The 56630-nt window shown below is 66.6% G+C and carries 53 protein-coding genes and 6 pseudogenes (2 of these 59 only partly in view); 33 read left to right on the forward strand and 26 right to left on the reverse strand.

Translation table 11 applies throughout. The features are described 5' to 3' along the window. The 3 genes in view from C6A82_RS13935 to C6A82_RS13945 are tightly spaced (at most 12 nt apart) and all read right to left on the reverse strand, a layout consistent with a single transcriptional unit that may run on beyond the window. On the reverse strand, nt 1–1312 hold the 5' portion of the coding sequence (locus C6A82_RS13935; RefSeq protein ID WP_311101343.1) for an AMP-binding protein. The gene continues 212 nt to the left of window position 1, outside the view; only the first 1312 of its 1524 coding nucleotides appear in the window; it begins with the start codon at nt 1310–1312; its stop codon lies beyond the left edge, outside the window. 4 nt (nt 1313–1316) lie between these two features. Further along, nucleotides 1317–2051, reverse strand: coding sequence for a GntR family transcriptional regulator (locus C6A82_RS13940; RefSeq protein WP_105344795.1), 735 nt, complete (start codon nt 2049–2051; stop codon nt 1317–1319). Between the two features lie 12 nt (nt 2052–2063). Next, nucleotides 2064–3668: an SMP-30/gluconolactonase/LRE family protein gene (locus tag C6A82_RS13945; protein ID WP_105344792.1), complete on the reverse strand. Its 1605-nt coding sequence runs from the start codon at nt 3666–3668 to the stop codon at nt 2064–2066. A 141-nt stretch (nt 3669–3809) separates the two neighbouring features. Between C6A82_RS13945 and C6A82_RS13950 the strand changes: the two genes are divergently transcribed. Genes C6A82_RS13950 through C6A82_RS14000 form a run of 11 tightly spaced genes read left to right on the forward strand, consistent with a single transcriptional unit; the run spans nt 3810 to nt 17457 of the window. Further along, on the forward strand, nt 3810–4655 hold the full coding sequence (locus C6A82_RS13950; protein WP_105344790.1) for an SDR family NAD(P)-dependent oxidoreductase: 846 nt from the start codon (nt 3810–3812) through the stop codon (nt 4653–4655). Beyond that, complete coding sequence (locus C6A82_RS13955; protein ID WP_105344788.1) at nt 4655–6082, forward strand: SRPBCC family protein; 1428 nt, start codon at nt 4655–4657, stop codon at nt 6080–6082. Before C6A82_RS13950 ends, C6A82_RS13955 begins: the two co-directional genes overlap by 1 nt. A 5-nt stretch (nt 6083–6087) precedes the next feature. Then, on the forward strand, nt 6088–7938 hold the full coding sequence (locus C6A82_RS13960) for an NAD(P)/FAD-dependent oxidoreductase (RefSeq protein ID WP_105344787.1): 1851 nt from the start codon (nt 6088–6090) through the stop codon (nt 7936–7938). Further along, nucleotides 7938–8858 (forward strand): SDR family NAD(P)-dependent oxidoreductase, encoded by a 921-nt coding sequence (locus tag C6A82_RS13965; RefSeq protein WP_105344786.1) that lies wholly within the window; start codon nt 7938–7940, stop codon nt 8856–8858. Before C6A82_RS13960 ends, C6A82_RS13965 begins: the two co-directional genes overlap by 1 nt. Then, nucleotides 8851–10020 (forward strand): CaiB/BaiF CoA-transferase family protein, encoded by a 1170-nt coding sequence (locus tag C6A82_RS13970; RefSeq protein WP_255419227.1) that lies wholly within the window; start codon nt 8851–8853, stop codon nt 10018–10020. Before C6A82_RS13965 ends, C6A82_RS13970 begins: the two co-directional genes overlap by 8 nt. 20 nt (nt 10021–10040) lie before the next feature. Then, complete coding sequence (locus C6A82_RS13975) at nt 10041–11180, forward strand: acyl-CoA dehydrogenase family protein (RefSeq protein ID WP_199193756.1); 1140 nt, start codon at nt 10041–10043, stop codon at nt 11178–11180. 5 nt (nt 11181–11185) lie between these two features. Beyond that, a complete protein-coding gene (locus C6A82_RS13980; protein ID WP_105344793.1) occupies nt 11186–12103 on the forward strand; it encodes an acyl-CoA dehydrogenase family protein in 918 nt (305 codons plus the stop codon). Next, entirely contained in the window at nt 12100–13266 is a 1167-nt protein-coding gene (locus C6A82_RS13985; protein ID WP_105344780.1) for an acyl-CoA dehydrogenase family protein, read from the forward strand. The genes C6A82_RS13980 and C6A82_RS13985 overlap by 4 nt, the downstream gene beginning before the upstream one ends. Further along, nucleotides 13266–14258 (forward strand): acyl-CoA dehydrogenase family protein, encoded by a 993-nt coding sequence (locus tag C6A82_RS13990; RefSeq protein WP_233216906.1) that lies wholly within the window; start codon nt 13266–13268, stop codon nt 14256–14258. The genes C6A82_RS13985 and C6A82_RS13990 overlap by 1 nt, the downstream gene beginning before the upstream one ends. A gap of 13 nt (nt 14259–14271) precedes the next feature. Further along, nucleotides 14272–15984, forward strand: a complete 1713-nt coding sequence (locus tag C6A82_RS13995) for a thiamine pyrophosphate-binding protein (RefSeq protein ID WP_105344776.1) — start codon at nt 14272–14274, stop codon at nt 15982–15984. 42 nt (nt 15985–16026) lie between these two features. After that, nucleotides 16027–17457: an aldehyde dehydrogenase family protein gene (locus C6A82_RS14000; protein WP_105344774.1), complete on the forward strand. Its 1431-nt coding sequence runs from the start codon at nt 16027–16029 to the stop codon at nt 17455–17457. Here the strand turns inward: C6A82_RS14000 and C6A82_RS14005 are convergent, their stop codons facing one another. From C6A82_RS14005 to C6A82_RS14020, 4 genes are read right to left on the reverse strand one after another with little or no spacing between them, the layout of a single operon-like run. Continuing rightward, nucleotides 17458–17928, reverse strand: a complete 471-nt coding sequence (locus C6A82_RS14005) for a 2Fe-2S iron-sulfur cluster-binding protein (protein WP_311101344.1) — start codon at nt 17926–17928, stop codon at nt 17458–17460. Further along, the gene (locus C6A82_RS14010; protein WP_105347608.1) at nt 17921–18817 is read right to left on the reverse strand and encodes a xanthine dehydrogenase family protein subunit M; all 897 of its coding nucleotides are present in this window, start codon (nt 18815–18817) and stop codon (nt 17921–17923) included. The genes C6A82_RS14005 and C6A82_RS14010 overlap by 8 nt, the downstream gene beginning before the upstream one ends. Beyond that, nucleotides 18814–19515, reverse strand: a complete 702-nt coding sequence (locus tag C6A82_RS14015; protein ID WP_105347607.1) for an SRPBCC family protein — start codon at nt 19513–19515, stop codon at nt 18814–18816. Before C6A82_RS14015 ends, C6A82_RS14010 begins: the two co-directional genes overlap by 4 nt. Further along, nucleotides 19506–21884: a xanthine dehydrogenase family protein molybdopterin-binding subunit gene (locus C6A82_RS14020; protein WP_105347605.1), complete on the reverse strand. Its 2379-nt coding sequence runs from the start codon at nt 21882–21884 to the stop codon at nt 19506–19508. Before C6A82_RS14020 ends, C6A82_RS14015 begins: the two co-directional genes overlap by 10 nt. A gap of 127 nt (nt 21885–22011) precedes the next feature. Here C6A82_RS14020 and C6A82_RS14025 point away from each other — a divergent pair. After that, a pseudogene (locus tag C6A82_RS14025) lies at nt 22012–22483 on the forward strand (SRPBCC family protein). A 6-nt stretch (nt 22484–22489) separates the two neighbouring features. On the opposite strand, the gene C6A82_RS14030 reads toward C6A82_RS14025, so the two are convergent. Further along, nucleotides 22490–22918, reverse strand: coding sequence for a hypothetical protein (locus C6A82_RS14030; RefSeq protein ID WP_105347604.1), 429 nt, complete (start codon nt 22916–22918; stop codon nt 22490–22492). Nucleotides 22919–23006: 88 nt separating this feature from the next. On the opposite strand from C6A82_RS14030, the gene C6A82_RS14035 reads away from it, so the two are divergent. Next, nucleotides 23007–23183 (forward strand): hypothetical protein, encoded by a 177-nt coding sequence (locus tag C6A82_RS14035; RefSeq protein WP_199193904.1) that lies wholly within the window; start codon nt 23007–23009, stop codon nt 23181–23183. Nucleotides 23184–23226: 43 nt separating this feature from the next. Beyond that, the gene (locus C6A82_RS14040; protein ID WP_105347602.1) at nt 23227–23790 is read left to right on the forward strand and encodes a hypothetical protein; all 564 of its coding nucleotides are present in this window, start codon (nt 23227–23229) and stop codon (nt 23788–23790) included. A gap of 2 nt (nt 23791–23792) precedes the next feature. Here C6A82_RS14040 and C6A82_RS14045 read toward each other — a convergent pair whose 3' ends face one another. Next, complete coding sequence (locus C6A82_RS14045; RefSeq protein WP_105347600.1) at nt 23793–24674, reverse strand: cyclopropane mycolic acid synthase family methyltransferase; 882 nt, start codon at nt 24672–24674, stop codon at nt 23793–23795. A gap of 62 nt (nt 24675–24736) precedes the next feature. Between C6A82_RS14045 and C6A82_RS14050 the strand changes: the two genes are divergently transcribed. After that, nucleotides 24737–25111, forward strand: a complete 375-nt coding sequence (locus C6A82_RS14050) for a DUF732 domain-containing protein (RefSeq protein WP_233217088.1) — start codon at nt 24737–24739, stop codon at nt 25109–25111. A gap of 34 nt (nt 25112–25145) precedes the next feature. On the opposite strand, the gene C6A82_RS14055 is transcribed toward C6A82_RS14050, so the two are convergent. Together C6A82_RS14055 and C6A82_RS14060 are read right to left on the reverse strand one after the other, a co-directional pair. Further along, entirely contained in the window at nt 25146–25964 is an 819-nt protein-coding gene (locus C6A82_RS14055; protein ID WP_105347597.1) for an LmeA family phospholipid-binding protein, read from the reverse strand. After that, nucleotides 25961–26566: a TetR/AcrR family transcriptional regulator gene (locus tag C6A82_RS14060; protein WP_233217087.1), complete on the reverse strand. Its 606-nt coding sequence runs from the start codon at nt 26564–26566 to the stop codon at nt 25961–25963. Before C6A82_RS14060 ends, C6A82_RS14055 begins: the two co-directional genes overlap by 4 nt. A gap of 72 nt (nt 26567–26638) precedes the next feature. Between C6A82_RS14060 and C6A82_RS14065 the strand changes: the two genes are divergently transcribed. The 3 genes from C6A82_RS14065 to C6A82_RS14075 are packed head-to-tail and all read left to right on the forward strand — an operon-like array spanning nt 26639 to nt 29059. Further along, nucleotides 26639–27493: a maleylpyruvate isomerase N-terminal domain-containing protein gene (locus C6A82_RS14065; protein ID WP_105347594.1), complete on the forward strand. Its 855-nt coding sequence runs from the start codon at nt 26639–26641 to the stop codon at nt 27491–27493. Nucleotides 27494–27512: 19 nt separating this feature from the next. Then, a complete protein-coding gene (locus C6A82_RS14070; RefSeq protein WP_105347592.1) occupies nt 27513–28832 on the forward strand; it encodes an NAD(P)/FAD-dependent oxidoreductase in 1320 nt (439 codons plus the stop codon). A 35-nt stretch (nt 28833–28867) separates the two neighbouring features. Further along, nucleotides 28868–29059 (forward strand): hypothetical protein, encoded by a 192-nt coding sequence (locus tag C6A82_RS14075; RefSeq protein WP_105347590.1) that lies wholly within the window; start codon nt 28868–28870, stop codon nt 29057–29059. Nucleotides 29060–29136: 77 nt separating this feature from the next. Here C6A82_RS14075 and C6A82_RS14080 read toward each other — a convergent pair whose 3' ends face one another. Continuing rightward, nucleotides 29137–29505, reverse strand: coding sequence for a hypothetical protein (locus C6A82_RS14080; protein ID WP_105347589.1), 369 nt, complete (start codon nt 29503–29505; stop codon nt 29137–29139). A gap of 4 nt (nt 29506–29509) precedes the next feature. After that, nucleotides 29510–30361 (reverse strand): family 16 glycosylhydrolase, encoded by an 852-nt coding sequence (locus C6A82_RS14085; protein WP_105347618.1) that lies wholly within the window; start codon nt 30359–30361, stop codon nt 29510–29512. Nucleotides 30362–30420: 59 nt separating this feature from the next. Here C6A82_RS14085 and C6A82_RS14090 point away from each other — a divergent pair, with 59 nt between their 5' ends. Beyond that, entirely contained in the window at nt 30421–30906 is a 486-nt protein-coding gene (locus C6A82_RS14090; protein ID WP_233217086.1) for an NUDIX domain-containing protein, read from the forward strand. A gap of 76 nt (nt 30907–30982) precedes the next feature. On the opposite strand, the pseudogene C6A82_RS14095 reads toward C6A82_RS14090, so the two are convergent. From C6A82_RS14095 to C6A82_RS14110, 4 genes and pseudogenes are all read right to left on the reverse strand, one after another. Continuing rightward, nucleotides 30983–31327, reverse strand: a pseudogene (locus C6A82_RS14095) (nuclear transport factor 2 family protein); the annotation flags it as partial. 7 nt (nt 31328–31334) lie between these two features. Further along, nucleotides 31335–32783, reverse strand: coding sequence for a serine/threonine-protein kinase (locus tag C6A82_RS14100; protein WP_105347617.1), 1449 nt, complete (start codon nt 32781–32783; stop codon nt 31335–31337). Between the two features lie 20 nt (nt 32784–32803). Continuing rightward, nucleotides 32804–33907, reverse strand: a complete 1104-nt coding sequence (locus C6A82_RS14105; protein WP_105347585.1) for a PDR/VanB family oxidoreductase — start codon at nt 33905–33907, stop codon at nt 32804–32806. Next, a complete protein-coding gene (locus C6A82_RS14110; protein WP_105347583.1) occupies nt 33907–34806 on the reverse strand; it encodes a metal-dependent hydrolase in 900 nt (299 codons plus the stop codon). Before C6A82_RS14110 ends, C6A82_RS14105 begins: the two co-directional genes overlap by 1 nt. Nucleotides 34807–34901: 95 nt before the next feature. Here C6A82_RS14110 and C6A82_RS14115 point away from each other — a divergent pair, with 95 nt between their 5' ends. Then, complete coding sequence (locus C6A82_RS14115; protein WP_105347581.1) at nt 34902–35747, forward strand: lysophospholipid acyltransferase family protein; 846 nt, start codon at nt 34902–34904, stop codon at nt 35745–35747. Nucleotides 35748–35755: 8 nt separating this feature from the next. After that, the gene (locus C6A82_RS14120; RefSeq protein WP_105347580.1) at nt 35756–36190 is read left to right on the forward strand and encodes an SRPBCC family protein; all 435 of its coding nucleotides are present in this window, start codon (nt 35756–35758) and stop codon (nt 36188–36190) included. On the opposite strand, the gene C6A82_RS14125 is transcribed toward C6A82_RS14120, so the two are convergent. The 3 genes and pseudogenes from C6A82_RS14125 to lysA all read right to left on the reverse strand — a co-directional run bounded on the left by C6A82_RS14125 (nt 36187) and on the right by lysA (nt 40187). Next, complete coding sequence (locus tag C6A82_RS14125) at nt 36187–36606, reverse strand: hypothetical protein (RefSeq protein ID WP_105347578.1); 420 nt, start codon at nt 36604–36606, stop codon at nt 36187–36189. The two genes, C6A82_RS14120 and C6A82_RS14125, sit on opposite strands and share 4 nt — an antisense overlap. A 79-nt stretch (nt 36607–36685) precedes the next feature. After that, nucleotides 36686–38819 (reverse strand): annotated as a pseudogene (malQ, locus tag C6A82_RS14130) (4-alpha-glucanotransferase). 30 nt (nt 38820–38849) lie between these two features. Further along, nucleotides 38850–40187, reverse strand: coding sequence for a diaminopimelate decarboxylase (gene lysA, locus C6A82_RS14135; RefSeq protein ID WP_233217085.1), 1338 nt, complete (start codon nt 40185–40187; stop codon nt 38850–38852). Here lysA and C6A82_RS14140 point away from each other — a divergent pair. Beyond that, on the forward strand, nt 40186–41388 hold the full coding sequence (locus C6A82_RS14140) for an MFS transporter (protein WP_105347576.1): 1203 nt from the start codon (nt 40186–40188) through the stop codon (nt 41386–41388). The genes lysA and C6A82_RS14140 overlap by 2 nt on opposite strands. On the opposite strand, the gene C6A82_RS14145 is transcribed toward C6A82_RS14140, so the two are convergent. The 4 genes from C6A82_RS14145 to C6A82_RS14160 are packed head-to-tail and all read right to left on the reverse strand — an operon-like array spanning nt 41360 to nt 43566. Next, nucleotides 41360–41683, reverse strand: coding sequence for a multidrug efflux SMR transporter (locus tag C6A82_RS14145; protein ID WP_105347575.1), 324 nt, complete (start codon nt 41681–41683; stop codon nt 41360–41362). The genes C6A82_RS14140 and C6A82_RS14145 overlap by 29 nt on opposite strands. Further along, complete coding sequence (locus C6A82_RS14150) at nt 41683–42021, reverse strand: multidrug efflux SMR transporter (protein WP_105347573.1); 339 nt, start codon at nt 42019–42021, stop codon at nt 41683–41685. The genes C6A82_RS14145 and C6A82_RS14150 overlap by 1 nt, the downstream gene beginning before the upstream one ends. A 10-nt stretch (nt 42022–42031) precedes the next feature. Next, the gene (locus tag C6A82_RS14155) at nt 42032–42664 is read right to left on the reverse strand and encodes a TetR/AcrR family transcriptional regulator (protein ID WP_105347571.1); all 633 of its coding nucleotides are present in this window, start codon (nt 42662–42664) and stop codon (nt 42032–42034) included. Further along, nucleotides 42661–43566 (reverse strand): oxygenase MpaB family protein, encoded by a 906-nt coding sequence (locus C6A82_RS14160; RefSeq protein ID WP_105347570.1) that lies wholly within the window; start codon nt 43564–43566, stop codon nt 42661–42663. Before C6A82_RS14160 ends, C6A82_RS14155 begins: the two co-directional genes overlap by 4 nt. Before the next feature lie 104 nt (nt 43567–43670). Here C6A82_RS14160 and C6A82_RS14165 point away from each other — a divergent pair, with 104 nt between their 5' ends. The 11 genes and pseudogenes from C6A82_RS14165 (at nt 43671) to C6A82_RS14215 (ending at nt 54156) form a co-directional block, all read left to right on the forward strand. Then, nucleotides 43671–45218, forward strand: a complete 1548-nt coding sequence (locus C6A82_RS14165; protein ID WP_105347568.1) for a carboxylesterase/lipase family protein — start codon at nt 43671–43673, stop codon at nt 45216–45218. An 83-nt stretch (nt 45219–45301) separates the two neighbouring features. Beyond that, the gene (locus C6A82_RS14170; RefSeq protein ID WP_105347613.1) at nt 45302–46189 is read left to right on the forward strand and encodes a sterol desaturase family protein; all 888 of its coding nucleotides are present in this window, start codon (nt 45302–45304) and stop codon (nt 46187–46189) included. Between the two features lie 23 nt (nt 46190–46212). Continuing rightward, nucleotides 46213–46695, forward strand: coding sequence for a cation:proton antiporter regulatory subunit (locus C6A82_RS14175; protein ID WP_199193903.1), 483 nt, complete (start codon nt 46213–46215; stop codon nt 46693–46695). Between the two features lie 3 nt (nt 46696–46698). Further along, nucleotides 46699–47847, forward strand: a complete 1149-nt coding sequence (locus tag C6A82_RS14180) for a cation:proton antiporter (protein WP_105347567.1) — start codon at nt 46699–46701, stop codon at nt 47845–47847. Between the two features lie 300 nt (nt 47848–48147). Further along, nucleotides 48148–49553: pseudogene (locus C6A82_RS14185) on the forward strand (NAD(P)/FAD-dependent oxidoreductase). 156 nt (nt 49554–49709) lie between these two features. Next, nucleotides 49710–50349 (forward strand): annotated as a pseudogene (locus tag C6A82_RS14190) (LysM peptidoglycan-binding domain-containing protein). Nucleotides 50350–50455: 106 nt separating this feature from the next. Further along, nucleotides 50456–51136, forward strand: coding sequence for a hypothetical protein (locus tag C6A82_RS14195; RefSeq protein WP_105341346.1), 681 nt, complete (start codon nt 50456–50458; stop codon nt 51134–51136). A gap of 52 nt (nt 51137–51188) precedes the next feature. Beyond that, a complete protein-coding gene (locus tag C6A82_RS14200) occupies nt 51189–51509 on the forward strand; it encodes a helix-turn-helix transcriptional regulator (protein ID WP_105341345.1) in 321 nt (106 codons plus the stop codon). 14 nt (nt 51510–51523) lie between these two features. Then, entirely contained in the window at nt 51524–52153 is a 630-nt protein-coding gene (locus C6A82_RS14205) for an SRPBCC family protein (RefSeq protein WP_105341348.1), read from the forward strand. Nucleotides 52154–52199: 46 nt separating this feature from the next. Further along, nucleotides 52200–52669 (forward strand): annotated as a pseudogene (locus C6A82_RS14210) (VOC family protein). Beyond that, nucleotides 52666–54156: an FAD-binding protein gene (locus tag C6A82_RS14215; RefSeq protein WP_105342515.1), complete on the forward strand. Its 1491-nt coding sequence runs from the start codon at nt 52666–52668 to the stop codon at nt 54154–54156. The pseudogene C6A82_RS14210 and the gene C6A82_RS14215 overlap by 4 nt, the downstream one beginning before the upstream one ends. Here C6A82_RS14215 and C6A82_RS14220 read toward each other — a convergent pair. Together C6A82_RS14220 and C6A82_RS14225 are read right to left on the reverse strand one after the other, a co-directional pair. Continuing rightward, nucleotides 54153–56027 carry an ABC transporter ATP-binding protein/permease gene (locus tag C6A82_RS14220; protein WP_105342517.1) on the reverse strand — a complete coding sequence of 625 codons (1875 nt, stop codon included), beginning with the start codon at nt 56025–56027 and terminating at the stop codon, nt 54153–54155. The two genes, C6A82_RS14215 and C6A82_RS14220, sit on opposite strands and share 4 nt — an antisense overlap. Before the next feature lie 23 nt (nt 56028–56050). Beyond that, nucleotides 56051–56630, reverse strand: partial view of an ABC transporter ATP-binding protein/permease gene (locus C6A82_RS14225; protein ID WP_105342519.1) — the final stretch only. 1370 nt of this gene lie beyond the right edge of the window; 580 of the gene's 1950 nt are visible here — the last part of the coding sequence; its start codon lies beyond the right edge, outside the window; the stop codon is at nt 56051–56053.

The following is a 56630-nucleotide window of genomic DNA, read 5'->3' on the forward strand; positions in this document are numbered from 1 at the left end:
CGGGGATCCCGACGATTGCGATTTCGGCGATCCCGGGGTGCCCGCCGAGGATGTCCTCGATCTCCTTGGGCGCGATGTTCTCGCCGCTGCGGATGATGATGTCCTTGGCCCGGCCGGTCACCACGAGGTAATCGTCGTCCACCCACTGCGCGAGATCGCCTGTGCGGAAATAGCCCTCCTCGTCGAACGCGTCCCGTTCGTCCTCCGGGTTTCGGTAACCGACGAGCATCTGCGGGCCGCGGGCGCAGATCTCTCCCGATCCGGCGGGCGCGGCGTCGCGCGCGACGAGCTTGACCGTCGCGATACCCGGCCGCCCGTCGGTGTCGGCGGCGTGCTCCGGATCGGTCGGCGAACCGACGGTCGTGACGGGCACCTCCGTGGACCCGTACACCCGCGTCACCATCGCACGGTCGAAATACGCTGTCGCCCGGCGGATCAGCGACGGTGGAACCGAGGCCCCGCCGCAGATGAACACCTTGAGATCGGGTAGTCGGGTGTCGGCCCGCTCGGCCGCGGCGAGCAAGCCTTCCAGGAACGGAGTGGCACCCGCCATGTGCGTGCAGCGCTCTGAAACCATCAGCGACACCGCCTCGTCGGGATCCCACCGGTCCATCAGCACTGCGGTCGTGCCGAGCAGAAGCGGGCACTCGAAGGCGTAGATGGAGCCGCCGATGTGCGCGATCGGCGATGGCACAAGGAATTTGTCGCCGGGATCGATCAGCCAGTTTTCCCTGAGCTGGCAGATCAGGGCATGGATCGAATCATGGCTGTGCAGAACACCTTTCGGGCGGCCGGTGGTGCCCGATGTATAGAGGATCATCCGTACGGCCGACGAATCGACGGTGGGTGGCTCCGAGTTCGCCCGTTCTTCGAGCAGTGTGGGGAAGGCGGTGTGGTGGCCGGGTTCACCACGGACCGCGACGACCTCGGGCGGGTTTCCCAGCTGCGCCGTTACACGATCGAGCATCGCGAGATAGTCGTGCTGCCGGAAAACGCTCGGCACAAATATCATTCGGCTGTCGACGTCGGCGAGGATGAACGCCAGCTCATGGTCTCGCAGCGACGGCAGGATCGGGTTGACGGCGACACCCGCCATCGTCGCCGCCAGATAGACGACGGCGGCCTCGTGCCAGTTCGGCAGCATGAACGACACGACGCTGCCTGCAGGCATCCGCGACATCAGGGCCTGTGCGACCGCGCTTGCCTGGGCGAAGAGCGACTTGCAGGTCATCCAGGTGTTGCCGTCGACCAACAGCACCCGTCCGGGCGTGATCCGTGAGGCTTCGGCCAGAGAATCGGCCAGCGTCGGCACGGCGCTAACCTCTGACCCGCCGCATGGTCATCGAGTGCCGGAACCGCGACGCGGGGTGGGTGTTGACCGTGACCTGCGCTATCTCGCCATCGGAGGTCTTGTAGGTGCGCTGCACCTCCAGCGCGGGCGAGCCGGGCTCCGTCACGAGCTCGTCAGCGAGGTCCGGTGCGATCAGCACCGCGGCGATCTCCTGCTTCACCTCGACGATGCTCACGCCGAAGAGGTCCTCGAGCAACGGGAAGATTGGTCCGGTGTGGCGCTGCAGCAGCCTGCCGACCGCGGCGAAGGCGCGGTTGATGTAGTACTCCGTTCGGCACAGCGTGAACTCGGCGCCTTCGGATCGCCGGTAGCCGCGCACGGCCAGCCACTGCTCGCCGCTGCCGAGCCCGGTTCGGGCGGCCACCTCCTCGTCCAAGGCGACCATGTTGATCGAGTCGATCGCGAAGCGGGCCTCGGTGGCGAAGGCCACCAGATCGTTGATCGACATCACGTCGTAGGCGTCCGACGTCGACCGCGGTACGACGAGCGTCCCCGTACGGGGACGCGACGAGACGAGGTTGTCCTCGCGGAGCCGCCGCAGCGCCTCCCGCACGGTGTAGCGGCTTACCGAAAACCGTTCAGAAAGTTCGTATTCGGTGGGCAACTGCGAACCAACCGGATATACACCGTCCACGATGTCCTTGCGCAGTGCGCGAGCCACCTGAATGTAGCGGTGGTCCACGGGGGAGGTCTCGGTCATCGGCGACATCCCTCAGGTGCTGCGGCGCAGCGCGACGACGCTGCCGTCGCCGTCGGCCGACACGTAGAGCGACCCGTCGGGGCCCGCCGCGATCCCGGCGAACGGTCCCTGGGGGCCGGAGAAGGGGGGCATGCCCTTGAGCGGCTTCGGTTCGACGCCGGCAGGAGGGCCGACCGGCAATCCGGCGGCGATCGTGGTGCGCGTCTTGCTGGTCAAGTCGAAAGAGACGAGCTCTTTTGAGCCCGCGTCGACGATGTAGAGCTGCCCGTCGCGCACCAGGATGCCTTGTGGCTTCTGCAAGCCGTCGACCACCACGTCGGAACCGGAACCGGAACCGGTGACCCTGACCACCCGGCCCGCCGCCGACTCAGCGACCAGCACGCTTCGTCCGTCGAAGGTGACGCCGACAGGATCGGCGAGGCCGGAGGCCAGTGTCTCGAAACTGCCCGATCGCAACACGTGAACGCTTCCAGTGCCCAGTTCGGCGAACACGATCTCACCGTGCTGGCCGATCGCCACGCCGTAGAGCTGGTCGAAGTCTGCTGCCAAGTAGTCGGTTTCGTTCGCCGCGGGGCGGTACCGGGCGACCTGGCCGCCCGATGTGGTCACGACGAACTCGCCGCCACCCGCGGGCGCCAGTCCTCGCAGGAAGCCGGGATAGCCAGGGGAGAACAACATTCCGACCGTCTGCAGCGAGCCGTCGGGTGTCACCACGTAGAAGTAGGTGCCGTCGGCGACATAGAGTCTGCCGTCGTCACCAACGGTCAGGTCCAGTGGCCAGTTCAGCCCGCCGGCCAGCACGGTCCTGGTTTCGCCGCCGCGCTTTATCTCGGTTATCTCGCCGGTGAAGTTCGAGACGAACAACCGGCCGTCGACGGTCGCGAGATTGTCCAGACCGGGGCTCAGCTGCGCCAGCACGGTCTGTTCGCCGCTGCGCGGATCGATGCGAAGGACCTGCCCGCTGGCGACCTGGGTGGAGACGATGTAGCCGTCCGAGTCGAACTTCACCGCGTCGGGCACGCCGAGATCCGCGGCCACCCGCTGCGGCTCGCCGCCGTCGAGGTCGATGCGCCAGATCTCGTTCGCGGTCATCAGCGGGTAGTAGAGCAGCCCGTCGGGCCCGACCTCCATGGCGTTGGGCGACGGCAGGTTCTCCAGGAGGATCCGCTGGGCGCCGGTGGCCCGGTCGAGTTCCATCAGCCGTCCGCCATCTCGGCACTCGTTGATGAACAGCCGACCCTGATGCACAGTGATGCCGTTCGCGCAGGGCAGGTCGGCGCGGAGCACGCGGCTGCGGCCATCCTTGCCCAGCGCGCTCACCCGACCGTCCATCACCTCGGTGGCGTACAGGTCACCGTCGGGACCGAACGCCACGTCGTCGGGTGCGACGATGTCGCCCCCCTTGGCGCTGACGGTCTCGAGACGGCCGGTGCCGACATCCAGTGCACTGATCTGGCTGCCTGTCACCTGGGCGATGTAGACGCGACCGTCCGGGCCGGTGCGCAGGCCGTTGGCGCCGAAGAGCCGACTGGGCGCGGTGAGCCGCTCGAACCGCCAGCCTTCGGCGACTTTCGGCGCGGGCGCCCGGTAGCGGGCGTCGGTATGCGACGTGCTCATGGCCTGGAGACGTTATCAAGCTCGAATAGTCCAGACAATAGCGTTCCTTTGGGGACGTCAGCCCTTGACGGTCGGATTATGGCTGCGGAATAGTGTTCTGCAATATGCAGAGCACCGTATGTTGTCCGGACAATTAGCACGATGAGCGACCTCCTGAAACTCGCCGGCCGCGTCGTGATCGTCTCCGGGGCCGGGGGCGGCGGCATCGGCACGACCGTTACCCGCATGGCCGCGGAAGCGGGCGCGACCGTCGTCGCGGTGAGCCGGTCGGCGGAGAACCTCGACCAGCACATCGCGCCCTTGGGCGAGCGGGGGCTCTCGGTAGTGCCCGTGGCCGCCGATGCGTCCACCGACGAGGGGATAGCCGCCGTCCTCGACCGCGTGCGCAATACCGACGGCGATCTCTACGGGCTCGTGAACGTCGCGGGCGGCGCCGAACCGTCGACGTGGATGCCGTCCACGCGCGTGAACCGCGACGACTGGCGGGCGCTGTTCACCGCGAACCTCGAGACCGCGTTCTTCATGAGTCAGGCGGTAGCGGCCGAGATCCGAACGCAGAAAAAGCCCGGATCGATCGTGTCCATCTCGTCGATCAGCGGGATGAACACCGCCCCGTTCCACATCGCCTACGGAACCGCCAAGGCCGCGGTCGTGGCGATGACCCGCACGATGGCGGCCGAGCTGGCGCAGGACGGCATCCGAGTCAACGCGGTGGCCCCCGGCGTGACCGAAACCGCCGCCTCGCGCACCTATACCGACGACAATCCCGACCGAGACCGCCAGGCCATCGCGATGGGCAGGCGCGGCAGGCCGGAGGAGCAGGCGGGGGCGATTTTGTTCCTCCTCTCCGACCTGTCGAGCTACATCACCGGCCAGACGCTGCTCGTCGACGGCGGACTGAACCTGCGGTGGACCCACCTCGGCGCCGACAACACGTCGTTGTTCCTGAAGGACGAGTCCTTCAGGGCAGCGATCAAGGAGATGTGATGACGCACACCGAATCCGACCTCGACGCCGCGATCGAGGTCGAAGCCGACGACGACGACTCGACGGGCCAGATCGCCGAAGACCTGTCGGATCCCATGACCATCAGCACCGAGGCCTACACATCCCCCGAATATGCCCGCGCCGAGCGCGAGAAGCTGTGGCGCAAGGTGTGGCAGCAGGTGGGCCGGATCGAGGAGATCCCCGAGGTGGGCAGCTACCTCACCTACGACATCCTCGACGACTCCATCATCGTCGTGCGCACAAAAACAGGGAACTCGTCCTCATCCTTCTCTGCGCACCACAACGTGTGCATGCACCGGGGCAGGCGGTTGATCGACACCCCGGAAGGCGCAAAGAACGCGTGCGCACAGACACGTAGATCGTTCGTCTGCGGGTTCCATGGCTGGACCTACGGCCTTGACGGTGCGTGCACCCATATCCGCGAGCAGGACGACTGGAAGGGCGCGCTGACCCCCGAGAACACCCATTTGGCCCCGGTGCAGGTCGACACCTGGGGCGGTTGGCTTTTCGTCAACATGGACCCCGAATGCGAACCTCTCGCCGACTATCTGTTCCCCGCAGCGAAGATCCTCGATCCGTTCGGGCTGGAGAACATGCGCTACAAGTGGCGCAAATGGCTGAAGTTCGACTGCAACTGGAAAGTGGCGATGGAGGCCTTCAACGAGACCTACCACGTGTTCACCACCCACCCGGAGTTCAACAAGTTCGGCGAGTTCAAGGGCTGGGCCAAGGCGCAGGGTAGGCACAGCAACATCGGCTACGACGCGCCGAAAGGTATGGACGAGACCAAGTCCAAGATCCGGCTCGGCACGGGCGACGACCCGCGCGTCTCCACCGCGGAGATGCAGATGTACACCTGGGAGCAGACCAACGCCACCACCACCGAGACGCTGGTGAATGCCGCAAAGCGACTCGTCGACGAACTGCCGGAAGGCACACCCGCCGACAAGGTGCTTGCGCACTGGCTCGCCTCGGCGCGCCGCGACGACGAGGCCCGCGGGGTGATCTGGCCGACCATCCCGGCCGACATCCTCGGCCAGAGCGGGACCGCATGGCAGCTCTTCCCGAACTTTCAGATCGGTCAGGGCCTGACGAGTGCGCTGTGCTACTGCGCGCGCCCCGACCCCGGCTACGACCCGAACAAGTGCATCTTCGAGGTTGCCGTCTTCGAGCTCTACCCGAAAGGCCAAGAGCCGCAGACAGAATGGCAGTACACGCCGAAGGACAGCCCCAATTGGCTTTCGGTGTTGCCGCAGGACTTCTCGAACATGGCCGCGGTGCAGCAGGGGATGAAGTCGCTCGGCTTCCCCGGCACCAAGCCCAACCCGTATCGCGAACGCAGCACCGTCAACCTGCACACCCAGCTGGCCAAGTACATGGGCACCGGCGAACCTCAGGAGTTGTGAGACAAATGACCTTGTTCGACACATGCGGACCGACTCAGACGCCCGATGACATCGACATCGACGCGCTGCGGGAAAAGTACGCCCACGAGCGTGAAAAGCGGCTGCGGACAGACGGTGCCGCGCAATACCTGGAACTCAAGGACGACTTCGCGGAGTTCGCCGAAGTCGATCCGTACATCCCCGTGACACCCCGCACCCCGATCAACGAGGACGTCGAGGTGGCCGTCCTCGGCGGGGGCATCGCCGGCCTGCTTGCGGGGGCCTACCTCAAGAAGGCCGGTGTCGACGACGTTCACGTCATCGAGATGGGCGGCGACTTCGGCGGTGTGTGGTACTGGAACCGGTTCCCAGGAATCCAGTGCGACAACGACGCGTACTGCTACATCCCGCTGCTGGAGGAGCTGGACTTCGTTCCGTCGAAGAAATTCGCCGACGGCGCCGAGATTTTCGAGCACTGCAAACGGATCGGCAAGCATTTCGGGCTGTACGACGGCGCGATCTTCTCCACGCAGGTGCAGGCCGTGGTCTGGGACGACGAGATCAACCGCTGGCGATTGACCACCAACCGCGGCGACGACATCCGTGCGCGCTTCGTGGTGATGACCCAGGGCTCCTACAACCGGCCCAAACTGCCCGGCGTCCCCGGCATCAAGGACTTCAAAGGCCACGTCTTCCACTCGGCGCGGTGGGATTACGACTACACCGGTGGGGACGCAGGCGGAAGTCTGCACAAGCTGGCTGACAAGCGCGTCGCGCTCGTCGGGACCGGCGCCACAGGCGTGCAGCTGGTACCGCACCTCGGCCGGGACGCGAAGCATCTGTACGTGTTCCAGCGCACCCCGTCGTCGGTGGACATGCGCGGGAACGAGCCGACGGACCCGCAATGGGCGGCCTCTCTCTCGCCTGGCTGGCAGGAGGAACGAAAACGCAACTTCCATCGCTGGTCACCGTTCGGCGAAGGGGTGATCTTCGATGCGGAGGATCAGGTCTGCGACTTCTGGACCGAGCTGGGCCGCAACCTGACCGCGCGGGTCGCCGCGTCCGAGGATCCGGCTTCGCTTGGCGTCGAAGAGATCATGGCGATGCGCGAGGAAGAACAGTTCAAGGTCATGGAGCGGCTCCGGCGGCGCGTCGAAGCCATCGTCGAAGACACGCAGACCGCGGAGGCGCTCAAGCCCTATTACCACTTCTTGTGCAAGCGGCCCTGCAGTAGTGACGAATATCTGCCGACGTTCAACCGCTCCAACGTCACGCTTGTCGACGTGGCGGAGTGCAAGGGAGTGGAGCGTCTGACCGAGAAGGGCATCGTCGCCAACGGCGTCGAGTACGAAGTCGATTGCGTGATCTTCGCCAGCGGCTTCGAGATCTCGACCGAGATCAGCAGGCGATACGCGATGGAGGCCATCGAAGGCCGCGACGGGCTCTCACTCTTCGACCACTGGCGCGACGGCTACAAGACGCTGCACGGCATGACCAGCCACGGGTTCCCCAACCAGTTCCACACGGGATTCATCCAGGGTGGCGTCTCCGCCAACACGACCGCGATGTTCGAGCAGCAGGCCGAGCACATCGCCTACATCATCGCCGAGGCGGTGAAGCGGAGGGCGACGACCGTCGAGCCGAGCATCCAGGCTCAGGAAGCGTGGCGCGCCACCATCAAGGAGGTCGCGATGGACACCTCAGCGTTCGATCTCTCCTGCACTCCGGGCTATTACAACAACGAGGGCCGCGGTTTCGGCGAAGGCGTCCGGTCGTTTCTCGGCGATTACTACATGCCGGGTTTCTACGCGTTCGACGAACTGCTGACCGAATGGCGAGCCAAGGGTGACCTCGACGGTCTCGTGCTCGGAAAATAATGCCTGACTTGCGATTCGACGACCGGGTCGCCGTCGTCACCGGCGGCGGCAGGGGACTGGGCCGCTCGTACGCCATGCTGCTCGCCGCGCAGGGCGCGAAGGTCGTGGTCAACGATCCCGGCGGCAGCCTCGCCGGCGACGGAACCGATGTCGGACCGGCAGAAGAGGTGGTGCGCGAGATCGCCGCGGCCGGCGGCGAGGCCGTCGCCAACACCGATTCGGTGGCGACGCCGGTTGGCGGCGAGGCGATCGTCGACGCGGCGCTGGACCGCTACGGCCGGATCGACATCCTGATCCACAACGCAGGCAACGTTCGCCGAGCGTCGTTGAAGGCAATGTCCTACGACGACTTCGAGGCCGTGCTCGACGTCCATCTGCGGGGCGCCTTCCACGTTGTGCGGCAGGCGTTCCCGTTGATGTGCGATGCGGGCTACGGACGCATCGTGTTGACGTCGTCGATCGGCGGCCTGTACGGGAACCACGAAGTGGCCAACTACGCGATAGCCAAGGCGGGGGTGATCGGCCTGTCCAACGTCGTCGCAATGGAAGGTGCCGCCGAGGGCGTCAAGAGCAATGTCATCGTGCCAGCGGCAGTAACCAGGATGGCCGAGGGCATCGACACGTCGGCCTATCCACCGATGGGCCCAGAGCTTGTGTCGCCCGTCGTGGGCTGGCTCTCGCACGAAACCTGCTCCATCACAGGGGAAATACTGATAGCCCTGGCAGGCCGGGTGGCACGGGCAGTCGTCGCGGAAACGCCGGGGGTGTATCGCCCGTCGTGGTCCATGGCCGATGTCGGCGAGCACATGGCGGCGATCCGCGATGCGTCGGATCCTGTCGTCTTCCCTGTGGTACCCGACGGGCACGGCGACCACATCCGGTACAGCTTCGGCATGGCGTCTCAGGCCGTCCGTGGCTAGCCACGGTCCGCTGGCCGGCGTTCGCGTCGTCGATCTCACCGCGATGGTGATGGGCCCTTACTGCACCCAGATCATGGCCGACATGGGCGCCGATGTGATCAAGGTCGAGCCGCCCGCGGGCGACAACACCCGCTACATCTCGGTGGGCCCTGCGCCCGGCATGAGCGGCGTCTACATCAACGTCAACCGCGGCAAACGCGCGATCGTGCTGGACCTGCGAACCGAAGAAGGCGCGACAGCGCTTCGCGCGCTGATCGAAACCGCCGACGTGTTCATTCACTCGATGCGGTCCAAGGCTATCGCCAAGCTCGGCTTCGGCTACGACGACGTCGCTGCGCTCAACCCGTCGATCGTTTACACCAACTGCTACGGGTACGGCAGGCGCGGGCCCTACCGCGACCTGCCCGCCTACGACGACACCATCCAGGCCGAGTGCGGAATCCCCGCCGTGCAGGAACAACTGACGGGCGAAGCCAACTATGTCGGCACGATCATGGCCGACAAGGTCGGCGGCCTGACCGCCCTCTACGCGACCACCATGGCGCTGTTCCACCGCGAGCGGACCGGCGAGGGCCAGGAGGTCGAGGTCGCCATGTTCGAGACGATGGCGTCGTTCATGCTGGTCGAACACGCGAACGGAGCGATGTTCGACCCGCCGCTCGGCCCGGCGGTGTATCCGCGCACGGTCGCGCCCAACCGGCGGCCATACCCCACGAAGGACGGCCACATCGCCGCGCTCATCTACAACGACAAGCACTGGAACGCGTTCGTCAACGCCGTGCGACCGCCGTGGGCAACCGAGGTGTACGCGACCTTGGAGATGCGCGCGACCGACATCGACACCGTTTACGGGCTTGTCGCACAGACGATGCTGGAGCGCACGACCGACGAGTGGTTGGCGCTGTTCCGGGAGTTGGAGATCCCGGCCGCACCGATCAACACCCCAGACGCGCTGTTCGACCATCCACATCTGAACGCTGTCGGTCTGTTCGAAACCGTGGAAACGCCGCAGGGACCGGTGAGAATGCCTGGTGTGCCAACGTGGTTCTCGCGTACTCCCGGCAGGATCGCGGGTCCGACCCGTGAGCTCGGCGCGGACACCGAAGACGTTTTGCGCGAGCTCGGACTCGCCGACGTCGAGCCCGCCGTGGGTTCGGGATAGGCAGGCCGGTGGACTTCGACATGGGCCGCGAGGCCGCTGCATTGCGCGGCACGTTGCGCGAGCTGGTCAAAACGCAAGTGCCGGAGGGTTTTCTCGGTGCCTTCACCGACGATCCGGCCGACCTCGAAACCGCCCAGCGGTTCTGCCGGACGCTGGCCGATCGGAACCTGCTGTGCCAGTCGTGGCCGGAGGAGTTCGGCGGTGGCGGGGCGTCGGTGTGGGAGCAGACCGTGGTGCGCGAGGAGATGTGGGCCCATCACGAGCCCCGCGGCGCGCAGTACATGGGCGTCAACTGGGTCGGCCCGATCATCATGCGCCACGGCACAGAGGAGCAGCAGCGTAAGCATCTGCCGCCGATCGCCCGTGGCGAGGTGATCTGGTGTCAGGGCTTCTCCGAACCGGAGGCGGGCTCCGATCTGGCGTCCCTGCGCACCGCCGCCCGCCAGGACGGTGACGGCTGGCTGATCAGCGGCCAGAAGATCTGGACGTCCTACGCCACCATGGCGCAGTGGTGCTTCCTGCTCGCCCGCACGCACAAGGGCGAGAAGAAGCAGCACGGGTTGACGATCTTCCTTGTCCCGATGGACGATCCGGCAATCCAGGTCCGCCCGATTCGTGCCATGTTGGGTCCCCATCACTTGAACGAGGTGTTCTTCGACGATCTGAGGGTGACCCGGGCCGACGTGCTGGGAGAGGTTGACCAGGGTTGGTCGATCGTCCAGGAGGTGACGTCCTTCGAACGTGTCGGCATCGCGCGCTACGCCAGATGCGAACGGCTGCTGGCCGCGGCGCCATCCGTGCTCGGCGATCGCTGGGAGGAGCTACCCACCGAGTTGCGGGGTCGCTGGATCCGAATGCTCACCCACTGCCGTCGCGCGCGCCTTCTCGCGTATCGCGTTGTGTCGCTGCAGAACAGCGGCCGGATACAGCCGGGGGACGCAGCCGCCTACCGCATCGCGGTGACGAAGCTCGATCAGGACAGCGCGGAAGTGTTGATGGACATCGCCGCCGAGGTGTCACCCGACGATCCCGGAGGCTGCTGGTTCCTGGCGGAGGTCGAGGATCACTGGAAATACTCGCAGGCCTCGACCGTGTCGTCCGGCAGCATCGAGATGCAGCGCATCCTGCTGTCCCGTGCACTGTTGGCAGGCGCGAAATGACCGAGATGATTCTTGATCTGGGCGAAGACGCCAAAGAGTACGGTCGGCAAGCGCTTCGGGCGTTCGAAGCCGCCGGTGGCGATCAACTGGTCCAGCAGGCCGAAGCCAAACCCGACATCCGCGACGCCCTCGTCAGCCCCGCGCTGAACGAACTCGGTGCATGGGAACTCGATGCCCGCACCGATGCCGACGGACTGGAAGCCGCGGCGGCGCTGTGCCGCAGCGCGGGCTACTGGGCGCTGCCGTATCCGGTCGCCGAGCGGCTCGCCAAGCCCACCGATCTCGACTCCGACGGCCTCGTCGTGGTGACGTCGAAGCGACCCGCGGCGGCAATCGGCGGGGTCGAGACACAATGGACGACAGTGACGTTGGACGGCGTCAGGAGCGCAGTCGTCGGCCATGGCAGCACAGGACCGGCGTTCGTCACGCCGCTCGAACTCACCGAGACCGACCGCAACGGAGCGTGCGATCTGGCGCTGGCCCTCGTGCTGCCGTGCTGGACGCTGCTCGGCATGCTCGACAGAGCCATCGAGCTGACCATCGCGCACATCAGCCTGCGCAAGCAGTTCGGTCAGCCGCTCTCCGCGTTTCAGGGTGTGCAGTTCCAGCTGACCGACGCAGAAGTCGAACGCAGCGGGCTCGACATCCTGGCCAAATACGCGCTGTGGAGCGCGGCCTCCGGTAAGCCGGAAGCGCTTGTCGACGCACTCGCGCTGCGGATGTCGGCGATCGAAGCGGCCGAGATCGTCTTCCGGGTGTGCCACCAGCTGCACGGCGCCGTCGGGTTCTGCGACGAGACAACCCTGTCGTGGTTGTCGCGGTACAGCCAGCCGCTGCGCCGGCTTCCGCTCGGGTTGTCCGCCACGCGCGACGAGTTGACCCGTCGCGCAGGCAGGTCCGGTCTGAATGGGTTGTACCCGTGACGGCAGATCTCGAGGAGTTCCGTGCCGCCGTGCGGGCCTGGTGCGCCGAGCACATCCCGCCGGACTGGCGCGCCACTCAAACCGACGTCGACGACGAGGAATTCGTCCGGTTTCAGAAGTGGTGGTTCGCTGAGCTGCATGCCGCCGGCTACGCCGTGCCGCATTGGCCGCGCGACTGGGGCGGTGGCATGTCTGTCGCCGAACAGATCGTGTTGTACCAGGAATTGGCGGCTCACGACGCACCCCGTCTCGTGCTTGCGTTCGTCGGGATCCACCATGCCGCGTCCACTTTGATCGTCGCCGGCACCGACGAGCAGCGGCGCCGACACCTGCCCGCCATCCTCGACGGCGAAATCTGGGTACAGGGCTTCTCCGAACCGGAGGCGGGAAGCGACCTTGCGTCCCTGCGCACCACGGCGCACAGGGACGGCGACAACTACGTCGTCAACGGCCAGAAACTGTGGGCCAGCGGCGGCAAGCACGCCGACTGGTGCCTGTTGCTGGCCCGCACCGACCCCGATGCTCCCAAGCGCAAGGGCATTTCGTACTTCCTGCTGGACATGAGGACCCCCGGGGTCGAGGTGCGGCCCATCCGCAACGCCATCGGCGATTCGCATTTCTGCGAGGTCTTTCTCAACGATGTCTCGATCCCTGCCGCCAACCTCGTCGGCGCCGAGAACTCTGGCTGGCAGGTGGCACAGGCGACACTGGGTGCAGAGCGCGGGATGACGATGCTCGAGCTGGCGGAGCGTCTCGGCAACGCGGGCTTCCGCTGGCTGGTGGCCTCGTGTGACGCCGCGGATCCGCTGATCGCCGATCGGCTCGCGCAGTTCGACATCGAGGTCACCGGTCTGCGGGGATTGTGCAGGCGGTTCGTGGAGCAGGCCGAAGCCGGCACCACGGGCCCGGCCGACGCGTCCATCGTGAAGCTGTTCTACAGCGAGCTTCTGCAGCGCATGACGGATTTCGGCGCCGAGGTCGGCGGGCTGCACGCGCACACCACGTTGGTGAAGTCGGCAAGCAGCGGGTGGGAATCCGGTTCGTGGATGCTCGATTTCATCGGCTCGTGGGAATGGACGATTCCCGGTGGATCGAGCGAGATCCAGCGGACCATCATCGCCGAGCGCGGGCTCGAACTGCCGCGAGAGCCGAGCGCCGTCTGATGGCCCACGACTTCGACGAGTTCCACGGCGAGCTGCGGTCCGTTGCGGGCGACCTGCTCGCCAAGGACCGATCCGCCGATTGGGCCGTTCTCGCCGACGCCGGCTGGACCGGGCTCGAAGTGGGGGAGGACCTCGGCGGGGCCGGCGCCACCTTCGCCGAAGTCGCCGTCATCTGCGAGGAGATGGGCCGCGCGGCGAGCGCCAACAGCTACCTGGGCGGCGCAGTCCTCGGCGTCGGTGTGCTGACGTCGTTGCAGCCCAGTGAGTCTCGCGATCGGCTGTTGCGTGCCACCGCGTCGGGAACGGCGCGTACCGCGGTCGTCGTCGACGGGTTCACCCTCGACGACGGCCGGCTCACCGGTCACGCGGAATTCGTGCCCGATGCTCTCGACGCCGACACACTGCTCGTGGTGGTCGACGGTGGCGTCGTCGTCGCGGACGCGACCGTGACACCCCGGCCGGTGCTCGACGGAACCCGTCGGCTGGCGACGGTGTCGGCGAAGACCTCCGAGGCGACCGAGGTTCTCCGCTTCGCCGGCGACGCCATGGACGAGGTGCGCCGGCTTCGCGAACGCGCCGCGGTCGCCATCGCGTGCGACAGCCTCGGGTTGTCGGAGGCGATGCTGTCCGCGACGGTCGCGTACGTCAAGGTGCGACACCAGTTCGGCCGTGCCATCGGTTCGTTCCAAGCCGTAAAACACGCCTGCGCGGACATGTTGACATCCCTTTCGGTTTCCCGCCAACTTGTCTCGGCGGCCGTCGACGCCGTCACCGAGCGCCTGCCGGACGCCGACGTGGCGGTCGCGATGGCGAAATCACATACCTGCGCCGCAGCCGTGGACATCGCCGGCAAGGCCATGCAGTTGCACGGCGGCATCGGATACACGTGGGAAAGCGGCCTTCACGTGTATCTCAAACGCGCCGCACTCAACCGGTCGTTGTTCGGTTCACCTGCAGCACACCGTCAAGAGCTCGCAAAACGCTACCTTTAGAAGGAGTCTCACCATGGGCACACCCGTCTACAAGCGCATCCTCGACCTTTTCGAGGCCGAGGGCGTCAACACGTTGTTCGGTATCCCGGACCCCAACTTCGTGCACATGTTCGCCGAAGCCGACGCCCGCGGCTGGTCGGTCGTCGCCCCGCACCACGAGCTGAGCGCAGGGTTCATGGCCGAGGCGGCGTCACGCATGACGGGTAAGCCGGGGCTGTGCATCGGCACGCTCGGCCCGGGGGTCGCCAACATCTCCGGCGCGATGATGTGCGCCCTGGTCGAGAACTCTCCGGTGATCTTCCTCGGCGGCCAGCGCGCCCGCATCACCGAGCGTCGGGTGCGGCGCGGCCGGATCCAATTCGTCCAGCAGGAAGGCCTTTTCACACCGTCGGTGAAATACAGCAGCTCGATCGAGTACGCCGACCAGACCGACGAGATCATCCACGAGGCGATCCGGCGCTCGATGTCGGGCACCCCGGGACCCAGCTACATCGAGTACCCGTCGCACGTGATCCTCGAGGAGCTCGACGTCTCCGAGCCGTTGCCGCCGCACCGGTATCGCCTCGTGAACCAGGGCGCTGGCGCGCGCGAGGTGGCAGAGGCCGCGAAGCTGATCCGGGAGGCCGAGAACCCGATCCTGTTGGTCGGGCACGGTGTTCACACGTCGCGGACGGGACCCGACGTCAAGCAGCTCGCCGATCTGATGGCCTGCCCGGTGATCCAGACCTCCGGCGGCACCTCGTTCATTCCCGGACTGCAGGAGCGGACGTTCCCTTACCTGTTCTCGCCGGCCGCCAACGCCGCAGTCGAGGAGTCCGACCTGTGCGTCGCGCTGGGAACCGAGCTCGGAGAGCCGATGCACTACGGCCGGACCCAGCACTGGGCCGCTAATGACGCGAACCGCAAATGGGTGTACGTCGAGCAGGACCCGACCGCCATCGGCGTCAACCGTCCGTTCGACGTGTCACTCGTCGGCGATCTGCGCGGCGTGCTGCCGCAACTCGTCGAGGCCCTTCGCGACACCCCCCGCAAGGCCGCCACGACGCTGGAGACGCTGATCAAGCAGGACCAGAAGGAACTCGCGGAGCTCTCCGAGAGCGCCCCGACCGGGCGTTCCCCGATCCATCCCGCGCGCTACGTCGTGGAGGCCACCAAGGCATTCAACGAGCTCGAGGACGGCATTCTGGTGCGCGACGGCGGTGCGACCGTGATCTTCGGTTGGACCTACTCGCAGTCCAAACCGCGTGACGTGATCTGGAACCAGAACTTCGGTCATCTCGGCACGGGCCTGCCGTACGCCGTGGGCGCCTCGGTCGCCGAGGGCGGCAAGCGGCCCGTCATGCTGCTGACCAGCGACTCGGCGTTCCTATTCCACATCGCCGAACTCGAGACGGCCGCCCGGCAGAACCTGCCGCTGGTCTGCGTGGTGGGGGTCGACCACCAGTGGGGCCTCGAGGTGGGTGTCTACAAGCGGACGTTCGACCAGCCGTCGCCTCAGCCGGGCGTGCACTGGAGCAAGGACGTCCGAATGGACAAGATCGGCGAGGGCTTCGGGTGCCACGGTGAGTACGTCGAGAAGGAGGAGGAGATCGGACCGGCGATCGCCCGCGCGTACGCCAGTGGAAAGGTCGGCGTCGTGCACGTCTGCATCGACCCGAAGGCGAACTCCGAGGAGATGCCCAAGTACGACCGATTCCGGACGTGGTATGCAGAAGGCACTCAGTAGCTTCCCGCACGCGAAGAGGACAAATTGGAGAGGATGACTCCCATGCGCGAATATTTGAAGTTCTACATCGACGGCCAGTGGGTCGACCCGACGGAGTCGAAGACCCTCGAGGTCGACAACCCGACGACCGAGCAGGTGTCGGGGAAGATCGCGATCGGCTCGGCGGCCGACGTCGACAAAGCAGTCAAGGCGGCGCGGAAAGCGTTCGCGACATGGTCGATCAGCACCCGCGAGGAGCGCCTCGACCTTCTCGGGGCGATCGCCGCGGAATACCAGAAGCGCTCCGAGGACCTGGCCGCCGCGGTGCACGAGGAGATGGGCGCACCGCCGTCGCTGGCGGCGGGACCGCAGGTGATGATGGGGATGGGTCACCTGATGGGCGCCATCGACGCCCTGAAGAACTTCAACTTCGAGGAGCAGCGCGGTTCGACGCTGATCCTCAAGGAGCCGATCGGCGTCTGCGGCCTCATCACACCGTGGAACTGGCCCATCAACCAGATCGCCTGCAAGGTGTTCCCGGCGCTGGCCACCGGCTGCACGATGGTGCTCAAGCCGTCGGAGGTGGCGCCCTACTCGGGCCAGATCTTCACCGAGGTGATGGACGCGGCGGGCGTGCCCGCCGGTGTCTACAACATGGTGTTCGGTGACGGGCCCGGTGTCGGCGCGGCGATCTCGAGCCATCCCGACATCGATCTGGTTTCGTTCACCGGGTCGACGCGCGCTGGTGTCGACGTCGCCAAGAACGCGGCGGCCACCGTCAAACGGGTGACCCAGGAACTCGGCGGCAAGAGCCCCAACATCGTGATCGACGACGAGAAATTCGCCGAAAGCGTCACCGCGGGCGTGAGCACGATGATGGTGAACTCCGGCCAGAGCTGTAATGCCCCCTCGCGCATGCTCGTTCCGCGCGAGCGCATCGCCGAGGCCGCCGAGATCGCGCGCGGTGTGGCGGAAGCGGTGTCGGTGGGTGACCCTGAGGACAAGCGGGCGATCGGTCCCGTGGCGTCCAAGGTCCAGTTCGAGAAGGTGCAGGGCCTGATCAAGAAGGGCATCGAGGAGGGCGCGACTGTGGCAGCTGGCGGACCGGACCGGCCGGACGGGCTCGACACCGGATATTACGTCAAGCCGACCGTGTTCTCGGATGTCACCAATGACATGACGATCGCGCGCGAGGAGATCTTCGGCCCTGTGCTGTGCATCCTGCCCTACGACGACCTCGACCAGGCCGTGGACATCGCCAACGACACGGAATACGGTCTGTCGGGCTATGTTTCGGCCGCCGACCTCGACGCCGCCCGCACGTTGGCGCGCAAGATCCGAGCGGGCCAGGTCGCCATCAACCACGCGTTCGACCTCAACACGCCGTTCGGCGGCTACAAGCGCAGCGGCAACGGACGTGAGTGGAGCGAGTTCGGCTTCGAGGAGTACCTGGAGATCAAGGGCACGCTGGGCTACGCACCCGAGAGCGCCTGACTACGAGGTTTCTGCCGCACGGTGCACCGCGTTGATGATGCCCTGGTAACCGGTGCACCGGCAGAAGTTGCCGGAGAGCCCCTCGCGGATCTCCTCGTCGGTGGGCTGCGGATTGTCGCGCAGCAGCGCAGTGATGGACGTGACGAAACCCGGTGTGCAGAAACCGCATTGCAGTCCATGGCAGTCACGCAGTGCGGACTGCACGGGTGACAGCTCGCCGTCCTCTCCTGCGATGCCTTCGACGGTGGTGACTTCCTGGCCGTCCACCTGCACGGCGAAGATCAAGCAGGCCCGCACGGCCTGACCGTCGAGCAGCACCGTGCAGGCGCCGCATGCGCCGTGCTCGCAGCCGAGGTGGGTGCCGGTGAGGCCGCACTTCTCGCGCAGGAAATCGGCGAGGGTCAGGCGGGGCTCGACGGTGTGCCGGTGCGCGCGGCCGTTGACGGTCAACTCGACCGGCAGCTCATGCATGGATCGCCTCCGTTTCGGACATCTCTGCTTGCCGGACCGCGGCGGCCCACGCCCTGGCCACCATCGCGGTCCCGACGCGCGATCGATATTGCGCCGACCCCTGGAGGTCGGCGGGGATCTCAGAGAGGCCCGCGATCGCGAGCCTTCCGACGTCTTCGGCGGTGACCGCATCGGCCTGCTCACCGACGACGGCGTTCTCCGCAGCCGATCCGCGCAGCGGGGTGGAACCGAGGCCGAGCAGGCCGATGCCGCAGCGCTCCACTCTGCCGTGGTCGTCGAGCGCAACGGCGACTGTGGCGCCCGCGATCGCGAAATCGCCGTGGCGGCGCGCGAATTCCTCGACCGCGAAGCCCGACCGGCCGCCCCACACCGGGAACCGCACGGCGGTCAGGATCTCGTCGGACGCCAGCGACGTCTCCCAGAGGCCGGTGAAGAAATCGGCGGCCGGGATGTCGCGCCGCCCACGCGATGACGTCGCCTCGATTGTGGCGTCAAGTGCCAGCGCGACCGCGGCGTATTCCGCGGCGGGGTCGGCGTGTGCGATCGCGCCACCGAGCGTGCCCCGTGTGCGGATCTGGAAATGTCCGATGTAGGGCGTCGAGAGCGTCAGTAGCGGAACCGAATCGGCCACCTCGTCGTCCATGCCGACCAGCGAGTGCGGCGTTCCTGCCGCCACCACCAGCTCGTCGCCGCGCACTTCGATGTTCTTCAGTTCATCGACCCTGGAGGTGTCGATCAGGTTCTCGAAGTACGTCAGCCGCATCGCGAGCATCGGCACCAGGCTCTGCCCGCCTGCGAGGATCTTGGCGTCCTCGCCGAACTCCCCGAGCATCTGCGCCGCTTCGGCGACCGTGCCGGGGCGGTGGTACGCGAACTTGGCGGCTTTCATGACAGCAGCCGGGCCAGGGCCGCCTGCAGCTCGTCGGCGAGGTCCGCGGCGGGGTGCCTGCGCCTGCGCCTGCCGAGAAGAAATCCGACCGTCGCGCCTGCGGCGACTGCTGCCAGCGCAGGGGCGTAGCGCTTGGCCATCGGCACCGCAACCACCTTCAGGAGATCGACGGAGTCGCCGCCGGCGTCGGCCGCGGCCGCCACCGAGGCTGCGGCGGCCGCCGAGGATGGTGACGCATCGGCCCTCGACGCCGAACCGCCGAGCAGGTCGGCCTCCAGATTCCGGGCGAACTGACCGATCAGGTTCGTCGACACGTCCGCCAGCACACCGCGGCCGAACTGCGCCGCCTTGCCCGAGATCGTGAGGTCGGTGGTGATTGAAACGATGGTGGCGTCGCCCTCGTCCTTCAGCACGGCGGTGACCAGAGCCGACGCGTTGCCGCTGCCCCTTGTCTCCTTGCCGCTGGCCTTGATGACCACCCGTTGTGCGGCCTCGTCCTTCTCCTCGAACGACGCATCGCCCTTGTAGGACACCGTGATCGGCCCGACTTTCACCTTCACCGCGCCAGTGAAGTCGTCGCCGTCGACCGAGAGGAGTTGCGCGCCGGGGATACACGGGGCGACGCGCTCGACGTCGGTGAGCACCTGCCACGTCGTGGCCGCGGGCACCGCGACCCGGAATTCGTTGTTCAGCTCCACGTTGCGCGGTCCTTTCCAGATGCGTCTGCATCAGCTTTGGCCTGTTCGATCAGCTCGACGATGGTGGCCGGGCTTGCGGGCAGCCGGGTGAGCGTCACACCCAGCGGGGCCAGTGCGTCGTTGATGGCGTTGATGACCGCGGGTGTCGACCCGATCGCGCCACCTTCACCGCAGCCCTTGTATCCGCCGACGCCGGGACCGGGGATCTCGACATGGCCGTATTCGATCGCGGGCACCTCGGTGGCCGTCGGCAACAGGTAGTCGACGAAGGTCGACGCGAGCGGGTTGCCGTCGTCGTCGTAGACCATGTTCTCCAGCAGGGCGCCGCCGATGCCCTGAACGGTGCCGCCGGCGATCTGGCCCTCGACGACGTTCGGGTTGATCATCGGGCCGACGTCTTCGCTGACGATGTAGCGGGTCAGCGTGACATGTCCGGTTTCGACGTCGACCTCACAGGTGCATGCGTGGGTTGCGTTCGCCCAGTGGATCATTGTCTGCGAGGTGAACCGCGCGGTGGCCTCGAGCGTGGCCGCCATTCCCGGCGGAAGAGCGGACGGCTCGTAGTACGAGCGATAGGCGAGGTCGGCGAAGCTGACGCTTTTCTCGGGGTCATCGCGAACAGTGGCGCGCGAATTGGCCAGCTCGATGGCCGACTCCTCGACCTCCAGCCGATGGGCGGCCATCGCGATGATCTGGTTGCGCAGGATCGTGCCGGCCTCGTTGACGGCGCCCGCGGTCATCGGTCCGCTGCGGCTGCCCTGCGTGCCTGCGCCGTACGGCGTCACAGCGGTGTCGCCCTGAATCGTCGAGACGTCGGAGATGTCGGCGCCGAGCGCATCGGCGGTCAGCTGAACCACCGTCGTCTCGATGCTGTTGCCGGTCGATCCGCCGTTGACGTACACGTTGATCTTGCCGGTGGGTTCCATCCGGATCGTCGCGCCCTCGGTGGCGAGATGTCCCGTCGCCGCGCCGGTGGGTTCGATGTAGGCCGAGAACCCCAGCCCGATGTAGCGGCCCTCGGCGAGCGCGTCCTTCTGTTCCTTGCGGAAGCCTTCATGGTCGAGGATCTTCACGGCCTGTTCGAAGGTGTCCGCCGGTGCGACGTGTTCGTACGGCATGCCGTTGGCGTTGAAGTAGGGCATCTCGTCGCCACGCAGGATGTTGCGGCGGCGCAGCTCAACCGGATCCATCTCCATCTTGCGCGCGGCGATGTCGAGAAGTATTTCGCGAGTGAGGGTTTCGTACTGCCACGGGCCCCGGTACGCCGCCAGCCCCGCAGTGTTCGAGAACACCGTCTTGTAGTTGAAGCTTGCCTTCGGTACCCGGTACGGGCCGGGGAAGAACATGCCGATCGCCGCGGTGGTCAGCACCGGATAGGGCGTCGGATACGCGCCGATGTCCTGCACGAAGTCGATGTCGGCGGCCAGAATGTTGCCCTCGCCGTCGAACGCCATCCGCACGTCACCGTCGACGTGGCGAGCCTGGCCAGCCGACATCAGGTTCTCGCGACGGTCCTCGATCCACTTCAGCGCGCCCCCCACCTTACGGGCGGCCAGCATGACGCACATGTCTTCGCGCATCGGGACGACCTTCTGACCGAAGCCACCGCCGGTGTCGCGCATGATGACCCGGACATTCTGCGCGGGGATGCCCAGCAGCCGCGCGGCGAACGCGCGCAGTTCGTGCGGGGTCTGCGTCGACGCCCACATCGTCAGTTCGCGCGACGATGCCTCCCACTCGGCGACAAGGCCCCGCGTCTCGATCGGGACGGGCGAGTGGATCTGCTGGTACACGTGCGCCGAAGCGACGTGCGCCGCCGACGAGAAGGTCTCCTCGTCGGGTGGCGCGCCGCCCATCCCGCCCGCGACGTTGTCCGGATAAGCCTCGTGCACCACTGGTATTCCGGCGGCCGAGCCGCCGCGGGCCTTGGTGAAGTCCGCGACGGCAGGCAGGGGGTCGTAGTCGACATCGACCAGTTCTACGGCGTCCTCGGCGACGTACCGCGATCCGGCGATCACAAGCGCGACGGGATCGCCGACGAATTTGGCCTCGCCTTCGGCCAGCGGCGGGCGCGGGGTGTCGGCGATGTCCTTGCCTGCGACCGCGTGCCAGGCCTCTCGCACCTCAGGGTTGAGGTCGTCGGCAAGAAACACCGCCTGCACCCCCGGCAACGCCAGCGCCGCGGACGTGTCGATGCGGTTGATCCGAGCTTTGGCAAACGGGCTGCGGACGAAACAGGCATGCAACATGCCCGGCCGCGAGACATCGTCGACGAATGTCCCATGGCCGGTGAGCAGGCGTAAATCCTCAACTCGGGGAACCCGAGCTCCCGCATACCGTGTTGCGACGGCTTGATCTGATGAGGTCATGGCAAACGCTCCGATCCGTCGTGGATGGGCCGTGGCGACAGGCCGCTAAGCAGTTGCTCAGCGAGCCTACCGGATACGGGATTCTCGCTATTGAGCATATGACATTCTCGCCGCTGGACCGGTTAGATTGGGCACGGTGAGCCGGTGGATCACGAGGGTCGAGCGGACACTCGCCGAAGACATCCCCGGCAGGCCGGACGACGTCCGCGCCTTCTACGCCGACCTCGACAACGTCACGCTGGTGCATCCCCTCGTTGTCTCCGTTCGAACCGTCGACCGGAGCGAAACGGCCGACGGATACGAGCAGACCTACCGAGTCACCGATTGCATTCCGGTGGGGCCGTTGCGTCTGCGCGCCACATACGTAGCCCGTCTGCAGGTTCCGCGCACCGGCGACATATCGACCGAGGCCAGGCAATTTCCCCGGGTTCGGCTGCGAGGCACCGTGTCCTTCACACCGACCGACTCGGGAACGCGCGTCACCGAGCGGATCGGGGATCGAAGCGCCGCGGCCACTGATCGCGTTGACCGTCCGCAAGGCCGTCGAGGCGCACACCGAGATGGCCGCAATTCGGCGACGGTTCTCCGAACCGTCCTAGCGCGGATTAAGTCGGCCAGAAACCGGTGCCGGTGAAGAAGCCCGGCTGCCAGCCCTGGTCGCCAAGGCAGAGCAGGGGACGGCCGTCGGGGGCCTGGGCGGCCGCCTGGTCACTCGGGCACGGGCTGCCGATCTCCTGCACACCGAAGATCTCGGGCGAGATCACCCAGAAGCCGGTCGTCACGGGCGGCCACTGGTTGGGGATCCAGTGGCACTGCAGCGGCTCGCCACCCGGTCCGCGCCCGAAGGTGTTGATCTGGAAGCTGTCGCAGGGGGCAGCCAGCCGCGCCTCGTAGTTCATGAACGGCACGTCGGAGTCATAGCGGGCGGGCTTGTCGAAATAGAGGTTCTCCTCGTTCGGACCGGCCGCGGCGACCTGTGCACTTCCGACTGCTGCGCACGCGAGTGCGACACCGATGACTGCTTCGCGAATCATTGTCCCCACCTTCCTCGCCGAGAGCCTATCGGTAGTGGCCTGGTCAGGTAAGCGTTTGGGTCCCTGGAGTGCGGGTAGATACGCATCCATGACGCCAGGCGACGACGAGAAAAGCGAAGAAGACGTCCAGGACGACAACAAGGTCGCCGGCTCGCGAGCCGGTAAGCACGGCGACGACGGCAGCTACGTCGGCGAATCCTCCAACGACGACTCCATCGATGCGGGGGAGACGGGCGCGGAGGCGCGCAGTCAGGAAAAGCGCTGACCTGCCCTCCGATCGGTCCGCGGTCATGAGACTGTAGAGCCCTATGGATGGCTACGAGTACGTGTCCTACGAGGAATTCGGCCGCCGGTTCTACGAGATAGCGGTGTCAGAGGAGCGTGTCGGCGACGCGATCAAAGCCATCGCGGGCGACGAATTCGAGATGGGACCAATGGGTCAGGGACCCGGAAAGATCGCCAAGGTCACCGCCAAGGTGCGGATACAGGAACCTCGGGTCACCCGCAACATCGATGAGCTGATCACCTTCGCGATCCGTATCCCGCTGGAGATCGACATGGTGATCGACCTCAAGATCGACAAGCCGAAGTTCATGGTGTTCGGCGAGATCTCGTTGACCGCCGTGGCACGCGCCGCCGAACCACTGCTGCTCATCCTCGACGTGCAGAAGCCGCGACCGTCCGATATCACCATCCACATCACGTCGAAGTCACTGCGCGGCGAACTGCTGCGCATCGTGGCGGGCGTCGACGCCGAGGTACGGCGCTTCATCGCCGCACATGTGGAGGGCGAGATCGACAGCCCGGCGTCGGTCAAGGCCAAGGTCATCGACGTCGCCGAGCGCCTCGACGCCGCGTGGGACGGCGTCTAGCGCTACTTCGACAGGGTGAACTGCACGACGTCGGTCTGCCGGTTGCGGAACAGCTTCGCGCACCCGGTCAGGTAACGCATGTAGCGCTCGTAAACCTCTTCGGACTGGATCGCGATGGCCTCGTCCTTGTGCGCTTCGAGCGCGGCCGCCCACAGGTCGAGCGTGCGGGCGTAGTGCGGCCCCAGTCGCTGCTCACGGGTCAGGGTGAAACCGCCCTCAGCAGCGCGCTCCTCGACCATCGGAACCGACGGCAGCCGGCCGCCCGGGAAGATCTCGGTCATGACGAACTTGATGAAGCGGGCCAGCTCGAAGGTCAGCGGGATTCCGAGTTCCTTTGCACGCGCGGGATGTTCACCCACGATCGTGTGCAGCAGCATGACGCCGTCATCGGGTAGGACTCGGTGGGCCATGTTGAAGAAGGCGGGGTAGCGGTCGTGGCCGAAGTGCTCGAACGCTCCGATGGAGACGATCCGGTCGACCTGCTCGTCGAACTGCTCCCAGCCCTGCAGCAGCACCCGCTTCGAGCGCGGGCTGTCCAGCTCGTCGAACGTCTTCTGAACGTGGGCGGCCTGATTCTCCGACAAGGTCAGCCCGACGACATTCACGTCGTAACGCTCGATGGCCCGCCGCATCGTGGCGCCCCAACCGCAGCCGACGTCGAGCAGTGTCATGCCGGGCTGCAGTCCGAGCTTGCCGAGGGACAGATCGATCTTGGCGATCTGGGCTTCCTCGAGCGTCATGTCGTCGCGCTCGAAGTAGGCGCAGCTGTAGGTCTGCGTCGGGTCGAGGAAAAGCCGGAAGAAGTCGTCCGACAGGTCGTAATGGGCCTGGACGTCCTCGAAATGCGGCTTCAGCTCATCGCCGGCTTCACGTGATTTCGGCATCCTGTCAGCGTAGTTGACGTGCCGGTTAGCCCCTAATCGGCCGGTCCTCTACGATGCTGCAGGTGCGCAGACTTTCCAGGCCCGTTCGCCTGATCACCGTGTTCGCTGGAGTGACCGCGACGGCCTCGCTGCTTGCGTCCCCCGCGCAGGCCGATCCCGGCACCGACGCGTTCCTGGACGCGGTCACCGGTGCGGGCCTCGGCGGCACTACGGATCCCTCGAACCTGGTCGCGGTCGGCCAGTCCGTCTGCCCGATGCTGTCCGAACCCGGCCAGACGGCGGCCGACGCCGCGGCCGAGGTTGCCGACGCCACCGGCATGTCGCTGGGCGGGGCGAACATGTTCACCAGCCTTGCCATCTCGTTCCTGTGCCCGCGGGTGCTGGAGTCGATCGGGGCAGGCCAGTCTCCGATCCCGCTCGGCCTGCTCGGCATCTAGCCGCCAGGCTGTCCGTCTGCGCGCGCTTGGGCGGTCAGCCGAGGCCGAACCGGGTGAGGTTGAGAGGTTTGAGAGGTCGGCCCACCACGCTGAGCTGGTTGACGACGTCTTCCAGGCGTGCGCGCGGAACGTCGATGCGCCACTGCTCGAGCCTGCCGGAGAGGCAGAGCTTGTCGGGCTCGATGCTGATGTCGGTCAACGTGAGCCCGTGCGGCAGCTCGGGAATGGACACCCGGTATCCGGGTATCCGATCCGGTAGTCGAACCCGTTTACGGCCCAGGACCAGACCGCGCGGCCGCAGCCACAGACTCGATTCCGCCAAGATCGCGTCAACCTCGAGGTGACCGAGCCCGGGCCGACGCGCGAGCCGCAGCCGAGCGACGCCGTCCGGCCCGATCTCGCCTGCCAGCCGCGGCGCGGCCAGTCGAAACATTTCGTCGAGGGCATCCGCGGGAAGCTCAACCGTCAGGTCGACGGGTGCGGCCACCAGCACCGGCGGCGCCGCGGGCCGGAGGTGGACATTGTGGAGTACCGCGGTGGCACGATCCAATCTGTTGTCCTCCCAACGGATATCGCGCGCGGCCAACCGAACGTCGGGGAGCTGGCCTGCGGCAAGCCCGCGGACGTCGAGCTTCGAGTCGAACTCGGTGACCGTCAGCGTGATATCACCCTCGTCGAGGCGGACCGACAGTTCGCGCCCCACCACCAGCTTGCGCAGCGTCATGAACAGCGTCCGGTACGCGGCTGCCGCACCTGTGTTCATGGGCGCGACAGCCGCCGTCGACCACAACGACGCAAGCATGTCGAGCGGCCGGAACGGATCCCACCGGCGCTGCGGTCGCGGTTGCGTCATGGCGCGAAGCTGTTCAACAGCGCCCGCATCGACTTCGCCACCGCGTGTCTCGTCTGCACCGGGTCGGCGGAGTTTGCGATCAGCATCGCGCCCCGGGTCAGGGCGCCGAGCAGTAGCCGCGTCGCAGTCTCCGGATCGTCGATGCGGATCGCCCCGCAGCCCGCCGCTTCCTCCAGTGAGTGCACGATCACCGCATGGGCGTACTTCTCGTCCAATTCGGTGTATCGGGCCAACCCCAGCACAGCGGGTCCATCCAGCACCAGAATTCGCTGCACATCGGGCTGCAGCACGCCGTTGAGAAATGCGTCGAAACCCAACGCCAGCTCGTCAAGGCCATCCTTCGCGTCTCTTGCCGCCTCGAGGGATGCCGCCATCAGCTCCTTGTGCGCCTGCACGAAAACGGCCTCGAAAAGTGCTGTCTTGGTGGGGAAGTGGTGGTAGAGCGCGCCCGTCGTCACCCGCGCCTCACGGGCAAGATCCTCCACCGACGTGCCGCGAAAACCCCTCTCGCCGAACAGCCCGCGACCCGCGTCGACAAGTGCGCCCCTGGTCTGGGCGACCTGCTCGGCGCGCAGGGAGGATGGCTCTGAAGATCCGGGCATGGCTCTCATTTGTCAGTCGAAGTACTTGGACAAGAGTATTGACATAGTGTCATTATGTGAAATAGTCGAGCTATGACTTCAACCTCCGTTCACACCACCGGCCCGGTGGAGGAGACCCGTCGGGCGCACGATCAGTCGAGGGAAGCGCTGCGCACGGCGGCGGGGCGAATCGTGGAACTCCTGCGCCGCATCGATGACGCGGGTGCTCCGGTGCCCGGCCTCGCCTGGACCGCCGCAGAGACCGCGGCCCACATGGTCGGCGATCTACGCGACTATGCCCGTGCGCTGACGCGGCACACAGGCGGGTATATGACGCATGCGAATCGCCCACAGCAGTCACCGTCGAGACTGAGCGCCGCAGTCAACGCCCGCCACCTAGAGGAAGTGCCGGAACGGGACCTTGGCCGCCTCGCCGATCTGATCGACGAAGCGGCCGCGGGCTATCTGGCCGCGGTGGCGGTGGCCGATGAGCGCGCCACCATCCCCACGCCCAACGGGCTGACCATCACGCCGCCGACCATGACCACACTGCTGCTCGGGGAGCAGGTGGTGCATGGGCTGGACATCGCGCGGGCGGCGAGAATCGGGTGGCAGGTCGATCCGCACGACGCACTGTTGATCACACCCGGTGTCTTGGCGATCGCGCCTCAGTATCTGCGGCGGTCGGCTGTCGGTACACGGGCGAGCTTCGAACTCCGTATCCGCGGTGCGAAGAACTATCGACTGGCGGTGGACGGGGGAACAGCCGTGGTCACGGACGCGGTGCAGAAATCGGACTGCGTGATCACCGCAGACCCCGTCGCGTTTCTGTTGCTCGGCTATGGCCGGATTTCGCAGTGGTCGCCGATCATGCGCGGCAAGCTCCGCCCAGGCGGTAGAAAGCCATGGTTGGCAATGAAGTTCGCCACTTTGTTGGACAGCCCCTAAGTGTGGGTAGCCCACTACGGTGGGTTCAAAGACATCTGTCGTCATCGTCGGTAGCGGTTTCACCGGTTTCGAATGCGCTCGCCAACTTTCGCGCCGCTTGCGCAAGCACAACGCGTCCGTCGACATCTCGATCATCTCGCCGGTCGACTACATGCTCTACACCCCGCTGTTGCCCGATGTTGCGGGCGGTCTGGTCGACGCGCGCTTCGTCACCATTCCGCTCGCCAACACCCTGCGCGGTGTGCGCTCGGTGCGCGGCCGGGTGGACGCTGTCGACCTCGATGGACACACCATCACCTACACCGATCCCGAACAGAGATCACGCAGCCTGACCTGGGACCGGCTGGTGCTGACGCCGGGATCGGTCACCCGGTTGTTCGACATCCCGGGACTGGCCGACTACGCGCGGGGTCTCAAGTCAACGGCGGAAGCGGTCTACCTTCGTGATCACCTGCTCGACCAACTCGAGCTGGCCAACATCGACGATGACGAGGATCGCATCCGGGCTAGGCGCACGGTCGTCGTCGTCGGCGCCTCGTATTCGGGCACCGAACTCGTCGTGCAGCTGCGCGCGCTGGCCGACACCGCGGCCGAACAACTGGGCTTCGCCTCCTCCGATGTGAGGTTCGTGCTGCTCGACATGGCCGAGCAGGTCATGCCCGAAGTCGGCGAGAAACTCGGCGAGCGGGTGCAGCGCGTGCTGCGGCAGCGCGGCGTCGACGTGCGGCTGGGAGTCACCCTCAAGGAGGTGCATCCCGACCACGTTGTTCTCAGCGACGACTCACGCATCGACACCCACACCGTCGCCTGGGTGACGGGTGTGACCGGCGCTCCGCTGATCGAAAGCCTTGGCCTGCCCACCGAGCGAGGCAGGCTGAAGGTACAGGCCGACCTGCAGGTGCCGGGCCATCCCGACGTGTTCGCAGCCGGTGACGCCGCGGCGGTGCCCGACCTGACGCAACCGGGCAAGATCACTCCGCCCACCGCACAGCATGCGGCACGGCAGGGAAAGGTGTTGGCGCGCAACGTCGCCGCCAGCCTCGGTTACGGCCAATCAAAGGACTACCGGCACAGCGACATGGGGTTGGTCGTTGATCTCGGCCCGCATTATGCGGTCGCCAATCCGCTGAACGTCCATTTGTCCGGCTATGCAGCGAAATTCGTGACCCGCATGTACCACCTCTACGCCATGCCGCGCGCGGTGAATCGCTGGGCGGTCGGGCTGGCCTATCTGACCGATGTGTTCTTCGACCGATCGGTGGTGTCGGTCGGACTGTCGTCGCAGCACGACGCCCGGTTCTCCACCAGCGAGGGGATACCGCTGCCGAAGGCCGACTGACGTGTGAAAGATTGCGAAGTGGGAACACCGTTCCCATGGCTACCTACCGTGTGCTGAACCCGAAAGGTGACGTCGTCGACACGAAGGACATCGAGAGCGCAGACGACGCGCATGCCTGGTTCGTCGACTCGAAGGCCGACAACTCCGAGCTCGGATGGCGGATGGAGGTCAAGGCCGACGACGGCCACTGGGCCTTCTTCGACGATACAGAGGGTGACCGGAAGTAGTCAGTCGTCGCCTATACCGGAACTCCCCGCCGAGGTCAAGGCGCCACCGTGGCGGAAAGCTCTTGTCGCTGAGTTCGTTACGCGACCGTGAGCGTGACGTTGTTCAGTGAAACGGCCACATCGGTAGGCGAGATGTCCACGAACGTCGGCTGGTCGCGGATGGCCTCCCCGGTGCCGATGATGTGGCCCGGGAAGTTGCCCGCGCACGGAAAGGCGCTGCACCGCAACCAAAAGCCGGGCGGGCTCTGGTACGGGTACATACTCGGGGACTGGTCGACGCGATATCGCCCGGGCGGGATACTCGCAGTGGCCCAACCCGCAGGCGGTTCGGCGCCGACGCCGAATACACCGTTGGAGCCATAGGTCACAGGGGCGGCGTGGGCCGGGGCCGCCGCCGCACCGGCCAGCAGAATGCCCGCCGCGACGGCGACCCCCGCGCCCTTCATCGGCCTACCAGATTCGGATGTAGTCGATCAGCATTTCCGGGGACTCGAAGGGCCCGAAGGCCGGGTCACCGCCACCGGGACCGCCGACCGCAAGATTGAAGACCGTGAAGAGCAGGTAGTCCGGCGCGTTGAACGGCCACACCCCATCGATCGGCTCCGCGGGCACGGTGAAGAACGGGGCGCCGTCGAGGTTGTCCCGCCAAAAGCGGAAGCCCGCGTCGTCCCACCGGACCCGGTAGGTGTGCCAGTTGCCGTCGACCGACCACCGGTTCTCCTTCCAGGTCCTGCCATCGGATCGAGCGTGCACCGCGGTGCCAGGCGCCCACTTGCCGTTTCCGTACCACTCGAGGATGTCGACTTCACCGTCGGGCAGCGGGCCCCGGCCGTCGGGTGTCGGCTCGCGGTTCACCAGCCAGTAGGCCGGCCAGCAGCCGGGGACGAGGCAATTCAGCTTTATTCGGGCTTCCCAGGTGTGGCCGATGCCGATCTTCATCCGGGTCTCGACCCGGCCGCTGTAGTAGGTGTCGCCCTCCCGCGTCGCGCGGAGCGCGAGGTTGCCGTTGCCGTCGAGCGACACATTGCGGCGGTCGTCGCGAAACAGGCCGAGAATCGGCGGGATCACCGGTTCGTTCCAGCTCACCACCGTCCACCGGCCCAGGTCGGGCGCTGCACCAGCGGGTCCGTCGAAGTCGTCGGCGAAGATGTAGTCGACGGGCGCGGGGTTGGATTGGGGGGGCGGAGCACCGGGATTTTCCGGTTGACCTGGAGGCAGCGGTTGTGCGGTTGCCTGAGGTGCGGAAACGGCGGCGGTCAGCGCGGCAGCGCCGGACATGAACATGAGGTTGCGGCGATTCAATTCGAACACACCAGAACCTTAGCGTTTCCTAACCGGATCGTTAACTAGGCTTGGCCATAATGCCGAAATTTAGTGCGGGACTACTGCTCTACCGCGTTACCTGCGGCTCCGTCGAAGTGCTGATCGCACATCCCGGCGGACCGTTCTGGGCGAAAAAGGATGAGGGCGCCTGGTCCATTCCGAAGGGCGAATATATCGAGGGTGACGACCCTTGGTCGGCCGCAAAGCGTGAGTTCACCGAGGAACTGGGCAAACAACCGCCCGACGGCCCGCGCATCGACCTTCCGCCGCTGAAACAGCCGAGCGGCAAAATTGTCACCGCGTTCGCGGTCCGCGGCGACTTGGATCTGGACGGCACGGTCAGCAACACCTTCACGCTGGAGTGGCCGAAGGGGTCGGGCAAGCTCAGGGAGTACCCGGAGATCGACCGGGTTGGGTGGTTCGGGGTGCCAGAGGCGCGGTCGAAACTGCTGAAGGGTCAGCGGCCCCTTCTCGATCAGCTGCTTGATGCGGTCGGAGACGCCGAATCGGCCGCTTCTCAATAGCGTTGATGGTCAGGGCTCGACCGTGGATGCGCCAGCCGGAACGTGTGCGCGCGTACTCGTCGTCGTAACGAAGGTGCCAGATCAAATCCGTGGCGGCGTCGTCGGCGACGCTGAAGTGATGGGCGATGCATGTGATTCGCCCCAGCGCATAGTCGACATCGGCGCCAGGGGCGTAGACCTCGCCGACGATCGCGTGTTCGGTTCTGGCCAGGCCCGACATTGCCGCCATCGCCGAGCGGACGCCGTCGCGGCCGCGGTGCTTGCGTACCGGATCGAGCGACCGCGGCGGGTCAGGTAGTCGCAGTTCGGCTGTCTCGGTGAACAATTCCACGACGTCACCGAACCTTCGATCATCCACGGCGGCTGCGTACAGGTGTACGAGATCGGCCAGCGCCAATCTGTCCGCTACGGCAAGGGTCATGCGCTGCTCAGCTGCCAGCCTCGTTGCCGGCGCGGATTGCTTCGCGGCACTCGCGACGGGTCTGGCCCGTCTCCTGCATACAGACCCGAACCGGCGTCTCCTCCTGCACTGGCAGCGGCTCGTCGGTGGCCTGCGTGGTGACCGTGATGGTCGGCGCAGGAACCTCACCCTGATTGGTCGACCAGATCGACGCGCCTGTGCCCTCGAGCGTCGAGCAGTACACGGTGTTGCCGTTGGCGGTGGTCGCGAAGCTGCCGAGAGGCGAGCAGTCGGCTCCCACGACCGGGGCTGCCGACGCCGCCGTCGCTGTGACCGTGGTCGTCGCCTCGGTCGGTGCCGGCGCGGACGGCGCTTCGGCGCGCGGCGACGTCGCGGGTGGAGTCGGCGACGGGGTGTAGTCGTCGTTGAGCAGTTTCTCGATCTCACGGAACTGGATCAGCACGAGAGCAATCGCGACGAGCAGCAGTGCCGCCAGAATCGCGGGCACGATGAACGCCGGGCGAAGGTATTTGCGCGTCGGCGTCTGCTGCGCGTGATGCGCTTCGTGCCTGCCTCCCGTCAGCCTGGTGGGGACCGGCACCGACGCCTCGGTGCGGTCGTTGTCCGCCTCCGGTTCCAGCCCAAGCCGGTGGGCCAGCGCACGGGCGAAATCCAGGGAACTGGTGAACCGGTCCTTGGGATCTTTCGAGAGCGCCTTCCGAAGCACCGGATCGAGCGCCGACAACTCGGGACGCTTGTCGGCCAGTGCCGGCGGTGCGGCGGTGAGGTGCTGGCTGATGACCACCGTCGGGTTCGAGTGTTGAAACGGCGGCGATCCGGTCAGCAGATGAAAAGCGGTGGCCGCGAGTGCGTACTGGTCCGCGCGACCGTCGAGGTCCTCGCCCATCAGCTGTTCCGGCGCGGCGTAGAACACCGTGCCGACCGTCATGTTCGTCGCGGTCAGATTGTTGGATTCGTCGACTCGGCGGGCAATACCGAAGTCGCCGAGCAGAACTCGTTGTTCACCTTCCGCCGGGTCGGTCAGCATGATGTTCGCCGGTTTGACGTCGCGATGAAGCAGCCCTCGCTGATGCGCGTAGTCGAGCGCCTCCGCGACGCCGGTGATGATGTTGAGGACCTCCTCCTTGGGCATGCCCTTCGGATGGCGCTTTCGCAGCACCTCGGCGGCGTCCGTGCCGTCGACGTAGTCCATCGAGATCCAGATCTGGCCGTCGACGTCGCCGCGATCGTGCACGCCCACGATGTGCGGATGCCACAGTGTCGCGGCGAGATCGGCTTCCCGATCGAAACGCTTCCGGTATTCGTCGTCGGCGCACACGTCGTTGCGCAGCACCTTCAGCGCGTCGCGCCGGGGTAGACGCGGGTGGTCGGCCAGGTAGACGTCGCCCATGCCCCCGGACCCCAGAAGCCGCACGATGGTGTAGTCCGCGAAGGTCTGACCAGCGGCTAACGGCATGGCCGAATAGTACAGACGCACTACAAATCGAGTATGAGACGCTCCCCGTCGGCGGCCCGCGAGACGCAAGTGAGCATCATTCCGCCTGCGCGCTCCGGTTCGGTCAGCAAGGTGTCGCGATGGTCGACGGCACCCGAGGTCACCCGTGTCCGGCAGGTGCCGCAGAAGCCCTGCTGGCAGGAGTAGGGGGCCGCCACGTTCGCGCGCCGCAACGCGCTCAACAAGGTCTCCTCCGCGTCGACGACGATCTCCTGGCCCGTTGTCGCGATCGACACCGAGAATTCCCGGCCGTCGACGACGGGTGGCGCGGCAAAGCGCTCGAAGTGCAACTCCACGTCGTCGCGTCCCACCAGCGCGGCACGGATACCGGTCAGCATCGGGGCGGGCCCGCAGGCATAGACCGTCGTGCCGTCCGGACAGTCGCCGAGAAGTTCGGCGGCAGTCGGCACACCGTTCACATCGTCGGTGCGGACTTCGATCTTGTCGCCGAAGCGGTTCACTTCGTCCACGAACGGCAGGCTGTCGTGGCTGCGTCCGGCGTACACCATCGACCAGTCGACACCGAGGCGCTCGGCGAGGGCGAGCATCGGGAGGATTGGCGTGATTCCGATGCCGCCCGCCACGAAGCGGAACGCCCTCGTGGGGGAGCCGTAACCGGGCACGGTCAGCGGGAAGGCGTTTCGCGGGCCGTGGGTGGTGACGGTCTGACCGATCTGCAGCCCGTGCATTTCGACCGACCCGCCACCGCCGTCGGGAATGCACCGCACCGCGATGCGATAAGACTCCACAACCCCCGGGTCACCGCACAGCGAGTACTGCCGGAGCAGACCACTTGGCAGCGCGACGTCGATGTGAGCGCCGGGATGCCAGCGCGGCAACGGCGCGCCGTCGGACGCATCGAAGGTCAGCGCGACGACGTTCTCGTCGTGCGCCACCACCTGCCTTTCGGCCACGCGCAGCAGGCGCGTCCGATCGACCTCGTCGGGTAGCCGCACTTTTCTGATGGCTCCCGACACCGCCTGCATGCCCGCGATCGCTGCACCTGCCATGCCGACGAGGACGTCGCGGCGTTGCCTGCGGAACGGATGGGCAGGCAGCTGCCGATACTGCTCGCGCAGGCCCATCAAAGGTGCGCGGCCCGAGCCGCCGGGGAGGTCGCGAGGTACGCGACGGCCTGCGCGGTGGAACCCATCTCCTCCGGTGAGTAGGAGCGCCGGAAGTACGCCAGTGTGTTGGCGCCGAACAGCGTACGGAATTCGGGCAGAAGGCCGAGCTTGGAATCGGCCATCCGCAGGCGCTGCATCTCCCACCACCCGATGTCGGTGCCCGGATCCGACTTGAGCAGATACCACGTGCCCCGCTGGAAGAAGTAGAGAATCGCGGTCGCCGCTATCGCCATCGCCCTGATGCGGTCGGGATAGCTGTCGTGGAAGTAGACCGCGACGTCGTGGGCGACGCTTCGATGCTCGACTTCCTCGCTGCCGTGCCACCGGAACAAGTCGACGATCGTGGGGTGTGCGCCGTGCTCGTCCCAGCTGGAGTTCAACGCGAAATCGCCGAGCACCGCGGTGTAGTGCTCGATCGCCGCGATGAGCCACAACCGTTCGCAGAGGTTGCTGAGTCGACGCTGGGGGTCGGGGAAAGGCTTCGGTGCGAGCACCTTTCCGAACATGTACTCGACTGTCGCCAGTATCGGCGCCGTGTCGACACCGTTGCCGACGAGGAACTCCGAGATGACGTCTTCGTGGGCCGCGGCGTGAGTGGCCTCCTGGCCGCTGAATCCGCGGATGTCGTCGGCGAGCTTGGGGTCGCGCACCATCGGCAGCGCCTCGTCGAGCGCTTGGACGAACCAGTGCTCGGCGGCGGGTAGCACGACGTTGAACAGGTTGATCATCGAGGAAGCGACCGGGTGTCCGGGAATCCATTCCAGCGGAATGTCCGAGAGGTCGAAGTGCACCTTGCGTGCCTGGATCTGGACCGGACCCGGATCGACCTCGCGCTCGAAACGGCGTGGACGCAACATCGCGGTTCCCTCCCACCAGTGTGCTGGGCCGAGTCTACGACCAGTAGGTGGGAACGCAGGTTTCGGATAGCTGCGCTGTGTCAATATGACCATTCATGGCGGGGTTGGGCGACGTTCTGGAGTGGGCGAAACAGCAGGTCGGCTCGCGGGTACCGAAGGCCGATCTCGATCAGCGCGATCCCGACTACATCCGTGAGCAGCTTCCCGGGCTGTGGCTGCTGGCGTCGCTGTACTTCCGCGCCGACGTCCGCGGCCTCGATCGCATCCCGAGCGAGGGTCCCGTGCTGCTGGTCGGCAACCACAGCGGCGGCAATCTCCCGCCCGACACCTTCGTCTTCACCCTCGCGTTCAGCTCGTACTTCGGCGTGGAGCGGCCGTTCTACCAACTGGCGCACAACCTCGTCGTATCGATGCCCGGGCTCGGCTCGCTGCGAAAATTCGGCACCGTGGCCGCAAACCACGACAACGCCACGCTGGCGTTGAAGTCCGGCGGTGCGTTGCTGGTGTACCCGGGCGGCGACTACGAGGTCTTCCGGCCCTCGTGGAAGCGCCATGAGGTGGACTTCGGCGGCCGCAAGGGCTACGTGAAACTCGCGCGCGAAGCCGGGGTGCCGATCGTGCCGATCGCCAGCATCGGGGGCCAGGAAGCGGCGCTGTTCCTCGACCGCGGCCAGTGGCTGGCGAGACTTCTGGGGGTGGACAAGATGGCCAGGCTCAAGAGCGTGCCCATCCTGCTTGCTCCGCCGTGGGGTCTGGCCGTCAGCGACATGGTGCCGCGACTGCCGCTGCCGACGAAGATCGCGATCGAGGTGCAGCACCCGATCGACGCCGCCGACATCGCCGACAGCGACGACGACGTCATCAACGACAAGGTGCTCGCGAGCCTGCAGGGTGGGGTGGACAGGCTGGCCGCCGACCGCCGCTTCCCGGTGATCGGGTAGGGGACGAGATGAGATTGCAACGGCGAGTGGAGATCGACGCCAGCCGCGACGCGGTGTGGAAACTGGTGAGCGACCCGGCGTGTTATCCGGACTTCATGGCCAACCTCGAACGCTGGGACACCATGACCGAGGGGCCGGCCGGCGTCGGCTCCCGCTACACCGGGCATTGGAAGATCGGCTCGGTTCCTGTGGGCGGGGTGATCGAGGTCGTCGAATACGACGAAGCCCGCGACCTGGCCTGGATCGGTATCACCGGCATCACTCAGCGCGGCCGGTTCCGGCTGCGCGACTGCGCCGACGGCCGTACGAAGGTGACTTTCCGGATGACCTACGAGGCGCCGGGTGGAATTCTCGGTGTGATCGCCGACTGGGTGGCGGCGCGTCAGGTCGGAAGGACCATGACGCAAACGCTGCAGAACCTGCGCGAACTCGCCGAAGGTTAGCCGAGCGGCGGCGGGGGCGCCGGAGCGGCCGCGCCGGGCGCGATCGGAACCTGTTCGGGCCGCAGCGTGTTACCGCCGACGGATCCGGGCGCACTGCCGGAGCCAAGCGCACCCGACTCGGCCATCTGCTCGGCGGCTTCCTTCGTGCAGTCCAGGTTCAGCAGCATTCTGTTGTTGCCGGCCATCTTCTGGCTGGTCACCATGCATTGTGCCTGCGGAAGGGCGCTACCGACCCCACCGCCGAAACCGGTGCTCAAGCCCATTCCGTGCAGGATCTTCACGGCCTTGAAATACGGTTCGCCGATCACGTTCATCTGGTTCGGGTTCACCGGGTCTGCACCGGCGGTTCCCGCGCTGAGCAGGCCGATCGTGCCCGCGGCTACCGCGGTTGCGCCCAGGATGACGAGCTGTTTCACGTGACCTCTCCCTAAGTCGGTGCGGTGCGAACATATCGCAGCAGTGACAAATGTGAAACCGGTGAACAACGGCCCAGCGTTACACCTGGGTGTTGACCACCGCCCGCAGCGCCTCGCAGAGCGTGGCCGCACGGGGGTCGGCGAAGACCTCCTCGAGGAGCAGCCGACGCCCGTCCGGGCCGCCGAGGGGGACACGCCAGTTCGGGTATTCGTCGGTCGTGCCCGGCTGGTTCTGGGTGCGCATCTCGCCGACCGCGTCGGCCAGCGACAAGCCGAGGAGTCGCGACGGGGTGCGACCGAGATACCGGTATAGGGCCAGCACGGTCTCGTCGACGCCGGGCCTTTCGCCCAGCAGGCCCGCCCGCCGCAGCTGGTCGACCCATGCCGACTGGTGGGCGCGGTCATCGGCGAGTTCCTCTTCGACCGGGCGGGTCAACAAGCCCAACTCGGACCGTAGCCGCACGTGTTCGCCGGCCAGGTAGCCCGCGGTAGGGCAGGTCGTGGGTGGTGACCGAGGACAGGCACGACTCGCGCCAGCGCTGGGCCAGCAGCGGACTGCCGTCACCGTCGCGATCGAGCTCGAACCACAGGATCGACGTTCCGAGCAGCCCGCGGCGGGCCAGGTAGTCGCGAACCCAGGGTTCGACAGTCCCGAGGTCCTCGCCGACCACCACCGCCTCGGCACGATGGGCCTCAAGAGCCAGGATGCCGATCATCGCCTCGTGGTCGTAGCGCACATAGGTGCCTTCGGTCGGCGGTACGCCCCTGGGAATCCACCACAGCCGGAACAGCCCGATGATGTGGTCGACGCGAACCCCGCTCGCATGTCGCAGGATCGCGTTGACCATGGCCCGGAACGGTTCGTAGCCCTCGCTCACGAGTTGATCGGGACGCCACGGCGGCTGCGACCAGTCCTGGCCGAGCTGGTTGAACTCGTCCGGCGGTGCGCCAGCTGTGACGCCGAGTGCGAGAACGTCCTGCATCGCCCAGGCGTCAGCGCCGTTGGGGTCCACCCCGACGGCGAGATCCTGCATGATGCCGAGCTCCATGCCCGCCCGCTGGGCCGTCGACTGCGCGATGGCCAGCTGGTCGTCGAGCTGCCACTGCAACCACCGGTGGAAGTCGACGGTTTCGGTGTGCTTTGCGGCGAAGCCGGCGACAGCGGCGCTCGACGGGCGGGTGTACTTCTTCGGCCAGCGGTGCCAGTCGGGGCCGTGCCGTTCGGCCAGCGCGCACCAGGTCGCGAAGTCGTCGAGGCTGCGGCCTTCGCGCGCGCGGTATGCCTCATACGCCAGCTGCCTGCCCACGGATCGCTCGACGCGGTAGACGCTCATCAGCACGTCACGCTTGGCCTGCCACGCCGCGTCCCTGTCGATCAGGTCCGCCCGCCTGGCATCGGACTGCAGCTCGAGCCGTCTGCGCCGGATTCGGCTGCGTCGTTGCACATCGGCGAACTCGGGGATGGCCTCGGGCCGCAGATACAGCGGGTTGACGTAGCGTCGCGAGGTCGGCAGATACGGCGACGGCTGCATCGGTGCAACGGGTGCGGCCGCGTGCATCGGGTTGACAAGGATGTATCCGGCGCCGTGGTTCGCGCCGGACCACACAGCCAGATCGGTCAGATCGGTCAGATCGCCTACGCCCCAGGATCTTTCGGATTGCACGCTGTAGAGCTGGACGGCCAGGCCCCAAATCCGCTTGCCACCGAGTCTCGGCGGTGGCTCGAGTTTGGCAGGCACGACGATCAGCGGTGTGCTCGACTCCGACGAGCCGGCCTGGAGGTAGAGGCGGTGATAGCCCAACGGCAGGTCAGCGGGCAGCTCGAAGGTCGCTTCTCCGACCAGACGGTCCCCCAGATCATATGGGGGAGTGTGGTTCTCGAGCTGACGCAGACCTGCGCGCACACTGCCGTCCTCGAGCCGGATCCACAGCCCCGCCGGCTCGCCGTGGGTGACGTGCACCCAGAACGGGGCTTCGCTGTCCTCGCGGGCGACGATGGTCGGCGGCAGCGCGCGGGTCCAATGCTCGCGCTCGTGCGCAGCCAACGCGGCCGATCTCTCGTCCTCGGTGCCCGCCTGCACCCCGAGCGCCGCGAGCACGGCGACCAAGGTCGCCTCGGGGACGTCGACGTGTTTTCCCGTCCAGTCCTGGTATTCGGTGGCGACGCCGTAGCGGTGGGCGAGTTCGCCTAGCGACGGCGGAGTGTCGGCCATGCGGTCAATCTTGCCCGGTTCGGGCGCCGGTCAGTCGACATCGCGGCTCAACAGGTCATCCCATGTGTCGCGGCGAACCACCAAGCGCGCCTTGCCGTCGCGCGCGAAGATCACGGGAACGCGCCTGGCGCCGTTGTACTGGTTGGACATCGTGTAGCAGTAAGCGCCGGTAACCGGCAGGGCGAGCAGGTCCCCGACAACGGGGTCGCGAAGCGCGACGGCGTCGACGAGTTGGTCGCCGGATTCGCAGTGCCGCCCGACGACGGTGACCGTCTCACCCGCGCCGCCGACTCTGTCGACGAGCGCGGCCTCGAACCGCTGGCCGGTCAGCGACACCTCGAGGTTGTCGCCCATGCCGCCGTCGACAGCGACGTGGGTGACCGTTCCGCGCTTGACCGTCGTGACGCGGTAGACCGTGCAGGCGCTGGCGGCGACCATGCTCCGGCCCGGCTCGACGATGATGCGGCTGCCCTCCGGCAACACGGCACGGGCCTGTGTCGTCATCGCTTCGGCGTAGTCGTCGACGGTGGGCGGATGCTCGTCGTAGGTGTAGCGCACGCCGAGCCCGCCGCCGAGGTCGTAGGTGTCGAAGGTGCCGAGCTTTGCGATCGGCTCGACGGCGGCTGCCAGCTGCTCGACGTTGAGCAACTGCGATCCGACGTGGGTGTGGACGCCGTCGAGCGCAAGCCGCGCGCTGCGCCCGATCCTCGCCATCGCCTCGCGGGCGTCGTCCGGCAGCAAGCCGAACTTGGACCCGGCGTGTCCGGTCGCCTGTGAAGCGTGGGTGGCTGCCTCGACTCCCGGGATGACCCGGACCAGGCAGCGCTGTCGACGCCCGCGCGGCACGATGCGTTCCAGCCGGTCGATGTCGTCGAAGTTGTCGACGACCACGAGCCCCAGACCGTGGCGGAGCGCGATCTCGAGCTCTTCGTCGGTCTTGGCGTTGCCGTGCAGGACCAGTCGGCCGGGATCCGCCCCCGCCTTCACCGCGGTGAGGATCTCTCCGCCGCCCGCCACGTCGAGATGCAGGCCCTCGGCGACCATCACCCGCTGAACAGCCGTGCAGGGGAACGATTTCGACGCGAACGCGACATCGCTGCGCGGCCACCGGCTGCGGAAGGCGCTTAAATACTCGCGAGCCCGGTCGACCAAGGCGTCCTCGGCGACGACGATCGCCGGGGTACCGAACTCGGCGGCGACGTCGTCGAGCCGGCATCCGCCGACGACCAGGACGCCGTCGCTGTCGATGCGCGATCCCGGTGGGAACAGGCTCAACAGATCGACTGCGGTCGACTCGCTGCGCATCGCCTCAGCCTTCCAGTCCGCCGCGTCGGCGGTGGGCTTCTCGTCGGTACCGTCGGTGCCCATGGCGCAGCGACGACTCGACGACGTCGGCGTCGCGGTGCGCAATCGGCGGGCCAGGTTCGCCGTCGCGGCCCTGTTCTTGACCAACGGGGCGCTGTTCGCCAACCTGTTGCCGCGATATCCCGAGATCAAGACCGATCTCGCGCTGTCCAACGCGCACTACGGACTCGCGATCGCGGCGTTCTCCGGCGGCGCGCTGGTGGCCGGGCCTGCGGCGGCGGCACTCATCCGCCGGTTCCGGTCCTCGCGGGTCGCGGTGGCGAGCAGCATCGGTATCGCGGTCTTCATCCTCGTCGCGGCGCTGGCGCCGTCGGCGGTCGCGCTTGCCTCGGCACTGTTCGTCGCGGGCGCGGCCGACTCTGTCATCGACGTCGCGCAGAACGCCCACGCGTTGCGTCTTCAGCGCAACTACGGGCGCTCGATCATCAACTCGCTGCACGCGGTGTGGTCAGCGGGCGCGGTGCTCGGCGGCGCAATGGGCGCGGCCGCGATCGCGTTGGACATCCCCCGCACCACGCATCTGGCGGTGTCGGCCGCGCTGTTCAGCGCGGTGGTGCTGGCCGCATACCCGTTTCTGCTTCGCGGTCCCGACGAGCACGGCCACCCGTCGGCCGGTGCGACGACCGTGGGGCGACCCGGCTTCGCTGTCTCGGCCACGCTAGTCGCGCTGGTCTTCATCGCCATCGCGGGTGCGGTGGTAGAAGATGCCGCAAGTTCTTGGGCCACAGTGTATTTGCGGGACGGACTGGGTGCTCCGGGCGCGCTCGCGGCGTCCGGTTACATCGCGATGGTCGCGTCCCAGTTCGTGGGCCGGATGATCGGCGACCGGCTGGTCGACAGGTTCGGCGAGCGCGCCGTCGCGAGGGCAGGCGGGCTCGTCACCGCAGCGGGGATGGGTCTGGCGCTCGCTTTCCCGAGCATTCCCGGCACCATCGCCGGCTTCGCGGCGGCCGGGTTCGGCGTTGCCACCCTTGTTCCCGCCGCGATGCACGGCGCCGATCAGCTGCCCGGTTTACGCCAGGGCACCGGGCTCACCGCGGTGACGTGGCTGATGCGGATCGGGTTCGTGTCGTCTCCACCGGTCGTCGGCGTGATCGCGGACGCGACGAGCCTTCGCGTCGGCCTGCTCGTGGTGCCTGCGGCGGGTGTTGCCGTGATGCTGCTCGCGATCGCGCTCACCCCGCGGCGCCCCCCATCTCGATAGTCAGCACGCCGGCGACGATGAGCACGATGCCGACGACCATCAGCCAGGTGAGGGGCTCGCGGAAGAGCACTCTCGCCGCCACCGCGACCAGCGCCACCCCGCATGCGGTCCAAACGCCGTAGGCGATGCCGACGTGCATGCCGAGCCGCAGCGTCAGCCACAGCAGACAGAACGACGCGACGTAGCCGAGGGCGACGGGAACGATCCAGGTTCGCTTGCGAAAACCCTCGGATGCTCGCAGCGCAATCGTCGCGAGCACCTCGAAGAGGATCGCCCCGGTGAGCGCGGCCCACATCAGGTGGCGGCCTCACCGGAGTGTCGTGACCCCAGCTCGACGCACAACACACCGGCGATGATCAACGCGATGCCGACCACGATCGGCATCGTGAACGGGTCACCGAAGATCGCGGCGGCAAGCACGGCGGTGCCCGCCGTGCCCAGCGCACCCCAGATCCCGTATGCCACACCGATGGACAGGCCTGCCCGCAGCACCAGGGTGAGCAGGACGAAGGCACCGGTGTAGCCCGCGACGACGGCGATCAGCCATGCCGAATGGTCTTGCGAGGCACGCAAAGACAGCGTGGCCGCCACCTCGACGACGATCGCCGCACCGAGCAGCACCCATTTGCGCACGGTTCACAAGCTAGTCGAGCTGTTCGGTGGCGCGCTGGACCATCGGCGTCAGGACCTCGTGGGCGAAGCGTCGGAGTTCGGCGTCGTCGGCGAAGTCGGGGTCGCCGGGCGGCATCGATATGTAGGTGAAGAACAGCCGGGCGAATACGTCGGCCACCCACCGCACCTGCTGCCGCGGAATGCCGGATTCATCGCCGTGGATGTAGTTTGCAATGAACGCCGAGCCCATTTTCAACAGCTCCTCGGAGTCCGCGATCGGCGCAGGCTCGTTGTGCAAGGCCCTGCGAAGAATCGGATGTTCGCGCGCGAATGCGACCGCGGCGATGAACGCTTCGGCCACACCCGCCCGCGGGTCCTCGGCGCGCTCGATCGCATCGGCCACCGCGCCGAGGAAGCGCTGGGTCTCCCGGCGGGCCAGCGCCGCCACCAGGTCGTCCCGGCGCGGATAGCGGCGATACGCCGTCATCCGCGACACCCCTGCGCGGCGCACCACATCCTCGACCGTGATGCGTTGCAGGCCAACGGCTGCCGCCTCAGCCAACGCCGCGTCCAGGATGCGTTGGCTGGTCCGGTCAGACGCTTCGTCGACCCGGCTGCCCGCGCTTGCGCCGCCGACGACATCGACAAGCTGTACATCGATCACGTCGCGGCGACCTCACGAGATGCGCCCGCCGCGCGATCCTGTGCCATCAGCAGATATCGGGGTGCGCCGAACGCCCATCGGACCCGTCGTGCGTCGAGGCGCAACACCGGTCCCATCAGTGCGCGCGTCAGCATGGGCGGGCGGTCGTAGCCGATCAGTTCCCGCGCCCACCGCGGCGCGATGCTCATGCCGGCATAGATCGCGAACCTGTGCAGCTGCCGGTCGATGCTTTCCGGCAGGTCGGGAAAGAACGGCGAGGTCATCAGGAAGTCGATGAACTCCCGCGTCTGCGCGTTGACCGACAGTCGGCGCCGCATCGACTCGACGTAGTCGTCGAGCTCGGCCGCGGACTCGGGTACGCGATCCGCGCCGCCCATTCTGCCGATCACCGCCTGTTCGCAGAGATAGCGATCCTTCTCCCGTTGCGAGAGCGGCCGATTCGTCGCTTCGTAGGTGCGAAGGATCATCCACGGGATGCAGGTGTGCACCCAGGCGACCAGTTCCGGATCGAGCGCGCGGTAGGGCATGCCGTCGGGTCGGGTGCCGTTGACGAACGAGTGGATGTGCTTGACACGTTCGATCGCCGCGGTGGCCGCCGTGGTGTTGCCGAACGTGGTGGCCAGCACGTAGCCGAGGGTGGCGCGCGCCCTCTGGAACGGGTCCTCGCGGTAGTTCGACAGATCTTGCACTCCCGCGACGACGGAGGGATGCAGGATCTCCAGCACGATTGCAGGCAGGCCTGCCAGCGACACAGAGGCGATGTCGGAATTGATCTCCCACGACATGCTGCCGGGTCCGGTCAGCCCGGGATCACCGGGCGGACCGCCGTAGATGGCCGGGTCGTCGTGGCTTCCGGCGGCCTTCTCGAAATCGTCGATGGTCCAGCGGCGTAATGGGTTCATCGAGCAGTCCTTCTGATACGAATGTTACACGTCGTATATCACCTATACCATTTCACTGTCAGGTTAGCGGTTTCAACGCCTACCGACCGGTAACATCTATGGGAATGACTCACGACAACACCCTGGTGGAGACGGTCGGCGGCGCCATTCGCGGCGCCGACGACGGTCGGGTGACCGCATGGAAGGGCGTCCGGTACGCGGCCCCACCCGTCGGAGACCTCAGGTGGCGGGCGCCGCAGCCCGTCGAGCCGTGGTCGAACGTCGCCGACGCCACCCGCTTCGGCTTCGTTTGTCCTCAACCCGTCGATCCCAGGATCCCGATCGACCTCGGCGCACCTCAGGGCGAGGACTGTCTGACGCTCAACGTCTGGGCTTCTTCGGACACTTCGGCCGGCGACCGCAAGCCGGTGATGGTGTGGGTGCACGGCGGCGCCTACATCCTTGGCTCGGCGAGCCAGCCGCTCTACGACGGCAGGGTGATGGCCGAAAACGGCGAGGTCGTCGTCGTCACGCTGAACTATCGGCTCGGGGCGCTGGGGTTCCTCGACCTCTCGGAGTTCGACAGCCCGCGCCGGCGCTTCGACTCCAACCTCGGCCTACGCGACGTGCTCGCGGCACTGCACTGGGTGTGCGACAACATCGCGGCGTTCGGCGGCGATCCCGACCGCATCACCCTGTTCGGTGAATCGGCGGGCGCGGGCATCATCACCACGCTGCTGACCATCCCGGCCGCAGAAGGGCTTTTCGCAGGCGCGATCGCGCAGAGCTCACCCGCCACCTCGGTCTACGACATCAGCCGCGCCCGCAGGATCACCCGCCAGGTGCTGAACCGGCTTCACCTCTCGGAGTCCGAGGTCGACCGTCTTCCGGAACTCCCAGTCGACGCGGTCGTCGCGGCCTCCACCGACGTGTTCTACCAAACGCCGCTCAACAACCCGGGCACGCTGGCGTTCGCGCCCAACGTCGACGGCGACCTGGTGCCCGACTATCCGGTGAAGCTCGCGCGAGAGGGCCGGTCACACTCGGTTCCGCTGATCATCGGCACCAACAAACACGAGGCGGCGCTGTTCAAGTGGATGAAGTCGCCGCTGATGCCGATCACACCCGAGGCGATCGGCGCGATGTTCAACCAGATCGCCGCCGAGCAGCCAAACCTCGCGCTGCCGACGGACTACCACACCCGTGCCGCCTATGCCCGCCTTCGCGGCAAGGCCAGGGGCATGGGCGTCGCGCGCGACCTCGGCTTCCGGATGCCGTCGGTGTGGCTGGCCGAGGGGCATAGCGCGGTCGCGCCGGTGTACCTGTACCGCTTCGACTACGCCACCCCGATGCTGCGCCTGCTGCGCATCGCGGCCGCACACGCCACCGAATTGCCGTTCGTCTGGGGCAATCTCGTCTCGAGCGGCAAGGACCCGACCTTCAAACTGGGCGGGCTGAAGACCGGCAGGGCGGTGTCGGACCGGATGCGCACCCGCTGGGTCAACTTCGCGGTCGGCGGCAAGCCCGCCTGCCTACCCGGTGAACCGGACTGGCTGCCCTACCGGGAACCCGACTGGACGAGCCTGCTGATCGATCGACAGGACTCCGTCGTCGCCGACATCGACCACGACATCCGCGCCACCTGGGGCACCCAGGTGCTCAACTTCAGGTAGCCGCGACCGTCCTCGCTAGAATCTCCCCGGAGGTGTCGGAAGTGGACTTGGCTAAAGCATGGGAGCACGTGCTGCCGCCGCTGATGCACGACCCGGTGACATTCGCGGTCCCGTTCTTCCTGATCCTCCTCGTCATCGAGTGGGCGGCCGCGCGCAAGCTCGCGCACACCGAGACCGAGCGTGCGCCGTCGGGTGCCTACTCAAGGCCCGACGCGTGGGCCAGCATCCGGATGGGCCTGGTGTCCGTCGCCACCAGCGCGATCATGAACGGGATCGCGCTCATCGGCTACGCGGCCCTCTTCGTCTATGTCGCACCATGGCAGCTGCCCGCAGGCGCCTGGTACACGTGGGTGATCGCGATCGTCGGCGTCGACTTCCTCTACTACTGGTATCACCGGATGGCGCACCGCGTCCGGATCTTCTGGGCCACCCATCAGGCACACCACTCCAGCCAGTACTTCAACCTCGCCACCGCACTGCGACAGAAGTGGAACATCAGCGGCGACGTCTTCCTTCGGGCGCTGCTCCCGCTGTTCGGCGTGCCGCCGTGGATGGTGTTCGCCAGCTTCTCGATCAACCTGATCTACCAGTACTGGATCCACACCGAGCGGATCGGCAAGCTCTGGCGGCCAATCGAATTCGTCTTCAACACCCCGTCGCACCATCGGGTGCACCACGGAATGGACGAGATCTATCTGGACAGGAACTACGGCGGCATCCTGATTATCTGGGACAGGGTGTTCCGCAGTTTTCAGCCCGAGGAGTTCCGGCCGCACTACGGGCTCACCAAGCAGGTGGACACCTACAACATCTGGAAGCTGCAAACCCACGAATACGTGGCGATCGCGCGCGACGTCCGCGGCGCGCACCGGTGGCGGGACAGGCTCGGTTTCGTCTTCGGCCCGCCGGGCTGGCAGCCGCGACAGTCGGTGCAGCCCGATATTCCGGCGCCGATCGCCATCTCGAAGTAGTCCATCTCGGCCATATTGGACGTATGGATGTCACGGAGACAACGCTGCCCGGTGTCGGTCTGCGATACGAATTCGACCTGGCCCAGGGCGACCGTCTCGGTGTGGTCGCCCGTCGCGGCGGCGCTTTCGAGGTGGTGTTGTACAGCGAAAATGACCCCGACCGGGCGCGACCGGTCTTTCGGCTCATCGAAGAAGAAGCCGAGGCCCTGGCTCAGATCCTCGGTGCGCCACGCATCGCGGAGCGATTCGCCGACCTCACCCGTGAGGTGCCCGGATTGAGCGCCGGCCAAGTCGACATCGCTTCGGGGAGTCCGTACGCGGAGCGGCCACTCGGGGACACCAAGGCCCGCACCCGGACCGGCGCCTCAATCGTGGCGATCGTCCGAGACGAGCAGGTAGTCGCCTCGCCGGGACCAGAAGTGGTGCTCCGTGCCGGAGATGTGCTTGTGGTGATCGGCACCGATGATGGCATAGCGGGAGTTCGAGACATCGTCGCGCAAGGCTGAGGCATGGAGATCTCGGCGGCACTGCTGCTCGAGCTCGGCGTCATCTTCACTGTCCTGACAGTGCTGGGTACCGCCGCACGTCGATTCGCGCTGTCGCCGATCCCGCTTTATCTGGTCGCCGGTTTGGCTCTGGGCGAGGGCGGTCTGGCTCCCATTCCGGCCGCCAACGAATTTGTTCAAGCCGGTGCGACTATCGGGGTGGTATTGCTGCTACTCACGCTCGGTCTGGAGTTCTCGATCCCCGAGTTCGCCAGCAGCCTACGCAGGCACCTGCCGTCGGCCTGGGTCGATGTGGCACTGAACGCGACACCTGGTGCGATCGCCGGCTGGCTGCTCGGGCTGAACGGTGTCGGAATACTCGCCCTAGCGGGCGTCACCTACATATCATCGTCTGGCGTCATCGCGCGGTTGCTCAACGATCTCGGATGGCTGGGCAACCGAGAAAGTCCAGCCGTGCTGTCCGTCCTCGTTCTGGAGGACTTCGCGATGGCCGCTTACCTGCCGCTGCTGGCCGTCCTCGCGGCCGGTGGATCCCTTCTCAATGCACTGCTCGGTGTCGCGATCGCCATGACCGCGCTGACCGCCGCGTTCGTGACGTCGTACCGCTGGGGCCACCACCTGGGCCGACTGGTCGCACATCCAGACGACGAGCAGCTGATGCTGCGCGTCCTCGGCCTGACCCTGACCGTGGCCGCGCTGGCCGAATTCATTCATGCGTCGGCGGCGGTCGGCGCATTCTTGGTCGGCCTGACGCTCACCGGGGAAACGGCCGACCGTGCACGCCAGGTGCTTACCCCGCTGCGCGACTTGTTTGCGGCGGTATTTTTCGTCGCAATCGGGCTTTCGGTCACTCCCGGCTCGTTGGTCCCGATGTTGCCCGCTGCGTTGGTCCTGGCTCTAGTCACAGCGGCCACCAAGATATGGACGGGACAGTTCGCGGCTCGGCGCGACGGCGTGGCAAGACGCGGTCAGTGGCGCGCTGGCACGGCGCTCATCGCGCGCGGCGAATTCTCGCTCGTCATAATCGGCTTGGTCGGCGCGTCGAGCGCCGCGGTCGGTGCGGTCGCCACGCCATACGTCTTCATCCTCGCGGTCCTCGGTCCAGTGCTGGCGCGGTTCGCCGAAAGGAGATCACGGCCGCTGACTGCCTGAACGCCGGAGCGCGGCCCTCGATGGCATCGACAACCCATTGCGACGCAGCCTGTTTCAGTTCCGACTTGCTCATCTTCGAGCCGTCGACCACGCTGATCCGCCACCGGTCCGCGGGCATGCCCGTCACCCGTGACCACTGCATCTCCGGCCAACCGGCGGTGCTCAGCACGTGCGGCATGTGCCGAGGGTCCGCCGCGTGCTTGCGCATCCAGTCGGCGAAGTAGCAGCACGAATCCATCATTGCGGCGCCTGCAACCGATTCAGCGCCGCCGGCACGGGTGCTCCCCGTAGTGTCGCGGTGTGCAGACGGTGTTCGATTCCCACGTCGACCCTCATCTTGTCGACCGGTCGCTCGCGGGAGGTGCCTTCGGTTCGATGTGGCTGGACATGCCGAGGCCGTCCTATGGAAATCTGTCCGGGTCGCTGACCGCCGACCTCCTCGTGGTCGACGCCGGCTACACCGGCCTGTGGACGGCTTTGCATGCCGCACAACGAAATCCGGACCACAAGGTGGTGGTCGTCGATGCCGACCGCGTCGGATGGGCGGCATCGGGGCGTAACGGCGGCTTCGTCGACGCGAGCCTGACCCATGGCGTCGCGAACGGAAAGCGCGCTGGCCCAACGAGATCGACACGCTCGAGGCAATGGGGCTGGAAAATCTCGACGGTATGCAGGCGGATATCCAGGCCTTGGGCCTCGACTGCGACTGGCAGCGCACCGGCATGCTCTCGGTAGCGACGGAACCCCACCAGGTGGCGTGGCTGCGGGAAGCCGCCGACGACGGGGAAGGGCAGTTCGTCGGGCAGGAAAAGGTCCGCGCCGAAGTCGACTCGCCGACGTACCTGGCGGGCCTGTTCAGCCCGGACACCACCGCCATCGTGCACCCCGCGAAACTCGCGTTCGAACTCGCAAGGGCCTGCGCGGACGCGGGTGTGCGCATCTTCGAGCACACGAACATCACCGGTATGGACGGCTCTGGCGGGCCGATCACGTTCCGGGCGGACACCGCTACGATCACCGCCGATAAGGCTGTGCTCGCCACCAACGTCTTCCCGAGCCTGATCGTGCGCAATCGGCTACGGACGGTGCCGGTCTATGACTACGTGCTGGCCACCGAGCCACTCACCGACGAGCAGCTCGGCCGGATCGGATGGGCGAACCGGCAGGGAATCGGGGACTGCGGCAACCAGTTTCACTATTACCGGCTATCCGCCGACAACCGCATCTTGTGGGGCGGCTACGACGCTGTCTATCACTTCGGCCGCAAGGTCAAACCGGCCTACGAAGACCGGCCTGCCAGCTACCGGCTGCTCGCCGCGCACTTCTTTCTGACCTTTCCCCAACTCGAGGACGTCCGGTTCAGTCATCGCTGGGCCGGCGCCATCGACACCAGCACCCGGTTCTGTGCGCACTGGGGACTCGCTCGCGACGGTCGGGTCGCCTACGTCAACGGCTTCACCGGCCTCGGCGTAGGCGCGGCACGGTTCGCCGCCGATGTCTGCCTCGATCTGCTCCACGGGCGACCGAGCGAGCGCACCGAATTGGAAATGGTGCGCAAGCGGCCGCTGCCGTTCCCACCCGAGCCGCTCGCCAGCGTCGGAATCCAGGCCACCCGATGGTCGCTCGACCGCGCCGACCACTCGGCGGGGCGGCGCAATCTGTTGCTGCGAACGCTCGATGCGCTCGGGCTGGGCTTCGATTCGTGAGTGTCCAGGTAGCGTTTGCACGACGTTCGGATTGGCGCGATCCGAACCGCACACATCGATAACCATGATCAGTAAGCTCAGCCGCGTTGGGTTTGGGGAACAGACGTCCCCGTCGATCCTCGACAGGATGTTTCCTCGAGAAAGGACGTGAAGGACGTGACTGACAGGCTCGCCATCGGCGAGAAGCTCGAACGAGGGCAAACGCTGACGTCGAAGAACGGGGCGTACACGCTCACCCTGCAAGACGACGGGAACCTGGTGCTGGCCGCGCAGGGTCAGGCCGTCTGGGCGACGGGCACCGACGGCCAGGACGCCGAGCGCCTCGAGGTGCAAGGACGGCAACGTTGTCCTCTACACGTCGGACAAGCCGATCTGGCATACGGATACCAAGGGCGCCAGAGACATTCGGCTGATCCTGCAGGACGACCGCAACGTAGTCGTCTACGGATTCGACGGCGTCGCCTGGGCGTCGGGTACGAACACCGACGAGGCGCCGCCACCGCCGATCATCGGGGACGCCGCGGCGCCCGAGGCCGCGCCCGAGGTGGCACCGGCCGCGGCGGAGGAACCGCTGCCGCCCGCCGAGGCTCCGGCACCACCGCCACCACCACCACCGCCACCACCGCCACCACCGCCGCCGGCTCCTCGCACGTACACGGTGGTCTCCGGCGACACCCTGTGGGCGATCGCCGAGCGCTTCTACGGCGACGGCAACAAATATCACCAGATCGCTGGCGCCAGCGGCATCAGCAACCCTGACCTGATTCATCCGGGCCAGGTGCTGACCATCCCTTAGCCGAAGTGACGCAGGCGGCCCGGGTCGAATGACCCGGGCCGCCTTGCTGTGTGGACCCTCGCCGGTAGGGTGGAGGGCCACTGACCCCAACGAATCGGAGATCACAGTGCGCCGACAGTGGTTGCGCTCGTTGGCCGCAGCGGCGGCCGCCCCCATCTTTGCGCTGACCATTCCCTCTGCGCCCGCACATGCCGAACCCGGCGTGCTGGTCTACCCGGGGATGGAGATCCGCCAGGGCTCGAGCGTGTGCACGCTCGGGTTCGTCGACCTGGCAGCGCGCACGGCGTTCACCGCGGGTCACTGCCGCGGCAACGGACCGGTGGTGGACCGGGACAACAATCCGATCGGCGCGCTGACGGTGTTCCGCGACAACACCCCCGACGGCGCGACCGTGGCCACCGATCACATGATCTCCGATTGGGAGGCCATCGGCATCGCGCCGGACGCCGCCGTCAACGACATCCTGCCCGGGGGGCGCATTCTCTTCTTCGATCCCGGCATCGTGCCCGCGCCGGGTCTTCCGATCTGCCACTTCGGCGTGATCACCGGGGAGAGTTGCGGAACCATCGAGGCGGTCAACAACGGGTGGTTCACGATGACCAACGGCGTCGTCAGCCAGAAGGGCGATTCCGGCGGCCCGGTGTATGTCGTGACCCCCGACGGGCGCGCCGCGATCGTGGGCATGTTCAACAGCACGTGGGGCAACTTTCCGGCGGCGGTGTCCTGGCAGACCGTCAGCCAGCAGGCCCGCGAAGACGTCCTGCAGTCTGCATCCGGCACCCGCTGAGCACAGTAATAAAGGCTTGACTTATATAAGTCCTGGCTTTTAATCTCGGCTGGTGCACGCGTTCGACGTCCTCGGTGACCCGGTTCGGCGGCGCATCCTCGAACTGCTCGTCGACGGTGAGCAGACCGCGGGCGCGGTCGGCGCGGCCATCCAGGCCGAGTTCGAGATCAGCCAGCCCGCGGTCTCGCAGCACTTGAAGGTCTTGCGGGACAACGGTTTCACCTCCGTCCGCCCGGACGGGCAGCGGCGGCTGTACGCCGTCAACGGCGAGGCGCTGCGGGATGTCGACGAGTGGCTGGCCGGCTTCCGCCGCTTCTGGGCGCCGAAACTCGACGCACTCGCCACCGAGATCGCCCGCGGAAAACGACAATGACGAAGGAGCGCACCATGATCGACGTCGATCAGCAGATCAGCGCCGTACGGCGCACGGTCGGCGACCGGACACTGGAGGCAGGGGAGGCCCGCGTCGTCACCATCAGCCAGTCGTACGACACCGACGCCGCCGACCTGTGGGACGCCTGCACGAACATCGAACGCATTCCGCGGTGGTTCCTGCCGATCACCGGCGACCTCCGCGTCGGCGGCCGATATCAACTCGACGGCAACGCCAACGGCACCGTTCTCACGTGCGATCCGCCCCGTGAATTCACCGCAACGTGGGAGTTCGGCGGCGGTGTCAGCTGGATCGAGGTGCGGATCTTCGACGAAGGGGCGCAACGTTCGCGCTTCGAACTCCAACACGTCGCGCACGTAGACGATCACTGGGAGCAGTTCGGTCCCGGCGCCGTGGGGATGGGTTACGACGGCGCGCTCGTGGGCCTCTCAGTTCATCTGTCCACCGGCGCGACCGTCGAACCGTCGGCGGGCCAGGAATGGATGGCCTCAGCGGACGGCCGCCGATTCACCCGAGAGTCCGGCGAGGCGTGGTATGCGGCGAACGTGGCGGGCGGCGCCGATCCCGAGTGGGCACGCGACGCCGCGGATCGGTGCATCGCCGCCTACCTGGGAGAGAACTAGAACACGTTCTAGCCAGCGGCGCACACCGGAGATATCCTCATGTGCGATGCATGACCAGACACCTGTCCAGATCGCGTGGGTGACGACCGATCTTGACGCCACCGAAAGGGCGCTGACCACGCTGTTGGGCGCTCGCAAGTGGATCCGCGTGCCAGAGGTGCACTTCGGCCCGGACACCTGCGTCTATCGCGGACAACCAGCCGATTTCACCGCGCACATCTCGTTCAGCTACGCCGGCGACACCCAGCTCGAGTTGATCTCGCCGGTCACCGGCGACAGCGTCTACAGCGAGTTCCTGGATCGGGCTGGCCCTGGACTGCACCACATCTGCCGGAGGTCGACGATGTCGATGCCGCAATCGGATCCGCTGAGGTGGTGCAGCGCGGCACCATGCCCGGCGGAATGGAGTTCGCCTATGTCAGCGACCAGGCGGCCGGCGTGCCCTACATAGAGATCGCGCGCATCCCGCCCGAGATACGGGCGTTCTTCGATCACGTGAAGCAGGAGCAACGGTGAGTACTGAGATACCGGAGACTGTGGACGCCGCAGACATCTCCAGTTGGTCCGACGACGTCGACGTCGTGGTGATCGGCTTCGGCATCTCCGGCGGAGCGGCCGCGATCAGCGCGGCGGCTGCGGGCGCCCGGGTGCTGGTGCTCGAGAAGGCCGCCGCGGCAGGCGGCACGACCGCAATGGCGGGCGGGCACTTCTATCTCGGTGGCGGGACTGCGGTGCAACGGGCCACCGGGCACGAGGACACCGCCGAGGAGATGTACAAGTACCTCGTGGCGGTGTCGCCGGAGCCGGATCACGAAAAGATCCGGGCGTACTGCGAAGGCAGTGTCGAGCACTTCAACTGGTTGGAGGAGTTGGGCTTTCAGTTCGAACGCAGCTTCTATCCCGGTAAGGTCGTCGTCCCGCCCGGCACCGAAGGGTTGTCGTACACCGGAAACGAGAAGGTGTACCCCTTCACCGAGAAGGCCAAGCCGGCGCCTCGCGGCCACTCGGTGCCGGTGCCCGGTGAACTCGGCGGCGCAGCCATGGTCATCGATCTGATGCTCAAGCGCGCCGCCGAACTCGGGGTGCAGATCCGTTACGAGACAGGCGTGACGAACCTCGTCGTCGACGAGGACAGTCACCCAGGCCGCGTGGTCGGCGTCGCATGGAAGCACTTCACCGAAACCGGCGCGGTCAAGGCAAAGGCGGTCATCATCGCCGCGGGCGGGTTCGCCATGAACCCCGAGATGGTCGCCGAGCACACGCCGGCCCTCGGACACAAGCGCCGCACCAAGCACCACGGCGTCGTCGAGCCCTACATCCTCGGTAACCCCAACGACGACGGCCTCGGTATCCGGATGGGGGTCTCCGCCGGCGGAGTCGCAACGAACCTGGATCAGCTCTTCATCACCGCGGCGGCGTACCCGCCGGAGATCCTGCTGACGGGCATCATCGTCAACAAGGACGGCAAGCGATTCGTGACGGAGGACTCCTACCACTCGCGCACGTCGGCGTTCGTGCTCGAGCAGCCCGAGCAGGTCGCGTACCTCATCGTCGACGAGGAACACATGCAGATGCCCGAGATGCCGCTGATCAAGTTCATCGACGGCTGGGAGACCGTCGAGGAGATGGAGGCGGCGCTGGACATCCCGCAGGGCCACCTCATCTCGACCCTCGACCGGTACAACGAACATGCGGCCAACGGGGAGGATCCCGACTTCGGAAAACAGCCGGATTATGTTGCGCCCCAGACAAAGGGACCGTGGGCGGCATTCGATCTGTCGCTGGGTCGCGCGATGTACTCGGGCTTCACGATGGGCGGGCTGGCGGTGACGATAGACGGGCAGGTTCTGCGGGACGACGGCAGCGTGGTCGGCGGCCTGTACGCCGCGGGCGCCTGCGCCTCGAACATCGCGCAGGACGGCAAGGGCTACTCCAGCGGCACCCAGCTGGGCGAGGGTTCCTTCTTCGGCCGCCGCGCCGGGAACCACGCGGCACGCTGCTAGACCGGCGCAAGCCGCCAGCCGCCGTCGCCGAGCAGTTCCAGCCTGCGGTCGTGATGCTGATCGAGCGTGGGACGATGGCTGACGCTGACCACGATGCAGTCGGGCAGCTGGCTACGCAGCGCGCGATAAAGCGCGAACTCCTGACCCTCGTCGAGCGCCGACGTCGCCTCGTCGAGGAACACCACCTTCGGTTCGGCGAGCAGGACGCGCGCGAACGCGATGCGTTGTTGCTCACCCGGGGAAAGGATCTTCGACCAGTCGGCCACCTCGTCGAGGCGGCTGCCCAGATGCCCGAGCGACACCGTGTCGAGCGCCGCGCGGACCTCCTCGTCGGAATATCTGCCCCCGGCGGACGGATAGCAAATCACCCCACGCAGGTCCCCGAGCGGAACGTAGGGCAGCTGGGAGAGGAAGATCGTGTCGTCCTCCGGGCGCCGCACAGTGCCCGACGTGAACGGCCACAGCTGCGCCAGGCTGCGGAGCAGGGTGGTCTTGCCGCTGCCCGAACCCCCGGTGATCACCAAGGACTCGCCCGGATCGAGCCGGACGTCGAGCGGGTCGATCAGCTGCGCGCCCGTGGGCGTCCGCACCTCGACGTTGGTCAGGTCGAGCGATCCGTCGGCGCTCGGCAGCGCCGTCAAGGTCGGTAGCTCCCTTGCGGTTTCGTTGGAGAGCACAAGGCCGTGCAGTCGGATGATGGCCGCACGGTAGCTGGCGAAAGCGTCGTAAACCGAGCGGAAGAACGACAACGAGCCCTGTAGCTGATTGAACGCGCTCGACGACTGGGTGACATCGCCGAACGCGATCTCGCCGGCGAACAGCCGTGGTGCCTGGACTATGGTCGGTAGCGGGTCGACGATCTCGTTCATCGACCTGTTCCAGCCGAGGAAGGCGATACCGCGTCGGACGAATGCCCGGTAGTTGGCGATGATCGCCGAGAAGCGGGTCATCAATTCGCCGCGTTCGGCTCGATCGCCTCGGTAAAAGCCGATGGCCTCGCCTGCCTCGCGCACACGGACAAGTGCATATCGAAAGGCCGCATTGGTGAGTTCGTTGCGGAATGACAGCCGGATCAGCGGACGACCGATCCAGAACGCGACGACGGTGGTGAAGAAGACGTACAGCAGCGCGATCCAGAACAACGCCTTGGGTACGGTGAGGCCGAACAGCGTCAGCGGTCCAGACAACCCCCAGAGGATCGGGGTGAACTCGACAACTGACACAATCGCGAAAATCGTTCCGAACAGCAGGGTCTGAGCGGTGCCCACGGTCGGCGTGTTCGTCTCCGGGCCGGTGCCGGTGGTGAAGATGTCGATGTCCTGCTGGATACGTTGGTCGGCGTTGTCGATCGGACGGTCGATGAACCGTCCGCGATAGTGGGCGTCGCCGTCCAACCAGTCGCCGGTCAGCCGGTGCGTGAGCCACACGCGCCATCGAATGATGAAGCGCTGCATCAAATAGGTGTCGAGCAGGGTGCGGGTCACCCTGGCCACGACCAATGCGGCAAGGATCAAGATTGCTTTCCAGAAGCCCTGTATAGCAATAGTTTTCGCGTCTCCCTGACCTTCGAAGGCTGCCTGCATCGCGGAGAACTGGTCGTTCGACTGGTAGGTGAACAGGACGACGATGCGGACGTCGATCATCACCAACAGCAGCAGCAGACCCAGCAGTACCCACACCGGGACACTGTCGCGTCCGGTGAAGTAGTCACCCGTGACTCGCCAGAACTGTCTGCCCCAGATCGTGAAGCGGGCGAGCAGGGCGCAGACGACCACGACGCCAATCGCGGCGAGCACCCATGCCTTCGCCACCCACAACGCCGACGCGACAAGCTCGTCGCCCCAAACCAGGGACGGCGTATAGGTTTCCATGCGGGGAAACTACCCCGCCATGGTCACACCGGCGCGGGTTCTGCTTGCTCGCCCGAGACCCGGCCGAACCGCCAATCGCCCCCGCCGAGCAGTTCGAGCTCGTGCGTGTGGTGCTGCTCGACGGTCTTGCGGTGGCTGACGCTGACCAGGATGGTGTCCGGCAATTCCGTGCGCACCAGGTCGTAGAGCATATACTCCAAGCCCTCGTCGAGTGCCGACGTCGCCTCGTCGAGGAAGGCGGCCTTCGGCTTGGTCAGCAGGATTCGAGCGAATGCGATCCGCTGCTGTTCACCGGGAGAAAGCACTTTCGCCCAGTCCTGCACCTCATCGAGACGGTGGACCAGGTGCAGCAGCGCCACCTTTTCCAGCATGCGGCTCAACGTCCGATCGTCGATCGTGCCTTCCTCGTTCGGATAGCTGACGACCGCGCGCAGGTCGCCGAGCGGCACATATGGCAGCTGGGACAGGAACATCGTCTCGTTCGGTCCGCACGGCCGCGTGAGTGTGCCCGAGGTGAACGGCCACAATTCGGCGAGGCTGCGCAACAGCGTCGTCTTGCCGACGCCCGACTTGCCGGTGACAACCATGGTGTCGCCGATTTCG

The sequence above is a fragment of the Mycobacterium sp. ITM-2016-00318 genome, from assembly GCF_002968285.2.
Classification (GTDB): domain Bacteria; phylum Actinomycetota; class Actinomycetes; order Mycobacteriales; family Mycobacteriaceae; genus Mycobacterium.

Bases quoted from the DNA above. Each gene is read 5' to 3' on its own strand.
- C6A82_RS13940 (WP_105344795.1), bottom strand. From the start codon at position 2,051: ATGACCGAGACCTCCCCCGTGGACCACCGCTACATTCAGGTGGCTCGC.
- C6A82_RS13945 (WP_105344792.1), bottom strand. From the start codon at position 3,668: ATGAGCACGTCGCATACCGACGCCCGCTACCGGGCGCCCGCGCCGAAA.
- C6A82_RS13950 (WP_105344790.1), top strand. From the start codon at position 3,810: ATGAGCGACCTCCTGAAACTCGCCGGCCGCGTCGTGATCGTCTCCGGG.
- C6A82_RS13955 (WP_105344788.1), top strand. From the start codon at position 4,655: ATGACGCACACCGAATCCGACCTCGACGCCGCGATCGAGGTCGAAGCC.
- C6A82_RS13960 (WP_105344787.1), top strand. From the start codon at position 6,088: ATGACCTTGTTCGACACATGCGGACCGACTCAGACGCCCGATGACATC.
- C6A82_RS13965 (WP_105344786.1), top strand. From the start codon at position 7,938: ATGCCTGACTTGCGATTCGACGACCGGGTCGCCGTCGTCACCGGCGGC.
- C6A82_RS13975 (WP_199193756.1), top strand. From the start codon at position 10,041: ATGGGCCGCGAGGCCGCTGCATTGCGCGGCACGTTGCGCGAGCTGGTC.
- C6A82_RS13980 (WP_105344793.1), top strand. From the start codon at position 11,186: ATGATTCTTGATCTGGGCGAAGACGCCAAAGAGTACGGTCGGCAAGCG.
- C6A82_RS13990 (WP_233216906.1), top strand. From the start codon at position 13,266: ATGGCCCACGACTTCGACGAGTTCCACGGCGAGCTGCGGTCCGTTGCG.
- C6A82_RS13995 (WP_105344776.1), top strand. From the start codon at position 14,272: ATGGGCACACCCGTCTACAAGCGCATCCTCGACCTTTTCGAGGCCGAG.
- C6A82_RS14000 (WP_105344774.1), top strand. From the start codon at position 16,027: ATGCGCGAATATTTGAAGTTCTACATCGACGGCCAGTGGGTCGACCCG.
- C6A82_RS14005 (WP_311101344.1), bottom strand. From the start codon at position 17,928: ATGCATGAGCTGCCGGTCGAGTTGACCGTCAACGGCCGCGCGCACCGG.
- C6A82_RS14010 (WP_105347608.1), bottom strand. From the start codon at position 18,817: ATGAAAGCCGCCAAGTTCGCGTACCACCGCCCCGGCACGGTCGCCGAA.
- C6A82_RS14020 (WP_105347605.1), bottom strand. From the start codon at position 21,884: ATGACCTCATCAGATCAAGCCGTCGCAACACGGTATGCGGGAGCTCGG.
- C6A82_RS14030 (WP_105347604.1), bottom strand. From the start codon at position 22,918: ATGATTCGCGAAGCAGTCATCGGTGTCGCACTCGCGTGCGCAGCAGTC.
- C6A82_RS14035 (WP_199193904.1), top strand. From the start codon at position 23,007: ATGACGCCAGGCGACGACGAGAAAAGCGAAGAAGACGTCCAGGACGAC.
- C6A82_RS14040 (WP_105347602.1), top strand. From the start codon at position 23,227: ATGGATGGCTACGAGTACGTGTCCTACGAGGAATTCGGCCGCCGGTTC.
- C6A82_RS14045 (WP_105347600.1), bottom strand. From the start codon at position 24,674: ATGCCGAAATCACGTGAAGCCGGCGATGAGCTGAAGCCGCATTTCGAG.
- C6A82_RS14055 (WP_105347597.1), bottom strand. From the start codon at position 25,964: ATGACGCAACCGCGACCGCAGCGCCGGTGGGATCCGTTCCGGCCGCTC.
- C6A82_RS14060 (WP_233217087.1), bottom strand. From the start codon at position 26,566: ATGCCCGGATCTTCAGAGCCATCCTCCCTGCGCGCCGAGCAGGTCGCC.
- C6A82_RS14065 (WP_105347594.1), top strand. From the start codon at position 26,639: ATGACTTCAACCTCCGTTCACACCACCGGCCCGGTGGAGGAGACCCGT.
- C6A82_RS14075 (WP_105347590.1), top strand. From the start codon at position 28,868: ATGGCTACCTACCGTGTGCTGAACCCGAAAGGTGACGTCGTCGACACG.
- C6A82_RS14080 (WP_105347589.1), bottom strand. From the start codon at position 29,505: ATGAAGGGCGCGGGGGTCGCCGTCGCGGCGGGCATTCTGCTGGCCGGT.
- C6A82_RS14090 (WP_233217086.1), top strand. From the start codon at position 30,421: ATGCCGAAATTTAGTGCGGGACTACTGCTCTACCGCGTTACCTGCGGC.
- C6A82_RS14100 (WP_105347617.1), bottom strand. From the start codon at position 32,783: ATGCCGTTAGCCGCTGGTCAGACCTTCGCGGACTACACCATCGTGCGG.
- C6A82_RS14105 (WP_105347585.1), bottom strand. From the start codon at position 33,907: ATGGGCCTGCGCGAGCAGTATCGGCAGCTGCCTGCCCATCCGTTCCGC.
- C6A82_RS14110 (WP_105347583.1), bottom strand. From the start codon at position 34,806: ATGTTGCGTCCACGCCGTTTCGAGCGCGAGGTCGATCCGGGTCCGGTC.
- C6A82_RS14115 (WP_105347581.1), top strand. From the start codon at position 34,902: ATGGCGGGGTTGGGCGACGTTCTGGAGTGGGCGAAACAGCAGGTCGGC.
- C6A82_RS14120 (WP_105347580.1), top strand. From the start codon at position 35,756: ATGAGATTGCAACGGCGAGTGGAGATCGACGCCAGCCGCGACGCGGTG.
- C6A82_RS14140 (WP_105347576.1), top strand. From the start codon at position 40,186: ATGGCGCAGCGACGACTCGACGACGTCGGCGTCGCGGTGCGCAATCGG.
- lysA (WP_233217085.1), bottom strand. From the start codon at position 40,187: ATGGGCACCGACGGTACCGACGAGAAGCCCACCGCCGACGCGGCGGAC.
- C6A82_RS14145 (WP_105347575.1), bottom strand. From the start codon at position 41,683: ATGTGGGCCGCGCTCACCGGGGCGATCCTCTTCGAGGTGCTCGCGACG.
- C6A82_RS14160 (WP_105347570.1), bottom strand. From the start codon at position 43,566: ATGAACCCATTACGCCGCTGGACCATCGACGATTTCGAGAAGGCCGCC.
- C6A82_RS14165 (WP_105347568.1), top strand. From the start codon at position 43,671: ATGACTCACGACAACACCCTGGTGGAGACGGTCGGCGGCGCCATTCGC.
- C6A82_RS14170 (WP_105347613.1), top strand. From the start codon at position 45,302: ATGCACGACCCGGTGACATTCGCGGTCCCGTTCTTCCTGATCCTCCTC.
- C6A82_RS14175 (WP_199193903.1), top strand. From the start codon at position 46,213: ATGGATGTCACGGAGACAACGCTGCCCGGTGTCGGTCTGCGATACGAA.
- C6A82_RS14180 (WP_105347567.1), top strand. From the start codon at position 46,699: ATGGAGATCTCGGCGGCACTGCTGCTCGAGCTCGGCGTCATCTTCACT.
- C6A82_RS14205 (WP_105341348.1), top strand. From the start codon at position 51,524: ATGATCGACGTCGATCAGCAGATCAGCGCCGTACGGCGCACGGTCGGC.
- C6A82_RS14220 (WP_105342517.1), bottom strand. From the start codon at position 56,027: ATGGAAACCTATACGCCGTCCCTGGTTTGGGGCGACGAGCTTGTCGCG.